This window comes from Enterobacter cloacae complex sp. SHL009, from assembly GCF_049237205.1.
GTDB classification, from domain to species: Bacteria; Pseudomonadota; Gammaproteobacteria; order Enterobacterales; family Enterobacteriaceae; genus Enterobacter; species Enterobacter cloacae_M.
The window spans coordinates 1,241,484-1,299,154 of record NZ_JBMKIW010000001.1 but is presented as its reverse complement, the minus strand read 5'-3'; the positions used below and the strand labels follow the sequence as shown (position 1 = coordinate 1,299,154).

The window sequence follows — 57,671 nt, the reverse complement described above, 5'->3', positions numbered from 1 at the left end:
CTGCGGTAGCAGTTGCGGAATACCGCTACCCTGTGAACCGTCCGCCAGAACATAGTGGAACTGCGAGCCGATAGTCGCGACGTGACCACCGAGCATATTGACGATCGCCATCACCGCGCAGCCCAGCAGCAGCGCGGGCAGATGGCCCGGCAGACGAATACCGAGGCGAGGCCAGACGATCAGCGTGCCCAGCGTCACAATCCCGATGGCGGCGTCGCCCAGATTGGCCGTCGGCAGCGCCATAAACAGCGCCCCCACTTTTTGCAGATAGTGCTCCGGTACGTGGGGCATCTGCAGGCCGAGGAAATCTTTGATCTGCATGGTTCCGATGGTAATACCAATCCCCGAGGTGAACCCCAGCGTCACGGAAAGGGGAATATATTCAATCAGGCGACCAAAGCGGGCCAGACCAAACAAAATCAAAAAGACGCCGGACATCAGGGTGGCTACCAGCAGGCCTGCCAGACCAAACTGCTGCGAAACCGGGTAGAGGATCACCACGAAGGCGGCGGTCGGGCCGGAGACGCTGAAGCGCGAACCGCCCGTCAGGGCAATGACGATCCCGGCAACGGCCGAGGTGTACAGACCGTACTGCGGCGCAACGCCGCTGCCAATCGCCAGCGCCATCGCCAGCGGGATGGCGATGATGCCGACGGTGATCCCGGCAATCAGGTCACGGACAAAGCGTGACGAGGTGTACTTCTCTTTCCAGCAGGCGTCGATGAGGGCGCGAAAGGGCAGAACATGTGAGGAGGCTACGTTTTTCACAATTATCTATCATCCGTATGCGCATCATCTGTCATATGAATGGCAGGTGAAGGAGGCATTAATCATACAAATAAAACCCGGAGACAAAAAAACCCGCCGCAGCGGGTTTTTCGGCCGTGTTCGATTAGTGTTCGAACATTGCTGAGATGGATTCTTCGTTGCTGATACGACGAATCGCTTCGGCCAGCATCCCGGACAGGGTCAACGTACGCACGTTTGGCAGTGCTTTGATCTCGTCGCTCAGTGGGATGGTATCGCATACCACCACTTCGTCAATGACGGAGTTGCGCAGGTTGTTTACCGCATTACCGGAGAAGATCGGGTGAGTCGCGTAAGCGAACACGCGCTTGGCACCACGCTCTTTCAGTGCTTCAGCTGCTTTACACAGCGTACCGCCGGTATCGATCATGTCGTCAACCAGCACGCAGTCACGGCCAGCAACGTCACCGATGATGTGCATCACCTGAGAAACGTTTGCGCGCGGACGGCGTTTGTCGATGATAGCCATGTCGGTATCGTTCAGCAGCTTAGCGATAGCACGGGCACGTACCACGCCGCCGATGTCCGGAGAAACCACGATTGGGTTATCCAGGTTCAGCTGCAGCATGTCTTCCAGCAGGATTGGGCTGCCGAATACGTTATCAACCGGAACGTCGAAGAAGCCCTGGATCTGCTCTGCGTGCAGGTCAACGGTCAGTACGCGGTCAACGCCGACGCTGGACAGGAAATCAGCGACAACTTTAGCGGTAATTGGCACACGCGCGGAACGGACGCGACGGTCCTGACGGGCATAGCCGAAGTAAGGGATTACAGCAGTGATACGGCCTGCGGAAGCGCGACGCAGGGCGTCGACCATAACAACCAGTTCCATCAGGTTGTCGTTCGTTGGAGCACAGGTGGACTGGATGATGAAAATATCACCACCGCGTACATTTTCGTTAATTTGTACGCTGACTTCGCCGTCGCTAAAGCGACCTACGGCGGCGTCGCCGAGGGAAGTGTACAGGCGGTTGGCAATACGTTGTGCTAGTTCCGGGGTGGCGTTACCAGCAAAAAGCTTCATATCAGGCACGAGAAGAACCTCAGGCATGCGTCCAGTGGTGGATAGCGTTCGCCGCAAACTGTGCGGGCCAGGCGAAGGCTATCCAGGCGGTGTATTAAAGAGCGCGATGCAACGTCTGGAACAGGGTGACGTTGTCACCGAAACTCAGTCTGCGCCAGAATGGCTTGCTGTAGGGGGGAGGTGTTCATCCCGCGTGCTACAAAACCATGCAGCCAAACCGGCGCTTGCTCAAGCACCTGACGAGCGGCGGATTCGGTGTCAAATTCAGCAAAGACACAGGCCCCTGTACCAGTCAGGCGCGACGGCGCGTATTCTAACAGCCAGGAAAGCACCGCATCAACCTCGCGAAAACGTTTTCTTGCGATATCCTCGCAATCGTTGCTGAATTCACAATTTAATAACGTTTCTATTGACCGAACCGGAGTATTCCTTTTCAGGTCAGGATCTTTAAAGATGACCGGGGTCGGAATACTCACGCCAGGGTGGGCAACCAGATACCACTTCTCCGGCGGTTCAGCCGGGGAGAGAATCTCACCCACGCCTTCAGCAAAGGCCGCATGACCGCGCACAAACACCGGGACATCCGCCCCCAGCGTCAGGCCCAGGGCTGCCAGTTCGTCCTTCGACAGCCCGCAGCCCCAGAGGTGATTCAGCGCAACCAGCACGGTGGCGGCGTTGGATGATCCACCGCCCAGACCGCCGCCCATCGGCAGGCGCTTCTCGATACGGATATCCGCACCGCTTCCCGCGGGCAGACGTCCTGATTCCGCCGCAGCTTTCATCAGCAGACGCGCGGCGCGCACGATCAGGTTGTCCTCATGCGCCACGCCTTCGACCGGCGTTAGCAGGCAAATCTGCCCGTCCTGGCGCAGTTCAATGGAGATCGTGTCGCCATAGTCAATAAACTGAAACAGCGTCTGCAGGGTGTGGTACCCGTCAGCACGCTGGCCGGTAATGTATAAAAACAGGTTCAGCTTTGCCGGAGAGGGCCAGTGGGTCATCATTTAACGATCCAGTTGTCCATTTTCAGCTTGATACGCTGGCTGCCCTGGGTCAGTTCCATGTTTGATGGCAGCGACGGTTTACTCTTGCTGTCATAGGCGCTGTACACCACTTTCCAGGTTTTGCCGTTCTGGGTGTAGTTCACCTGGCTCAGACGGTACTGGTCGTCAAGGGTGTAGTCAGTTGCCTCACCCGGCAGGCCAAGGATCCACTGGCGCAGGCTGTTGAGCGGGATTGGCATCCCTGTCAGCTTGCCAATCATCTCTTCGGCATCGGTCGCGGTATAGTGCTGGCCTTTGTTATCGGTGATCTGCGCTTCGCCCGGCTTGGCGATAAGCTCCAGCTCGGTGCTGCCCAGCGGGTTCAGCAGCAGCAGGCGGTAGTTGTCCTGCCCCGTCTGCTGCCAGAAGAAGCGGGCATAAACCTTTTGTTCGTCAGAGAGATAAGCGAAAGCGCCGCGGGTCTGGTACTGGTTCAAATTACGGACGTCCTGCTGGTGCTGACGCCACTGCGGTGAATCAGGGCTTTTGCCCGGGCCTTTTGGTTGGGTGACGGTACACGCGGTCAGAACCAGTGCTGCCAGCGGCAGCAGGCGAATCAGTCGGGTCATAATGAGGACAAATCCTTGAGATACGTTGCAGTTATAACTGTTAATGCTAGCGTCGAAGGGGGCTACCGTCTACGTTCAAATTATCTCAAAGGGTGGTGTAACCTATTACTCCGAAAGGGGGCAGTCCCTTTTATTGATCTCGCGCATCCTGTATGATGCGTTCTGCTAACCTTATTAACGCTGGTACTACTCCCGCTCAACATGACCCTATTAGCACTCGGCATCAACCACAAAACGGCTCCGGTTTCGCTGCGAGAACGCGTGACGTTTTCGCCGGATACGCTTGACCTGGCGCTGGACAGCCTGCTTGCACAGCCTATGGTGCAGGGTGGCGTGGTGCTCTCGACGTGCAACCGTACCGAGCTGTATTTAAGCGTGGAAGAGCAGGACAACCTGCACGAAGCGCTGATCCGCTGGCTATGCGACTACCACAATCTCAATGAAGACGAGCTGCGCAACAGCCTGTACTGGCATCAGGACAACGATGCCGTCAGCCATCTGATGCGCGTCGCCAGCGGGCTGGATTCACTGGTGCTGGGCGAGCCGCAAATTCTGGGGCAGGTGAAAAAAGCGTTTGCGGATTCGCAAAAAGGGCATCTGAAGGCCAGCGAGCTGGAGCGCATGTTCCAGAAGTCGTTCTCCGTGGCGAAGCGTGTGCGAACCGAAACCGACATTGGTGCCAGTGCGGTTTCTGTTGCTTTCGCGGCCTGCACCCTTGCACGCCAAATCTTTGAATCCCTGTCTACCGTCACCGTGATGCTGGTGGGCGCGGGCGAAACCATCGAACTTGTGGCGCGCCATCTGCGCGAGCATAAAGTGAAAAAGATGATTATCGCAAACCGCACCCGCGAACGCGCGCAGGTGCTGGCGGATGAAGTGGGTGCAGAGGTGGTTGCCCTGAGCGACATCGATGAACGCCTGAAAGAGGCGGACATTATCATCAGCTCAACCGCCAGCCCGCTGCCGATTATCGGAAAAGGGATGGTGGAGCGTGCGCTGAAGTCCCGCCGTAATCAGCCGATGCTGCTGGTGGATATCGCCGTCCCGCGCGATGTTGAGCCGGAAGTGGGCAAGCTGCCTAACGCCTATCTCTACAGCGTGGATGACCTGCAAAGCATCATTTCGCACAACCTTGCCCAGCGTAAAGCGGCGGCGGTTCAGGCGGAAACCATCGTCGAGCAGGAAACCAGTGAGTTTATGGCCTGGCTGCGCGCGCAAAGCGCCAGCGACACCATCCGCGCGTACCGCGGGCAGGCGGAGCAGGTGCGTGATGACCTGACTGCCAAAGCGTTAGCGGCCCTTGAACAGGGCGGCGACGCAAATGCGATTATGCAGGATCTGGCGTGGAAACTGACCAACCGCCTGATCCATGCACCAACCAAATCTCTTCAGCAGGCTGCCCGTGACGGGGATGATGAACGCCTGACTATTCTGCGCAACAGCCTCGGGCTGGAATAGCGCCCTATACCCATTTTCTAAGACAAGGTGCACTTACGCCTATGAAGCCTTCTATCGTCGCTAAACTGGAAGCTCTGCACGAGCGCCATGAAGAAGTACAGGCGCTGCTCGGGGATGCCGGGACCATTGCGGACCAGGAACGTTTTCGCGCGCTCTCGCGTGAATACGCGCAGTTAAGTGATGTTTCTAAATGCTTTACCGACTGGCGACAGGTTCAGGAAGATATCGAAACCGCGCAGATGATGCTCGACGATCCTGAAATGCGCGAGATGGCGCAGGAAGAGTTGCAGGATGCGAAAGCGCGTTCTGAAGAGATGGAGCAGCAGCTTCAGGTGCTTCTGCTGCCGAAAGATCCGGACGATGAGCGTAACGCGTTTGTGGAAGTGCGCGCCGGTACCGGCGGTGACGAAGCGGCTCTGTTTGCCGGGGATCTGTTCCGCATGTACAGCCGCTACGCCGAATCGCGTCGCTGGCGCGTGGAGATCATGAGCGCCAACGAAGGCGAACATGGTGGCTACAAAGAGGTTATCGCCAAGATCAGCGGCGACGGCGTGTACGGTCGTCTCAAGTTTGAATCCGGCGGTCACCGCGTGCAGCGCGTACCGGCCACCGAATCTCAGGGCCGCATTCACACCTCCGCCTGTACGGTTGCGGTGATGCCGGAGCTGCCGGAGGCTGAACTGCCGGATATCAATCCGGCGGACCTGCGTATTGATACGTTCCGCTCCTCTGGCGCGGGCGGTCAGCACGTTAACACCACCGATTCCGCCATCCGTATTACCCACCTGCCGACCGGCATCGTCGTTGAATGTCAGGACGAGCGTTCACAGCACAAAAACAAAGCCAAAGCGTTGTCCGTGCTGGGCGCGCGTATCCACGCAGCCGAAATGGCGAAACGCCAGCAGGCGGAAGCCTCTACGCGCCGTAACCTTCTGGGCAGCGGCGATCGCAGCGACCGTAACCGCACCTATAACTTCCCTCAGGGGCGCGTAACCGACCACCGCATCAACCTGACGCTGTACCGTCTGGACGAGGTGATGGAAGGGAAGCTGGATATGCTGATCGAGCCTATCGTGCAGGAATACCAGGCCGACCAGCTGGCGGCGCTGTCCGAGCAGGAATAATGGATTTTCAGCGCTGGTTACGTGAGGCTGCCGGTGAGCTTTCAGAAAGCGAAAGCCCGAAACGCGACGCCGAAATTTTGCTTGAGCATGTGACGGGTAAAGCCCGCACGTATCTGCTGGCTTTTGGCGAAACCGAACTGACCGCGGAACAGGAAGCGCAGCTCGCCGCGCTGCTTGCCCGCCGTAAAACCGGCGAGCCGGTGGCGCACCTTGTCGGTGAGCGTGAGTTCTGGTCGTTACCGCTTTACGTCTCGGCGGCGACGCTGATCCCGCGTCCGGACACCGAGTGTCTTGTAGAGCAGGCGCTGGCGCGTTTACCGGCGGCGGCCTGCAGCATTCTCGATCTCGGTACCGGGACAGGGGCTATCGCGCTGGCGCTCGCTACCGAGCGGCGCGACTGCGCGGTGACGGCGGTGGATGTAATGCCCGATGCGGTGGCGCTGGCGCAGCGTAACGTGGAACGTCACGGGCTTCGCAACGTGACGGTGCTGCAAAGCAGCTGGTTTGAGGCGCTGGAGAATCGCTCATTTGCTATGGTTGTCAGCAATCCTCCCTACATCGACGAACATGACCCGCACCTTGCGCAGGGAGACGTGCGCTTCGAACCGCTGACGGCCCTCGTGGCCGCCAACGCGGGATTAGCCGATATCGATCACATTGTGACAACGTCACGAAAACATTTGCTTTCCGGCGGCTGGCTGCTCGTGGAACATGGCTGGACGCAGGGAGAGGACGTTCGGGCACTGTTTACGCAAGCTGGCTACGCCGCTGTCGAAACCTGCCGCGACTACGGCGGCAACGAACGCCTGACGCTGGGGCAGTGGCTATGAGCCTCTTTACCGTGCTCATTACCGTCCACCTCATTTCCGTTGCGTTGACCATCAGCTTTTTCATCGTCCGTTACTGGTGGCGCTACAGCAACAATCCGCTGACGGATGCCCGCTGGGTGCGTATCGCGCCGCACTGCATCGACACGCTATTGCTCCTTTCCGGTGTCGGGCTCATGTGGAAGACCGGCTATCTGCCATTTACTGATAAAGGTGCATGGCTGACTGAAAAGCTGTTTGGCGTTATCATCTACATCGTTTTGGGTTTTATCGCGCTTGGGCGTCGTCGTCCGCGCAGCCAGCAGGTCGGGTTTATCGCCTTTCTGCTGGGTCTGGTGGTGCTGTACATCATCATTAAACTCGCCACCACAAGAATACCGTTACTGGGGTAAGTCATGAGGTCCTTAGCCGATTTCGAATTTAATAAAGTGCCGCTTTGCGATGGCATGATCCTGATTTCTGAGATGATTCGCGACGATTTTACGTCGCAGTTTGTCTACGATGAGCTGGAGAATCTGGTCAGCCTGGCGCGTGAAGAGATTAATCAGGCCCGCCCGCAAGACTGGCAATTAGAGAAGCTGCTGGAGCTTTTCTACGGCGAATGGGGTTTCTGCGACACGCGGGGCGTGTATCGCCTGTCTGACGCGTTATGGCTGGACCAGGTCTTAAAAAATCGTCAGGGCAGCGCCGTGGCGCTGGGTTCTATTTTGCTGTGGGTCGCGCACCGTCTGGATATTCCGCTAGTCCCGGTCATTTTCCCGACGCAGATGATCCTGCGCGCTGAGTGGCTGGACGGTGAAATGTGGCTCATTAATCCCTTCAACGGCGACACGCTGGATGAACATACGCTGGACGTGTGGCTGAAAGGCAATATCAGCCCGGTGGCTGAACTCTTCAACGAAGATCTCGACGAGGCGGATAACGCAGAAGTGATCCGCAAGCTGCTGGATACGCTGAAGTCTGCGTTAATGGAAGAGCGTCAGATGGAGCTGGCGTTGCGAGCCAGCGAAGTGCTGCTGCAGTTCAACCCGGAAGATCCGTACGAAATTCGCGATCGCGGGCTGATCTACGCGCAGCTCGACTGTGAACACGTGGCGCTGAATGATTTGAATTATTTCGTCGAGCAGTGTCCGGAAGACCCTATTAGCGAAATGATTCGTGCGCAGATCAACGCGATCTCGCACAAACAAATTACACTGCATTAATCTTAATTCCGATTCACACCTGAATAAGGCGATCCTATGAAACAAAAAGTGGTTAGCATTGGTGATATCAAGGTAGCAAACGACCTGCCGTTCGTACTGTTCGGCGGCATGAACGTGCTGGAATCCCGCGATCTTGCTATGCGTATCTGCGAACACTACGTGACCGTGACCCAGAAGCTGGGTATCCCGTACGTGTTTAAGGCCTCTTTTGACAAAGCCAACCGCTCCTCCATCAACTCTTACCGTGGCCCGGGCCTGGAAGAGGGAATGAAAATTTTCCAGGAGCTGAAGCAGACCTTTGGCGTAAAAGTGATCACCGACGTGCATGAAGCCTCTCAGGCGCAGCCGGTGGCAGACGTGGTGGATGTGATTCAGCTCCCGGCATTCCTGGCTCGCCAGACCGACCTGGTTGCGGCGATGGCGAAAACCGGTGCCGTTATCAACGTGAAGAAACCACAGTTCGTCAGCCCTGGGCAGATGGGCAATATCGTCGATAAATTTATCGAAGGCGGCAACGATCAGGTCATTCTGTGTGACCGTGGCGCAAACTTCGGCTACGACAACCTGGTTGTCGACATGCTGGGCTTCAGCGTGATGAAAAATGTCTCCGGCCAGTCTCCGGTGATTTTCGACGTGACCCACGCCCTGCAGTGCCGCGACCCGTTCGGCGCCGCGTCCGGTGGCCGTCGTGCCCAGGTGACCGAGCTGGCGCGCGCCGGCATGGCAACCGGTCTGGCCGGCCTGTTCATTGAAGCGCACCCGGATCCGGATAACGCAAAATGCGACGGCCCATCCGCGCTGCCGCTGGACAAGCTGGAGCCGTTCCTGAAGCAGATCAAAGCGATTGACGATCTGGTGAAGAGCTTCGACGAGCTGGATACCAGCAAATAATAAAAAAACCCGCTTCGGCGGGTTTTTTTTATGCTTTCTCCCTCTCCCTGGGGGAGAGGGTTGGGGTGAGGGCATCAGCCCGCACCGGATAAAATTACGCAAATATCGTCATCAGATACGCAATAAACAAGGCCATATGCGCCGCGCCGTTCAGCACGTTGGTACGCCCGGTTGAGAACGAAATCTGGCACAGCAGCAACGAGGCGACCATCACAATCATCTCCGGCGCGCCCAGCGCAAACTGCAGCTCGTTACCGGTCATAAAGGCAATCAGCGTCACCACCGGTACGGTGAGTGAAATCGTCGCCAGTACGGAGCCGAAGAACAGGTTCATTGCGCGCTGCACCTGATTATTCAACACCGCTTTCAGTGCGCCCAGCCCTTCCGGCGACAGGATCAGCAGCGCCACCAGGAAGCCGGTAAACGCCACCGGCGCGTTCAGCTCGGTTAACAGCGTCTCCAGCGGGTTAGCGTTCATCTTGGTGACGGCAATCACCGCAATCAGATGCACGATCAGCCAAACCGTATGCCACGCGCTGCTGTGGGCAGACGGCTTGCCGTGGTGCGGGTCATCATCGTCTCCGTCATCTTCATGCTCGTACACAAACAGGCTCTGGTGCGTTTTGGTCTGAATCAACAGGAACACGCCGTACATGGCGGCGGAAATCAGTGCGACCAGCAGCGCCTGCCCGGTGGAAAAATTTGCGCCCGGCAGCGCCATCGGGAAGACCAGCACGATAATCGCCAGCGGGAAGAGGGCGATCAAATACTGTTTAATGCCGAACAGGTTCATATACTGGGTCGCAAATTTGCGCCCGCCCAGCAGCAGAGAGAAGCCTACCAGGCCGCCCGTCACTATCATAATGATCGAATAGAGCGTGTCGCGCATCAGCGTCGGCGCGGCATCGCCGGTCGCCATAAGAGCGGAAATCAGGCTGACTTCGAGAATAACAACGGAAAGGCTGAGAATTAACGATCCGTAAGGCTCGCCCAGACGGTGGGCCAGTACGTCCGCATGGCGAACAACGCTAAATGCGCTGGTTAAGATGCCGACGAGGGCAAGAATATTGATACCAACCACCACTGGCAGTGACTGACTGCTTCCCCAGAAGAGCAGCACAGCCAGTGCCAGAACCGGGAAAATGAGTGACGTCTCCTTGTGGCGGGTCTTTACCGCCTCGTGTGTTGCTGTCATGTGCTTCTCCATCAATGCAGGTGCTTGTAATTATAGATAGATTTTTGAGGTCATTAAATTAACAGAACTCTGTTAAATACCCTTTGTTTTTTACTTAATTTTACCCTTTTTCATTATTTGCATTTCTGATGTCCATAATGCCGTGTTTTTGTCGAATAATCATTAAATAACAGTCAATTAAAAATATAATGCAGTCATAAATTATTGTCGGGTGGCACCATGGCATATCGTCGTCCACACTTATCTCTTTAACCAAAAGAGAGGTTAGTGATGCCCTATAAAGCGAAACGTGAATTACCGGATAACGTGCAAAACGTGCTGCCCGCCCACGCGCAGGATATCTACAAAGAGGCGTTCAACAGCGCCTGGGATCAGTACAAAGACAAGGACGATCGCCGGGATGATGCCAGCCGTGAAGAGACGGCCCACAAAGTCGCCTGGGCCGCAGTAAAACATGAATATGAGAAAGGAGACGACGATAAATGGCATAAAAAGAAATAGTCGTGAAATGATTCGCTGCCTTCATTTTGACTTTTCAGGCGGTTGAACTTCCGTTGTATTGCAACTGGTCCGCTAATTGCTTATCGTTATTCGACTGCTGGCAAAATGACCAGCACAGAATGCCGGGAAGGCGAATTACAGATGTCGCAAGGAAGCATGCAGTGGCGGAGGTGGAAAGTGTTAACGCGTGATTTCTTAATGAAGGCAGATTGTAAGACGGCATTTGGTGCTATTGAGGAATCGCTTCTCTGGTCAGCTGAACAACGTGCGGCGTCACTCGCTGCCACGCTTGCCTGCCGCCCGGATGATGGCCCGGTATGGATTTTTGGCTACGGCTCCCTGATGTGGAACCCGGCTCTGGAATTTGTCGAATCGGCAACGGGAACGCTGCCTGGCTGGCATCGCGCGTTTTGCCTGCGCCTGACGGCCGGACGCGGCAGCGCGTGCCAGCCCGGGCGCATGCTTGCACTGAAAGAGGGCGGGCGCACCACGGGCGTGGCGTATCGCCTGCCGGATGCCACGCTGGAAGAAGAGCTCACGCTGCTCTGGAAGCGCGAGATGATCACCGGCTGCTATATGCCGAGCTGGTGCAAGCTGGAACTGGACGACGGACGCACCGTCAACGCGCTGGTGTTTATTATGGATCCGCGCCATCCGCTGTATGAAGCGGATACCCGCACGCAGGTGATTGCCCCGTTGATTGCCGCCGCCAGCGGGCCGCTGGGCACCAACGCGCAGTATCTGTTCTCCCTCGATCAGGAGCTGACACGCCTCGGCATGAAGGACGATTGTCTGAATGAGCTGGTGGTGAAGGTGAAGGCGCTGCTGGAAGGGAACCCGCTCAACAGCACGCTGCGACAGGGTTTTGCCTGACAATACGCCCGGCTTGCCGGGCGTTTAAACTTATGCTGCCACGTAGCTGACGGAATGCTCCAGCGACTGGCTGTGGCTATCGATCAGCACATCCCACGTGCCGGTGTACGGCACGGTAAGCCAGGCCTTATCGTCCTGTACGGTGAGAATATCCGCCTGGGACTGTTTTTGTGCTTTCGAACTCATCAGATGAATACGACAGCGTTCTGAGCAACGCACCACTACCGTATCCCCGCCAAACAGTTTCAAACTTGTTTTTACCAGTGCCATTTTTTTACCCCGTAGTCTTAAACAACGCTCTCCCTGCTGCCATATCCGAGCGTGATGTTGTTCACAATTCACTCATGGCATAACACCAAAGGGGAGGGGGTGGGATGCTGATTTTGATCAAAAAATGGCATAACGATTAAACAAAAATGACAAAATTCCTCAAAATTTAGGCTGGCGCGCGTTTTACCCGCTAAACGCGCTCCGGAAGAAGATTAAATGCGGAAATGCCCGGCTGTTTCAGCAAGGTCGCCCGCCTGGCTCTGCAGGGCACCCGCGGCGGCGGCGGATTCCACCACCAGTTCGGCGTTCTGCTGAACCATTCTGTCGAGATGGGTCACCGCGTGGTTTATCTCATGAATCCCTTTCATCTGCTCGCTGGTGGCGATGGAGATTTCGCGCATGATGCCAGAGACGCTGCCGATGCTGGAGCGGATCTCATCCATGCTTTCCCCCGCCAGATGTACGTAGCGGGAGCCTGTTGCCACGCTGTCGGTGGTGGAGTCAATCAGGGATTTGATCTCTTTCGCCGCCTGAGCGCTACGGCTCGCCAGGTTACGCACTTCGCCTGCTACGACGGCAAACCCGCGCCCCTGCTCACCCGCACGCGCCGCCTCGACGGAGGCGTTCAGCGCCAGAATGTTGGTCTGGAAAGCAATGCCGTCAATCACGCTGGTGATATCGCCAATTTTTGCCGACGCGACTTCAATAGACTGCATGGTGCTGATCGCCTGCGATACCACCTCGCCGCCGCGCGCCGCGGCCGCTGAGGCCTTGCTCGCCTGATCGTTCGCTTCTGCCGCCGATTCATTCGACTGCGTCACGGAGGCGGTGATCTGCTCCACGGCGCTGGCCGTCTCGCGCAGGCTGGATGCCGCCTGCTCGGTACGTCCGGAGAGATCCTGGTTACCTGCGGCAATCTCCTGCGCCGCGTTTTTCACCGATTCACTGGCATCCCGGAGCTGCACCATCACCACCGACAGTTTATCGCTGAAGGCGTTAAAGGCCTGGGCAATTTGCGCGACCTCGTCCTCGCCGCTGTCCGGCAGGCGCTGGGACAGATCGTTAGTGCCGTTAGCAATGTTGTGCATCGCGTCGCGAATGTCGGACAAACGCTTGAGCAGGCGGGCAATCAGGAAATGCACAATGGCGGCGCTCAGCAGTGCGAGGATCACCAGCGAAATCCCCGAGGCTTTAAGCAGGGAACGCATGCCGGAGGTGGCGTCACCGCTGTCGAGCGCGACGACTAACAGCCAGTTTGTGCCCGGCACGGCTGTCGCCACGAAGGTTTTTTCAGCGTCGTTTAGCGTTCCGTCGACGGGGTTACCGCTTTTCAGCGCAGCAAAATCAATGCCCTTGATTGTCTCAGCAAACGGTTTCAGCGTGAGGGCAGGATCGTTAGCGGCAATCACGCTGCCGTCACTGTTCAGAAGCAACCCGCTGCTGGCCGGGGTTGGATGGATCCCGCGCACGTTAGCCACCACGCTGTCCATCGCTACATCGCCCGCCACGACCGCTTTGAGCGTGCCATTTTCTTTCACCGGCACGGCGAAGGTAACCACCAGTTTACCGGTCCCCGCGTCAACGTAGGGCGCGGTGACAACCGGACCGTCCGTGCTGACCACCTGCTGATACCACGGGCGAATAGTCGGGTCATAGTCCGCCGGAACGCCCGCCGGTTCAGAGAATTTCGCCGTTTTGCTGGCGTAGCCAACATAGACGTTGGTGAATCCACCCGCCTGAGCAAGCTGTTTAAACACCGGAACCGGGTCGTCACTCAGCGCAACGGTCTGCGCGGAGGCGATCACCGTCATCTTGCTTTTTACCCAGTCGGCAATCGCCATGTTATGGCTGGCGCTGGTGCTGGTCAGGATATCGCGCTGGGACTGCTGGTTATCCTGGCGCGTGACCTGGAAGTTGATAACGGTATTAAGGAGAAGGGCGACGACCAGACAGCCTGCCGTCGCCGCGATGATGCGTGCACGAATCGATCTGAACATAAGTGAAATACCTGCTGTGTTGTTTCCATGCCTATCGGCAACCCCGCAGGTAAACTTGATGCTGAAACCGCGTCCATAAGAAAATAATATTTTTACGGGTTTATTATTAAAAAGTTAATACTTTATCGGCGGACAGTGTCCACTCGGCCAGCTCAACCAGCGTACCAATCTCTACGCCATCAATCAGCGGCAGACCGGTAATGCCGCGGCCGTCGGTGCAGGTCTTGCACAGCTTCACCGGCACGTTTTGCGCGGTGAGGATCTCCAGCATCTGCTGAATGTTATAGCCCTCTGCCGGTTTTTGACCCTTCAGCCCCGCGGTGACCGCGTCCGACATTAAAAAGAGTCGTAACGCCAGGTCGCTCACTTTTTCACGCAGCGCAATCGCCAGGCGCAGACTGTTGAAAAGGGATTCGCTGCCATAAGCCGCACCGTTGGCGACGATCACAATCTTTTGCATGTTGACTCCTGTTCTTATAAAGGCACGAATATTGCTTAGCTTTCCCGAGTTTCGCTGTTCTGGAGAGTAAGCATGACATTAATGGCTGGCATTTCGCCAGGCGCTGGCGAATGGCTCGAGCGCGCAAGGATGATGCGCCGGGAGCAGCTCAGCAAGCTGGCACAGCTTGGCGAGCTTGTGCACGGCATTAGCCAACTGGTGCACATGTTACAGTGCGAGCGTGGGGCGTCCAACGTCTGGCTCTGTTCACAGGGTAAGCTCTACGCTCCTGAATGCAAAGCCAGCCGGGCGCTGGTGGATGAAAACCTCGCTGCACTTTATGACATTCTTGAAAAACAGTCGCCGATCCCGGGAAGTGCCGTCTGTGAACGCATCGGCGGCGCGCTCCTGAGCCTTGATATGCTTCCCGCGCTGCGCGACGGTGTTATTCAGCAAACGGTAACGGCGCCGCAGGCGATGGAACACTACTCCCGCATGCTTCGCCATCTGCTCAGTATCGTACCGCAGCTCAATGACAGCATTGACGATCCGCAAATCGCCGGGCGTTTTGTTGCCCTTTATAGCCTGATGCAGGGGAAAGAGCTGGCGGGACAGGAACGGGCCCTGGGAGCGATTGGCTTCACGCAGGGCTTTTTCGATGATGTGACTCGCCAGAGGCTGGTTGACCGCATCGACGGGCAGCAGGCCTGCTTTGAAATTTTTCTCTCACACAGCTCTGCTGACGTCCAGACCACCTTTTCCCTGCACTGTCAGCCCGATCGTGAAACGGAGCAGCTACGAAGGGTGGCCTGCACCCGCCAGCCCGCCGCCGATAACGGCCTTACCGCTCTGGCCTGGTTTGCTCTGCAAACCGCGCGCCTTGAGCATCTGCGCACGCTGGAGGAGACGCTCATCGCCGATCTGATGACGGCGGTGGACGAGCGTATTTACCGTAACGATGAGTACGTGCCTCCCGCCGATGAGCAGGACGATCCGCTGATACAGTATCCGGAAAAACCGTTGCTCACCCTGGTGCGCCAGCAGGCGCGCGAGATAGAACAGCTCTCGCGCCAGCTTGCATCGCTGCGCGACACGCTTGAAGAGCGCAAAGTCATTGATAAAGCGAAAAGCCTGCTGATGACCTACCAGAATATGAGTGAGGAACAGGCCTGGACGGCGCTGCGCAAAATGGCGATGGACAAGAACCAAAGGATGGTGGATATCGCCCGCGCGCTGCTGATGGTGAAGAATTTATGGCAGATAATACCAAAGGAGTAGCTGCACGGTCAGCGGGCATTTTATGCCTGATTAAGGTGCGTGCAGGCGAGGGGAGTTCGGTTAGCGCCCCGGAAAAAACGGGTTAAAACCTGGCATTCACTTTGCATTATCAGATTAACCATTTTTGACGATGCGCCAACGGCGGCGCATGCGTCTTCGGGATAAAGGCGTCCACTGGTGCTTCGGCATCGTGGGCGCTTTTTTTTTGGTTTTTTTTCAGGAGTGGTCATGGCGGATTTGTCGAGACGGCGTTTTTTGCAGGCCAGCGTGCTGGCGAGTGGTGCAATGCTGTTACCGGGTATCATGCAGGCTGCATGGGCGGCAGGCTCGGATAAACCGGAGCAGGAAACGGTGCGCATCGGGTTTATCCCGCTGACCGACTGCGCCCCGGTGGTTATCGCAGCGCTGAAAGGCTTTGATAAAAAATACGGTATTACCATCGTGCCCACCAAAGAGGCGAGCTGGGCGGCGGTGCGCGACAAGCTGGTGGCGGGAGAACTGGACGCCGCACACATTCTTTACGGCCTGCTGTACGGCCTGGAGCTGGGCATCGCCGGCAAGCCGCAGCAGATGGCTAACCTGATGACCCTCAACCAGAACGGTCAGGCCATCACGCTCTCCAGCGATCTGGCGGAGAAGGGCGTTCGAGACCTTGACGGGCTGAAAAAGCTGATTGGTCAGCAGGCGCCCGGCACCTACACCTTCGCGCACACCTTCCCGACCGGGACGCACGCCATGTGGCTGTACTACTGGCTGGCCAGCGCGGGCATTAACCCCTTTGACGACGTGCGCACGGTAGTGGTGCCGCCGCCGCAGATGGTGATGAACATGCGCATTGGCAACATGGTCGGCTTTTGCGTCGGCGAGCCGTGGAACGCGCGGGCCATCAACGACCGCATCGGTTTTACCGCCGCCACGTCGCAGTCCATCTGGGCCGATCATCCGGAAAAAATCCTCGGCACGCGTCGCGACTGGGTGGAGAAAAACCCGCACACCGCGCGGGCGCTGGTGAGCGCGGTACTGGAGGCGGCGCGCTGGATCGAAGCCTCCGCGGAAAACAAGCGCGAGACCGCGCGGATCCTCTCCCGCCGGGCGTGGCTCAACTGCAAGGAACAGTATCTCACCGGACGCATGCTCGGCGAGTACGACAACGGCCTGGGCCAGCGCTGGCAGGACGCGCACCCGATCCGCTTCTTCAACGAGGGGGCCGTCAGCTACCCATATCTCTCAGACGGCATGTGGTTCTTAACCCAGTTCCGCCGCTGGGGCTTGCTCAAATCCGCGCCGGACTACGCGGGTATTGCACAGCGCATTAACCAGACCGCGGTCTGGCAGGATGCCGCCACGGCGGTGGGGGGCATCAGCACACCGACTTCACCATTACGCAGCAGCACATTGATGGACGGCACCGTCTGGAACGGTACCGATCCGGAAGGATACGCCAGCCGTTTCGCTATTCACCGTAAAGGGGCCTGATTATGCAGCATCTGCAAAAGACGAATTCACACGAGACGCCGGAGAGTGGAGAGGTGTTTCTCCTGCCTCCGGTGCAGGTTCGCCGCCGTACGCCGACGTTTGCGCGTCGGATTAATGCGATCCTTCAGCGCATCATCCCGGCGTTTCTCGGTCTGGGACTGCTGGTGGTGCTCTGGCAGCTGGCGGCGATTAACAGCAAAGGTTTCCCAACGCCGCTCAGCACGCTCGATTCCGCCATCACCCTGTTTGCCGATCCGTTTTATCGCGACGGGCCAAACGACATGGGCATCGGTTGGAACGTGCTCGCCTCATTACAGCGCGTGGCGGTGGGGTTTGGCCTGGCCGCGCTCGCCGGGATCCCGCTCGGCTTCCTGATTGGTCGCTTCACCTTTTTCTCTCGCATGTTCGGCCCGCTGATCGCGCTGTTACGCCCGGTTAGCCCGCTGGCCTGGCTTCCCATCGGCCTGCTGCTGTTTCAGAAAGCGGAGCCCGCGTCGAGCTGGACCATTTTTATCTGCTCCATCTGGCCGATGGTGATCAACACCGCCGAAGGCGTGCGCCGCATTCCGCAGGACTACCTTAACGTCGCCCGGGTGCTGCAGCTTTCCGAGTGGACCATCATGCGCCGCATTCTCTTCCCGGCGGTGCTGCCCGCGGTGCTGACCGGGGTGCGCCTCTCCATCGGCATCGCCTGGCTGGTGATTGTCGCCGCCGAGATGCTGACCGGCGGTTTAGGGATCGGCTTCTGGATCTGGAACGAGTGGAACAACCTCAACGTCGAAAACATTCTCATCGCCATCGTCATCATTGGCGTGGTCGGGCTGCTGCTGGAGCAGGGGCTGATGCTGATCGCCCGTCGCTTTAGCTGGCAGGAAAAATAAGGAGCGAACATGAAACCATTAATTCAGGTCCAGGCCGTGAGCCAGCGTTTTTCCACCGCCAGCGGCGAGTTTCTGGCGCTGCAGAACGTCTCTTTTGATATCCATGAGGGCGAAACCGTCAGCCTGATTGGGCACTCCGGCTGCGGCAAATCGACGCTGCTTAACCTTATCGCTGGGATCACGCTGCCGACGGAAGGCGGGCTGATTTGCGACAACCGCGAAATTGCCGGGCCGGGGCCGGAACGCGCGGTGGTGTTCCAGAACCACTCGCTGCTGCCGTGGCTCACCTGCTTCGACAACGTGGCCCTGGCGGTAGATCACGTGTTTCGCCACAGCATGAGCAAGGCTGAGCGCCGGGAGTGGATTGAACACAATCTCGACCGCGTGCAGATGGGGCACGCTCTGCACAAGCGTCCGGGGGAGATCTCCGGCGGCATGAAGCAGCGCGTCGGTATTGCCCGCGCGCTGGCGATGAAGCCGAAAGTGCTGCTGATGGATGAACCCTTCGGCGCGCTGGATGCGCTGACGCGTGCTCATCTGCAGGACTCGGTAATGCAGATCCAGCAGGCGCTGAACACCACCATCGTGCTCATTACCCACGACGTGGACGAGGCGGTGCTGCTCTCCGATCGCGTGCTGATGATGACCAACGGCCCGGCGGCGACCGTCGGGGAGATCCTGCGCGTCGATCTGCCGCGCCCGCGCAACCGGGTGCAGCTGGCGGACGACAGCCGCTATCACCACATGCGCCAGCAGATCCTTCATTTCCTCTATGAAAAGCAGCCGAAAGCGGCGTAGCGAGGGGGCTTTGATGCGACTGGTCATTATCGGAAATGGCATGGCGGCCACGCGGCTGATTGCCTCGCTCACCGGGCGTGCTGCCGATCGTTTCGCAATTACCGTCATCGGTGACGAGCCGGAGCATGCCTATAACCGCATCCAGCTTTCGCCGGTGCTGGGCGGTGAAAAAACGGCGGTGGGCATCAGTCTTCAGAATGACGACTGGTACCAGGAACGGGGCGTGACGGTGCTGCGGGGCGAAAAGGCGCTCGCCGTTAACGTGGACGCGCGGGAAGTGCAAACCGCCGCCCGCACGCTGGGCTGGGATGCGCTGGTGTTTGCCACCGGATCAACGCCCTCTATTCCGCCAATTCCCGGCTGCGATGCGCCGCATGTCTTCACGTTCCGTACCCTTGAGGATATCCGGGCCATAGGGGCGATCGCCGGTCCGGCGGTAGTGCTGGGCGGCGGCGTGCTCGGGGTTGAGACGGCGGCAGCGCTGGCGCGCTCAGGTGACGAGGTCACGCTTGTTCATCGCGGTCCGTGGCTGATGGAGCAGCAGCTGGATGAGCAGGCGGGCGTGCTGCTGGAAGAGGCGCTGGCGGCGCGGGGCGTGCGCTGTGAGCTCGCCTCTGGCATCGCGGCGATTGACGGGAATAGCGTGACGCTGCTGAACGGACGCAGAATCGCCGCCGCGCGCGTGGTGCTAGCGACCGGCGTGCAGCCCAGCGTCACGCTGGCGCAGGCCAGCGGCATTCGCTGCGCGCGCGGCATCGTGGTGGATCACCAGATGCAAACCTCCGAGCCGGACGTCTACGCCATTGGCGAGTGCTGCGAAATTGACGGTCAGACGTTTGGCCTGGTCGCCCCCTGTCTGGCGCAGGCGGATATCCTTGCCGCCCGGCTGGCCGGAGACGTCACCGCGCCGTTTACCCTGACCGACAGCGGGATGCGCCTCAAGGTGACCGGCGTGGAGCTGTTCAGTCTCGGTCGCGCGGCAGAGCAGGAGGGCGACGTGGTCTGGAGCGCATGGGATCAGCTGACCCGTCACTATCGTCGTTTACTGATCCATCAGGGGGCGCTGGCTGGCGTACTGCTGATGGGCGACTGCCGCAGCGCGGCAACATTTACCGATTTACTGGCAACGGCTGCGCCCGCGCACGCGGACTGGCTGTTCGATCGTTTCACTACGCAACCGCAGGTTGCAGGACACAATGCTATGACAAAACCTACTCTGGTGGTGGTTGGGCACGGTATGGTCGGCCATCATTTTCTCGAAGACTGCGTTAACCGCAATCTGCATCAGCAGTATCAGATCGTTGTCTTTGGCGAGGAGCGCTATGCCGCTTACGACCGCGTGCATCTGTCGGAATATTTTGGCGGCCGCAGCGCGGCGTCGCTTTCGCTGGTGGAGGGGGATTTCTTTGTCAACAACGGCATTGAGCTGCGCCTGTCGCAGCAGGTCGTCGCTATCGATCGCGACGCGCGCGTGGTGCGCACCGCCAGCGGGCACGAAACCCACTGGGACAAGCTGGTGCTGGCGACCGGCTCATACCCGTTCGTGCCGCCCGTGCCGGGCAACGATTTGCCGGGCTGTTTTGTCTACCGCACCCTTGACGACCTGGACAACATTGCTGCACATGCGGCGGGCTCGCGCCGCGGCGTGGTGATTGGCGGCGGCCTGCTCGGGCTGGAGGCGGCGAATGCCCTGAAGCAGCTCGGGCTGGAAACCCACGTGGTTGAGTTTGCGCCCAACCTGATGGCGGTCCAGCTCGACAACGACGGCGCGGCGATGCTGCGCAAGAAAATTGAGGCGCTGGGCGTCGGCGTTCACACCAGTAAAGCCACAACGGAGATCGCCACGGCGGACGGCGGGCTGGTGCTGCGCTTTGCCGATGGCGAACAGCTGGAAACGGACATGGTGGTCTTTTCTGCCGGTATTCGTCCGCAGGACGCGCTGGCGCGCAGCAGTGGGCTGGCTATCGGCGAACGCGGCGGGATCTGCATTGACGACGGCTGTCGCACCTCCGATCCGGACGTGCTGGCCATTGGTGAATGCGCCCTGTGGGAGGGGAAAATCTTCGGGCTGGTTGCGCCCGGCTATCAGATGGCGCGGGTGGCCGCCGCCGCGCTGGCGGGAGAGGATAAAACCTTCACCGGCGCGGATATGAGTACTAAGCTCAAGCTGCTGGGCGTGGACGTGGCCTCGTTCGGCGACGCCCACGGGCGCACCCCGGGGGCGCTGAGCTACCAGTGGACGCACGGTCCGCAGCAAATTTACAAGAAAATCGTGGTCAGCCACGACGGCAAAACGCTGCTCGGCGGCGTGCTGGTGGGTGACGCCAGCGAATACGCCACGCTGGTGCAGATGATGCTTAACGGCATCAGCCTGCCGAAAGAGCCGGAAACGCTCATTTTACCCGCGTCGTCAGGCAGCGCGCCAAAAGCGCTCGGCGTGGCGGCGCTGCCGGAAAGCGCGCAGATCTGTTCGTGTCATAACGTCAGCAAAGGCGATATCTGCCGGGCGGTGAGCGCGGGCGCGACGGATATCGGCGCCGTTAAGCAGTGCACCAAAGCGGCGACCGGCTGCGGGGGATGTAGCGCGCTGGTGAAGCAGGTGATGGAGTTCCAGCTGGCGGAGCAGGGCGTGGAGGTGAAAAAGGACATCTGCGAGCACTTCCCGTACTCGCGCCAGGAGATTTACCACCTCGTGCGCGTCAACCATATCCGCACCTTTGACCAGCTTATCAGCCGCTACGGACAGGGGCACGGATGTGAGATCTGCAAGCCGCTGGTGGGATCGGTGCTCGCCTCCTGCTGGAACGAGTATCTGCTGAAACCGGCACACCTGCCGCTGCAGGACACCAACGACCGCTACTTCGCCAACATCCAGAAGGACGGCACCTACTCCATCGTGCCGCGCATGCCGGCGGGGGAAGTGACCGCCGACGGGCTGATCGCCATCGGCCAGATTGCGAAACGCTACAGCCTGTACAGCAAAATTACCGGCGGACAGCGAATCGACCTTTTCGGCGCCACTCTGGAACAGCTGCCTGAGATCTGGCAGGCGCTGGTGGAGGCCGGTTTTGAAACCGGACACGCCTACGGGAAATCCCTGCGCACGGTGAAATCCTGCGTCGGCTCGACCTGGTGCCGCTACGGGGTGCAGGACTCCACCGGCCTCGCGGTCAGACTTGAGCACCGCTACAAGGGGCTGCGCGCGCCGCACAAAATCAAAATGGCGGTCTCCGGCTGCACCCGCGAGTGCGCGGAGGCGCAGAGCAAAGACGTGGGGGTGATTGCCACCGATAAAGGCTGGAACCTCTATCTGTGCGGCAACGGCGGGATGAAGCCGCGCCACGCGGATCTCTTCGCCAGCGATCTGGACGACGAAACGCTGATCCGCACCGTCGACCGTTTCCTGATGTTTTACATCCGCACGGCGGATCGCCTGCAGCGCACCAGCACCTGGATGGACAACCTTGAGGGCGGCCTCGACTATCTGCGCGAGGTGATCCTCAACGACAGCCTTGGCATCGCCCACGAGCTGGAGCAGGAGATGGCCCGGGTGGTGGAAACCTACCAGTGCGAATGGCAAACCACGCTTAACGATCCCAACCGGCTCGCGCTGTTCCGCACGACGGTGAACGAGACCGCGCCGGATGAAAGCAAGCGCTGGCAGGAAATCTGCGGCATCGACGATATCCCCGAGCAGGCGGGCATCGGCGCGCGGCTTGGACGTAAGCCGATTGCGCTCTTCCGCTTTGGCAAAACCGTTTACGCCCTCGACGATCGGGAACCGGGCGGTAATGCGAACGTGCTTTCACGCGGCATTCTTGGCGATGCGGCGGGCGAGCCGGTGGTGATTTCACCGCTCTACAAGCAGCGCATTCGCCTGCGCGACGGCTGTCAGGCAGAGAACGGCGAACCCGCGGTGCGCGCCTGGCCGGTGAAAATTGAAAACGGCAAGGTGTGGGTTGGCAGCGACGCCCTGGTAATGCGTGCGGAGGCCTCATGACGGAAACCCGGACAACGTGCCCCTACTGCGGGGTCGGCTGCGGCGTGGTCGCGCGCATGGAAGGTGAAGCGGTTAGCGTTCGGGGAGATGAAACCCATCCAGCGAACCTGGGTCGCCTGTGCGTGAAAGGATCGGCCCTGGGGGAAACGACGGGCTTACAGGGGCGGCTTTTGCGTCCGGTCGTTGACGGCCTTGAGGTGGACTGGGCGCAGGCGCTGAACGCGGCGGGGGAGCGTCTGCGGGAGATTATCGACACATGGGGACCGCAGGCGGTGGCGTTTTACGCCTCCGGACAATTGCTTACCGAGGACTACTACGCCGCCAACAAGCTGATGAAAGGATTTATCGGTGCGGCAAACATCGATACTAACTCCCGGCTCTGTATGTCCTCGGCGGTGGTGGGCTACAAGCGCGCCTTTGGCGAAGACGTGGTGCCGTGCAGCTATGAGGATGTGGAAAACAGCGATCTGGTGGTGCTGGCTGGCTCGAACGCGGCCTGGACGCATCCGGTGCTCTATCAGCGGCTGGTGCAGGCGAAGCGCAACAACCCGCAGATGAAGGTGGTGGTAATCGATCCCCGTAGAACCGCCACCTGTGATATTGCTGACCTGCATCTGGCGCTCGCCCCCGGCAGCGACGCCGGGCTGTTTGTCGGTCTGCTTAATGTGATTCAGGGAACGGATGAGTGGCCCGTTGAGCGCGTGGCGGCGTTTTGCGGCCTCTCGCCGCAGGATATTGGCACCTTTTACGACTGGTTTATGACAGCGCCCCGGGCCATCACGCTCTACACCATGGGTATCAACCAGTCCACCAGCGGCAGCGACAAGTGTAACGCTATCATTAACGTTCATCTTGCCAGCGGGAAGTTCAACCGTCCGGGCTGCGGCCCGTTTTCGCTGACCGGACAGCCAAACGCGATGGGCGGACGGGAAGTTGGCGGACTGGCGAACCAGCTGGCGGCGCACATGAACTTTGAGCCGGACGATCTCTCGCGGGTGGCGCGTTTCTGGGGAACGGAACGGCTGGCGCAGACGCCGGGCCTGATGGCGGTGGAGCTGTTTGACGCCATTGCCCGCGGTGAGGTGAAGGCGGTGTGGATCATGGGCTCCAACCCTGCCGTGTCGCTTCCGGACAGCCACGCGGTGTGTCAGGCGCTGGCGGGCTGCCCGCTGGTGATGGTCTCTGAGGTGATGAACGATACAGATACCAGCCGGTTCGCCCATATCCGTTTTCCGGCGCTGGGCTGGGGAGAGAAGGACGGGACGGTGACCAATTCCGAGCGTCGCATTTCGCGCCAGCGCGCGTTTCTGCCTGCGCCGGGCGAAGCGAAGCCGGACTGGTGGATCGTCGCGCAGGTAGCGAAACGGCTGGGCTACGGCGAGGCCTTTGCCTGGCAACATCCGCACGAGATTTTTTGCGAACATGCGGCGCTGACGGCTTTTGAAAATGACGGCGCGCGGGCATTGAATCTTCATGACCTGGCTGCGCTAACCCGTGAGGAGTGGGATCAGCTTGAGCCTTATCAGTGGCCGACGGGGGATTTCCCGCGCCGAAACATCGTTCCCGTTAACCCTCTGTTGCACGGCGCGACGGTCAGCGCGTTATACCCGCTGATTCTCAACTCGGGGCGCATCCGCGATCAGTGGCATACCATGACCCGAACGGGATACGTGGCCAGACTCATGCAGCATATCGCCGAACCGTTTGTTGAGGTTTGCCCCGCAGACGCGGTTCGGTTTTCCCTGTGCGACGGCCAGCTGGCGCGCATCAGCTCGCCGCGCGGCGTGATGGTCGTCAGAGTACGAATCAATGACGGGATACGGGAAGGCGAGGCGTTTGCCCCGATGCACTGGAACGCTGAGTTTTCCCGCCAGGGAAAGGTGAATGCGCTGGTGGAAGGGCGCTGCGATCCGGTTTCTGGCCAGCCGGAGAGTAAACAAACCGCGGTCAGAATTCTGCCGTGGCAGCCCGCCTGGCAGGGGGAGCTCTATGCCCGGGAATGGCCGGAAATGCCCTCTTCGGCTTACTGGTGGCGTAAAGCCTCACGCCTGACGGTGGCGGGCGATCAACCGCTGCTGTCGTGGGTAATGGATTACGCCGGCGTCCGGGGCTGGCAGCTGCAGGTTGCGCAAACCGGCGAACGCAGCAGCGTGCTGGCCTGGCATGAAGGCCAGCTGATGCTGGGCTTCTGGGAGGGCACCGCGTTACCGGCGCTGGCGCATACGGTGATTGAAGCCGCTTTTCAATCCCCACCCGTGCTGGCCTCAGAACGTCACGCCTTGCTGAACGGACAGAGCGTCGGGAAGGAAGCGGATCCGGGACGCATCATCTGCAGCTGTTTCAGCGTCGGGGAGAATACGATACGGGAGGCGATCGTCGGAGGGTGTGATTCCGTCAACGCGCTGGGGGCGACGCTGCGCTGTGGTACGAACTGTGGTTCCTGCGTGCCGGAGCTGAAAGGGCTGTTTCAGGATAATCCTGAAATGTCCGCCAGGACTGCATTTCAGGGCTTATCGCGTTAACATAATAAGAGTTTATTCATAAACACAGGTTCTTATTGACGACGTTGATGGCTGTATCGTCCCGCATTCGTTTGCTGTTTTTACTCCCCCTTCTTACGGTCGGAGCCGTTCACGGTGCGCCGAATTCCTTTATGCATCAGGCGCAAAATCCCTTTGATAATAACGGGGATAGTTTGCCCGACCTCGGCATGGCGGCGCCAACGGGCGAGGGGGAAAAACACCTGGCCGAAATGGCGAAAGCCTTCGGTGAGGCCAGCATGACCGACAACGGCCTGACAACGGGCGAGCAGGCGCGTCAGTTTGCGTTTGGCCAGGTGCGCGACGCGGTGAGCGGCGAAGTGAATCAGCAGATTGAGTCCTGGCTTTCGCCCTGGGGGAACGCCAGCGTGAACCTACTGGTGGATAACGATGGCAAATTTAACGGCAGCAGCGGGAGCTGGTTTATCCCCTGGAACGATAACAACCGTTACCTGAGCTGGAGCCAGCTTGGCCTGACCCAGCAGACGGATGGCCTGGTGAGTAACGCTGGAATCGGTCAGCGCTGGATCGCCGGGAAATGGCTGCTGGGTTACAACACCTTTTACGATAACCTCCTGGATGAAAACCTGCAGCGTGCCGGGCTGGGCGCGGAAGCGTGGGGGGAAAATCTGCGCCTGTCAGCCAACTATTATCAGCCCTTTGCCGGCTGGCGCGACCGCTCCGACGTCCAGGAGAAGCGTATGGCGCGCGGATATGACGTCACTGCTAAAGCCTGGCTGCCGTGGTTCCATCATCTGAATACCAGCGTGAGCTTCGAGCAATACTTTGGCGATAACGTCGATCTCTTCAACAGCGGAACGGGCTATCACAATCCGGTGGCGGTGAATCTGGGGCTTAACTATACCCCCGTCCCGCTGGTCACCCTGACCGCCGCGCACAAGCAGGGCGAAAGTGGCGAGAGCCAGAATAACCTCGGGCTGAAGCTCAACTATCGCTTTGGCGTGCCGCTGGTGAAGCAGCTTTCCGCCGGTGAAGTCGCCGCCACGCGCTCCCTGCGCGGAAGCCGCTACGACTCGCCGGAGCGCACTAGCCTGCCGGTGATGGAGTTCCGCCAGCGTAAAACGCTGTCCGTCTGGCTGGCAACGCCGCCGTGGGATCTGAAAGGGGGCGAGACCGTCATGCTGAAGCTCCAGGTCCGCAGTACGCACGGCATTCGTCAGATCCACTGGCAGGGGGATACGCAGGCGCTGAGCCTGACGTCGCCGGCCAAAAGCAACAGCAGCGACGGCTGGAGTGTGATTATGCCTGCCTGGAATGACGGTGAAGGGGCAACAAACCGCTGGCACCTGTCGGCGGTGGTGGAAGATGAGAAAGGCCAGCGCGTCTCGTCCAATGAGATCGTGCTGACAGTCGTGCAGCCGCTGGTCGCATTGCCCGACAACGACCCGCGCTGGAAGCTTCTGCCGGAGGAGTAATCCTTAAAAAATGCGTTCCTGATGCACCCACACCGCGGCTTCAACGCGGGATTTAAGCTTCATTTTCTTCAGCATATGCTTCACGTGCACTTTGACCGTGCTTTCGGTGATGTCCAGGCGGCGGGCGATCATCTTATTTGGCAGCCCCTGGGCAATGAGTTTGAGAATATCGCGCTCGCGCGGGGTTAACTGGCTGACGTCGCGGTCAGAGGTGGCGCGATTGGCGCGCAGGCTGGCGGCCAGCACCGGCGTTAAGGCTTCGCTGAGAACCATCTCGCCCGCCGCGGCCTGCTGCAGCGCCTTAAGCAAGTCTTCCGGCTCCATATCTTTGAGCAGATAACCATCCGCCCCGCGCTTCAGCGCCGTGACCACATCCTCTTCATGGTTCGACACGCTAAAGACGACGATGCGCCCGGAAAGCGATTTTTCCCGCAGCTTGTCGAGGGTTTCCAGACCGTTCATGCCGGGCATATTCAGATCGAGCAGGATCAGATCGGGATCGAGGGATTCGGCAAGCTCAATGCCCTGTTCACCGCTGCTGGCTTCGCCCACCACGGTGATATCGGGCGCCATGCTGACCAGCTGTTTCACGCCAGTACGCAGCATCGGATGGTCGTCGATCAGCAGGATGGATGCCGGTTCCTGATTAGTCATGGGTTTCTCCTTGAGCAGTTGTAAGCGGTTTCTCGGGAATAAAGGTGACGACAACTTCCGTGCCGCCCGTCTCTCTCCGGCGAACCTGGCAATCACCGCGCAGGCTTTGGGCGCGGTCTCGCATAATAATTAAACCATAGTGGTTTGTGCGTTCGGCATTTTCCGGCACGCCGCGGCCGTTGTCGTGAACCGTAAGCTTCACCTGGTTGTTGTGCTGGCTGACGGTGACCGTTACCGCCGTCGCGCCGGAGTGCTTGAGCACGTTGCTCAGCGCTTCACGGGCGATCTGCAGTAAATGTATGGCCTGATGGGAGGGGACAAACCGCGGCGGCAGCTGGTAGTCAAGCTTCACCGGGAACCCCAGCCGGGCGCTAAATTCATGACAGCTGGCCTCCAGCGCCGGACGCAGGCCCGGCTCGGTCAGCTGCAGGCGGAAGGTGGTCAGCAGCTCGCGAAGCTGCACCCAGGAGGTGTTCAGCTCGTTGCGGATCTGGCTAAGCAGCTGCTTATTGCTTTCCGGCATCTCTGCATCCTGCATCTGCAGGCAGCTCACCTGCATTTTCATACAGGAGAGCGACTGGGCAATCGAGTCGTGAAGCTCGCGGGCGATGGTCGCGCGCTCTTCCATGACGATCAGCTGCTGCTGCTTTTCCTGATGCCTGTCGAGCGCCAGCGTGGCCGTTAACTGTTCGACCAGCGTATCAACCAGCTGCTGCTGGTCGTGGCTCAGGTGACGCCCGGCTGGCAGCGTTGCCAGCAGAATACCGTACTGGGTGTGGCTGTCGGTCAGACGCCACTTGAGGGTGGTGCCGCCGGACGTCAGAGGCGGCAGGCCGCGAGGGCAAAGATGGCAGCCTTTGTCATCGCACGACATATCCGACTGGCAGGTAAATTCCTGATGGTTATCTTCGTCTTCCACGTCGTAGACGCGCAGCTCAAGGTCTTGCAGCAGGGTCAGATTTTGCAGGCCGTTCAGCACCGGAGAGAGGCGCTCGCATAGCGGCACCTGCATGTGCAGACGGCGGTTGGCTTGCCACAGGAAGGAGAGGATCTCGTTTTTCTGCTCCAGTCCCGCCGTTTTTTCCTGAACGCGCTGTTCCAGTACCGCGTAGCTCTCGGAGAGCTCTGCCGACATGGTGTTGAGCGCCTGGCCAAGCATGGCCATCTCGTTGCGCCCGCTGATGTGCGTGCGCTGGGTAAAATCGCGTGCGGTGACCGCGCGGGCCATCGCCAGCAGCTGTTTCCACGGGTTCAGCAGCCGCGCGCGGAGCCAGACGATGGTGAAGATCAGCAGCAGCCCCATAAACAGCGCCATTGCGCGGTGCACCATCACCACCCGGTCGATGCGTAATTCGGTTGTCTGGTCAAAAGCGGAGACCAGCGCATCAATACGTGAGACGAACCCCGCCACGTCCTGCGCAACGGTTTCTGTGCTTCGCGCCTGTTTCAGCCCGGGCTGCAGTTGGGTGTGCCAGTAGCCCTGAAGGGCGTTAAGCTGGGATTGCTGACCGGCGCGGATGGCGGCGTTTTCCAGCTCGGGGCTGAAGACCGTGCGCTCCATTTCATCAATCAGGGGCCGATCGTCCTGCGTCAGGGGGACCGACGCCAGCAGGCGATAACTCTGCATGCGTAGCGAGCCTGCCTCGTTGATGGCATGCGCATTACCCTGTACGCCCTGTACCAGCCAGCCGGAGATCGCCATGCCGGTCACGCCGATGGCGGTGGACAGCAAAACAATCAGAGCGAGCTGATTCACGAGCGTCAGCGGAGATAAACATCTTTTTAACATAGAGGTGGCGTGCTCCTGACGTGGCCTGCTTGCAGGAATGGCGCTATTCTGGTGCATACCCTGGAGTATACCCATACCAATAAAGGATTACCCCTAAATTGCCAACGGAGTAGGGGGAAGGAGGTGGGGGTAGCCAGGAACCTTCAGTGCCGTGAAAAACCACGTCTTTTTTACCGAATTTGCCTACTCACTAAGGATAAGACCTTTTTTTGCGCCGCAAATCCTCCCACTTTTCCTTTGATTTATATCAACTTACCGCCGCCCTAAAACCCTAATGTTTGCAGCATCATTCGAGAATCAGAGGTGTCTATGAGTCACTCATCCGCTCCCGAAAGGGAAAATGGTGCCGTTATTACTGACTGGCGTCCAGAGGATCCGGCGTTCTGGCAACAGCGCGGCCATCGTGTAGCCAGCCGGAATCTGTGGATTTCCGTGCCGTGCTTGTTATTAGCGTTTTGCGTATGGATGTTGTTTAGCGCGGTGGCGGTAAACCTGCCGAAAGTGGGTTTTACGTTTACGACCGATCAGCTGTTTATGCTGACCGCGCTGCCGTCGCTGTCCGGCGCGCTGCTGCGTGTACCTTACGCGTTTATGGTGCCGGTGTTTGGCGGTCGTCGCTGGACGGCGTTCAGTACGGGCATCATGATCGTCCCCTGCGTGTGGCTCGGCTTCGCGGTGCAGGATACCTCTACGCCGTTCAGCGTGTTCGTGATTATCTCCCTGCTGTGCGGTTTTGCGGGCGCGAACTTCGCCTCCAGCATGGCGAACATCAGCTTCTTCTTCCCGAAAGCGAAGCAGGGCGGCGCGCTGGGTATTAACGGCGGTCTGGGGAATATGGGCGTTAGCGTGATGCAGCTCATTGCCCCGCTGGCGATCTCGGTCTCCATTTTTGCGGCCTTTGGCGGCGGTGGCGTTGAGCAGGCGAATGGTTCTTATCTGTACCTGCAAAACGCAGCGTGGATTTGGGTGCCGTTCCTGGTGATCTTCACCCTCGCAGCCTGGTTCTTTATGAATGACCTGTCCGCGTCGAAAGCGTCACTGAGCGAGCAGCTTCCGGTGCTGAAGCGTGGACACCTTTGGGTGATGGCGCTGCTGTATCTGGCCACCTTCGGTTCGTTTATCGGCTTCTCGGCGGGCTTCGCGATGCTGTCGAAAACGCAGTTCCCGGACGTGCAGATCCTGCAGTTCGCCTTCTTCGGTCCATTTATTGGCGCCCTTGCTCGCTCGTTGGGCGGCATGGTCTCTGACCGCCTGGGCGGTACCCGCGTGACGCTGGTCAACTTCGTCGTGATGGCAGTCTTCTGCGCGCTGCTGTTCCTGACGCTGCCCGCCGACGGACAGGGTGGTAACTTCATCGCCTTCTTCGGCGTATTTATGGTGCTGTTCCTGACGGCTGGGCTGGGGAGTGCATCCACCTTCCAGATGATCTCCGTGATCTTCCGTAAGCTGACCATGGATCGCGTGAAGGCGCAGGGCGGGAGCGAAGAGCAGGCCATGCGCGAAGCGGCGACGGATACAGCCGCAGCGCTGGGCTTTATCTCTGCCATCGGCGCGATTGGCGGCTTCTTTATCCCGAAAGCGTTCGGTATCTCTCTGGATCTGACCGGCTCACCGGCCGGCGCCATGAAAGTTTTCCTCGTCTTCTATATCGCCTGCGTCGTGATTACGTGGCTGGTATATGGCCGTAATACCAAGAAAAATAAGTAAGTGTGATTATCCGTTTACGCGGCCTTCGGGCCGCGTTTTTTTTCCAGCATAATAGTTACAACATACTTACGGCTCTTACGGCAGACGCCTGCGGCGGCACTGTGATCGCCATCGCTTTGCAGGTGGGTCTACCCCTTAATACCTGAGATGTTAAATTTTGACTGGCTTTTTGTACGATAAAATAAAAATAACTCTATATTTCATGATGATATGAAATTTTTGAAGATACCGCTTTGGTGGTATTTGGTATAACCCCTCCCCGAAAAGTCCCTCCTCGTCTTGATCGTTATCAATTCTCCCCCTCTTTCAGGGCGTTACCTTCGCTGCAAATCAGCAATGTCGATTTAGAGAGCCACAGGCTCCACACAGGAGATACCCGATGAGCAAATTTTTGGACCGGTTTCGCTACTTCAAACAGAAGGGTGAAACTTTTGCCGATGGGCACGGCCAGGTTCTGGATACCAACCGGGACTGGGAAGACGGTTACCGCCAGCGCTGGCAGCATGACAAAGTCGTCCGTTCGACCCACGGCGTGAACTGTACCGGTTCATGCAGCTGGAAGATTTTCGTTAAAAACGGTCTGGTGACCTGGGAAATGCAGCAGACCGACTATCCGCGCACCCGTCCGGATATGCCAAACCACGAACCGCGCGGCTGCCCGCGCGGTGCCAGCTACTCCTGGTATCTCTACAGCGCTAACCGTCTGAAATACCCGCTGATGCGCAAGCGCCTGATGAAAATGTGGCGTGAAGCGAAAGTGCAGCACAGCGATCCGGTGGATGCCTGGGCGTCCATCATCGAAGACGCTGACAAAGCAAAAAGCTTCAAGCAGGCTCGCGGTCGCGGCGGTTTCGTTCGCTCCTCATGGAAAGAGGTAAACGAGCTGATTGCCGCCTCCAACGTCTACACCGTTAAAACCTACGGTCCTGACCGTGTGGCTGGCTTCTCGCCGATCCCGGCGATGTCGATGGTCTCTTACGCCTCCGGCGCGCGCTATCTCTCCTTAATCGGCGGGACCTGCCTGAGCTTCTACGACTGGTACTGTGACCTGCCGCCTGCGTCTCCGCAGACCTGGGGCGAGCAGACCGATGTGCCGGAATCCGCGGACTGGTACAACTCCAGCTACATCATCGCCTGGGGTTCAAACGTTCCTCAGACCCGTACGCCGGACGCGCACTTCTTTACTGAAGTCCGTTACAAAGGCACCAAAACCGTGGCGGTAACCCCTGACTACGCGGAAATCGCCAAGCTCTGCGATCTGTGGCTGGCACCGAAACAGGGTACCGATGCCGCGATGGCGATGGCGATGGGGCACGTCATGCTGCGCGAATTCCATCTTGATAAGCCAAGCCAGTACTTCACCGACTACGTTCGCCGCTACACCGACATGCCGATGCTGGTCATGCTGGAAGAGCGTGAGGGCTATTATGCCGCTGGCCGCACGCTGCGCGCAGCCGATCTGGTGGATTCGCTGGGCCAGGAAAATAATCCTGAGTGGAAAACCGTTGCGTATAACAGCAACGGCGAGCTGGTGGCGCCAAACGGCTCTATCGGCTTCCGCTGGGGCGAGAAGGGCAAGTGGAACCTTGAGCAACGTAACGGCACCACCGGCGAAGAGACTGAGCTGCGCCTCAGCATGCTGGGCAGCCAGGACGAGATCGCCGAGGTCGGGTTCCCGTACTTCGGCGGCGAAGGTTCCGAGCACTTCAACAAGGTTGAACTGAAAAACGTACTGATGCACAAGCTGCCGGTTAAGCGCCTGCAGTTGGCCGACGGCTCTACCGCGCTGGTCACCACCGTTTATGACCTGACCATGGCGAACTACGGTCTGGAGCGCGGCCTGGGCGATGAAAACTGTGCAACCGGCTATGACGACGTGAAGGCCTACACCCCGGCCTGGGCGGAACAGATTACCGGAGTTCCTCGCTCGCACATTACCCGTATCGCACGCGAGTTCGCAGAAAACGCGGACAAAACGCACGGCCGTTCGATGATCATCGTCGGTGCCGGTCTGAACCACTGGTATCACCTCGATATGAACTACCGTGGCCTGATCAACATGCTGATCTTCTGCGGCTGCGTCGGTCAGAGCGGCGGCGGCTGGGCGCACTACGTCGGCCAGGAGAAACTGCGTCCGCAGACCGGCTGGCAGCCTCTGGCGTTTGCCCTCGACTGGCAGCGTCCGGCACGCCATATGAACAGCACCTCCTACTTCTATAACCACTCCAGCCAGTGGCGCTACGAAACGGTCACCGCGCAGGAGCTGCTGTCGCCGATGGCGGATAAATCCCGCTACAGCGGCCACCTTATTGACTTCAACGTGCGTGCTGAACGCATGGGCTGGCTGCCGTCGGCGCCGCAGCTGGGCACTAACCCGCTGCGCATTGCGGAAGCGGCGAAGCAGGCGGGCATGTCACCGGTGGATTATACCGTGAAATCTCTGAAGGATGGCTCAATCCGCTTCGCGGCAGAACAGCCGGAGAACGGTAAAAACCATCCGCGTAACCTGTTCATCTGGCGCTCCAACCTGCTGGGGTCGTCCGGTAAAGGCCACGAGTACATGCTGAAATACCTGCTCGGTACCGAAAACGGTATCCAGGGGAAAGATCTCGGCAAGCAGGGCGGCGTGAAGCCGGAAGAGGTGGAGTGGAAAGACAACGGTCTCGACGGCAAGCTGGATCTGGTGGTGACGCTCGACTTCCGTCTGTCCAGCACCTGCCTGTACTCCGACATCGTGCTGCCAACCGCGACCTGGTACGAAAAAGACGACATGAATACCTCGGATATGCATCCGTTTATTCATCCGCTGTCTGCGGCCGTTGACCCTGCGTGGGAATCAAAAAGCGACTGGGATATCTACAAAGACATCGCGAAGAAATTCTCCGAAGTCTGCGTAGGGCACCTCGGCAAAGAGACCGACGTGGTGACGCTGCCAATCCAGCACGACTCTGCCGCCGAACTTGCGCAACCGCTGGACGTGAAGGACTGGAAAAAAGGCGAATGCGACCTGATCCCGGGCGTAACCGCGCCGCACATTATTCCGGTTGAACGCGACTATCCGGCAACCTACGAGCGCTTTACCTCTATCGGCCCGCTGATGGAGAAAATCGGTAACGGCGGGAAGGGGATCGCCTGGAACACCCAGAGCGAAATGGATCTGCTGCGCAAGCTCAACTACACCAAAGCGGACGGCCCGGCGAAAGGCCAGCCTATGCTGAACACGGCGATTGATGCGGCAGAGATGATCCTGACCCTGGCCCCGGAAACCAACGGCCACGTCGCGGTGAAAGCCTGGGCGGCCCTGAGCGAGTTCACCGGCCGTGACCATACGCACCTGGCGACGAATAAAGAGGAAGAGAAAATCCGCTTCCGCGATATTCAGGCGCAGCCGCGCAAGATTATCTCCAGCCCGACCTGGTCAGGCCTGGAAGATGAGCATGTGTCCTATAACGCGGGCTACACCAACGTTCACGAGCTAATCCCATGGCGCACCCTGTCCGGCCGTCAGTCGCTGTATCAGGATCACCAGTGGATGCGCGACTTCGGTGAAAGCCTGCTGGTTTACCGTCCGCCAATCGACACCCGCTCCGTGACCGCAGTTATGGGCGCGAAATCGAACGGTAACCCAGAGAAGGCGCTGAACTTCCTGACGCCGCACCAGAAGTGGGGGATCCACTCCACCTACAGCGACAACCTGCTGATGCTGACGCTGTCGCGCGGCGGTCCGATTGTCTGGATGAGCGAAACGGATGCCAAAGATCTGGGTATTGAAGATAACGACTGGATCGAAGTGTTCAACAGCAACGGTGCCCTGACGGCGCGTGCGGTGGTGAGCCAGCGCGTACCGGCCGGGATGACCATGATGTATCACGCGCAGGAACGTATCGTTAACCTGCCGGGGTCAGAAATTACCGAGCAGCGCGGCGGGATCCACAACTCCGTGACCCGTATTACGCCGAAGCCGACCCACATGATCGGTGGCTATGCGCAGCTGGCCTACGGCTTTAACTACTACGGCACCGTAGGATCGAACCGCGATGAGTTCGTAGTGGTTCGTAAGATGAAGAATATTAACTGGTTAGACGGCGAAGGTAATGACCAGGTACAGGAGAGCGTAAAATGAAAATTCGTTCACAAGTCGGCATGGTGCTGAATCTGGATAAATGCATCGGCTGCCATACCTGCTCGGTCACCTGTAAAAACGTCTGGACCAGCCGCGAAGGTATGGAGTACGCCTGGTTCAACAACGTGGAAAGCAAGCCGGGCACCGGCTTCCCGACCGACTGGGAAAACCAGGAGAAGTGGAAGGGCGGCTGGATCCGTAAAATCAACGGCAAGCTGCAGCCGCGCATGGGTAACCGCGCGATGCTGCTGGGAAAAATCTTCGCTAACCCGCACCTGCCGGGCATCGACGATTACTACGAGCCGTTTGACTACGACTACCAGAACCTGCACAACGCGCCGGAAAGCAAGCACCAGCCGATCGCCCGTCCTCGCTCGCTGATCACCGGTCAGCGCATGGACAAAATTACCAGCGGTCCAAACTGGGAAGAGATTCTGGGCGGCGAGTTCGAGAAACGCGCCAAAGACCAGAACTTCGAGAATATGCAGAAGGCGATGTACGGCCAATTCGAAAACACCTTCATGATGTATCTGCCGCGCCTGTGCGAGCACTGCCTCAACCCGGCGTGCGTGGCGACCTGCCCGAGCGGCGCCATCTACAAGCGTGAAGAAGACGGCATCGTGCTGATCGACCAGGACAAGTGCCGCGGCTGGCGCATGTGCATCACCGGCTGCCCGTACAAAAAAATCTACTTCAACTGGAAGAGCGGTAAATCTGAGAAGTGCATCTTCTGCTACCCGCGTATTGAAGCCGGAATGCCGACCGTCTGCTCAGAAAGCTGCGTAGGCCGTATTCGCTACCTCGGCGTGCTGCTGTATGACGCGGACGCGATTGAAAACGCCGCGAGCACCGAGCACGAGAAAGATCTTTATCAGCGTCAGCTGGACGTGTTCCTCGATCCGAACGATCCGAAGGTGATTGAGCAGGCGCTGAAGGACGGCGTGCCGCAGAGCGTGATTGACGCGGCGCAGCAGTCACCGGTGTACAAAATGGCGATGGACTGGAAGCTCGCGCTGCCGCTGCACCCGGAATACCGCACCCTGCCGATGGTCTGGTACGTGCCGCCGCTGTCGCCGATTCAGTCCGCGGCTGACGCGGGCGAGCTGGGCAGCAACGGCATCCTGCCGGACGTGGAAAGCCTGCGTATTCCGGTTCAGTACCTGGCGAACCTGTTGACCGCAGGGGATACCCAGCCGGTCCTGCTCGCGCTGAAGCGTATGCTGGCGATGCGTCACTTCAAACGTGCGGAAACCGTAGACGGTGTGACCGATACCCGCGCGCTGGAAGAGGTTGGCCTGACCGAAGCGCAGGCGCAGGAGATGTACCGCTATCTGGCGATTGCCAACTACGAAGACCGTTTCGTGGTGCCGAGCAGCCACCGCGAGCTGGCCCGCGAAGCCTTCCCGGAAAAAAATGGCTGTGGCTTTACCTTTGGCGACGGCTGCCACGGGTCAGACAGCAAATTCAACCTGTTCAACAGCCGCCGCATCGATGCCATGGATGTGACCAGCAAAACGGAGCCGCACCAATGATTGAACTCGTCATTGTTTCGCGTCTGCTCGAGTACCCGGATGCTGCGCTTGCGCAGCATCAGCAGGAACTCTTTGATGCACTCGCGTCATCTGAAAACCTGGATAAAGACGATGCCCAGCGGCTTGGTGTTTTCCTCCGCGATCTGCTGGCGCGCGACCTTCTGGATGCCCAGTCGGACTACAGCCAGCTGTTTGACCGGGGGCGTGCGACCTCGCTGCTGCTGTTTGAACACGTTCACGGTGAATCCCGTGACCGCGGTCAGGCGATGGTGGACCTGATGGCCCAGTACGAACAGCACGGCCTGCAGCTCGACAGCCGCGAGCTGCCGGATCATCTGCCGTTGTATCTGGAGTACCTGGCGCAGCTGCCGAAAGAAGAGGCGCTGGGCGGTCTGCAGGATATCGCGCCGATCCTGGCGCTGCTCGGCGCGCGTCTTCAGCAGCGGGAGAGCCGCTATGCGGTGCTGTTCGATCTGCTGGTGAAGCTGGCCAACGCCTCGGTCGACAGTAAAAAAGTGGCGGAGAAAATTGCGGATGAAGCCCGCGATGATACGCCACAAGCGCTGGATGCGGTCTGGGAAGAAGAGCAGGTGAAATTCTTTGCTGACCAGAACTGCGGCGAGTCTGAAATCTCCGCTCACCAGCGTCGTTTTGCCGGCGCGGTTGCCCCGCAATATTTGAATATCTCTAACGGAGGACGGCACTAATGCACTTCCTGAATATGTTCTTCTTTGACATCTACCCGTATATCGCGGGCACCGTGTTCCTGGTGGGAAGCTGGCTGCGTTACGACTACGGCCAGTACACCTGGCGTGCGGCCTCCAGCCAGATGCTGGATCGCAAAGGGATGCATGTGGGCTCTAACCTGTTCCACATCGGTATTCTGGGGATTTTTGCCGGTCACTTCCTGGGGATGCTGACGCCGCACTGGATGTATGAAGCGTGGCTGCCGATTGAGGTGAAGCAGAAGATGGCGATGATCGCCGGCGGTGCCTGCGGCGTGATGACTCTGGTCGGTGGCCTGCTGCTGCTGAAACGTCGTCTGTTCAGCCCGCGCGTGCGTGCTACTACCACCGCAGCGGACATCCTGATCCTCTCCCTGCTGATGGTGCAGTGCGCGCTGGGCCTGCTGACCATTCCGTTCTCGGCGCAGCACATGGACGGCAGCGAAATGATGAAGCTGGTCGGCTGGGCGCAGTCCGTGGTGACCTTCCACGGCGGAGCATCCGCGCACCTGGACGGTGTGGCGTTTATCTTCCGCGTTCACCTGGTGCTGGGTATGACGCTGTTTGTGCTGTTCCCGTTCTCTCGTCTGGTGCATATCTGGAGCGCGCCGGTGGAGTACCTGACGCGCAAATACCAGATTGTGCGCGCCCGTCGCTAATTCACCGTTTTGACACTCACCCCGCACTCGCGGGGTTTTTTTTCGCCCCAGCCCAGGTTATTGCCCGCGGCAGCAAACAGGATCAGCGCGCCGCCAGCGAGCTGCGTCAGGTTCAGCGAGTGTCCGAACACCAGATTATCGACAACGATCGCCACCACCGGATAGATAAACGACAGGGAGCCGGTAATGGGCGTAGGCAGCTTCTGGATCGCGCTGTAGAGCAGCTGGTACATAATGCCGGTATGGACGATGCCCAGCGTCAGCAGGATCGACCAGGGGAAATCACCTGAAAATGACGGCATGCTGGCAAACGGCAAAAGCATCACGACGCCCGTCAGCACCTGGATAAAGGCAATATGCTGCGGCGCAACGGATCTGAGCTTGCGGGCAATAATGGCCGTGACCGCATAGAAGAAAGCCGCGGCCATCGCCAGGCCGATTCCGGCGAGCCATTCACTTCCGTGCGCGCCGGTCAGCTCGCTGGAGAGCAAGATCACCACGCCGCCGAAGGCGAGGAACAGCCAGCCCCATTTCACGAGGCTGACGCGTTCACCTAAAAACATTCCCATCAGGACCAGCATAAACGGCTGGGTGTTATAGACCACCGTCGAAAGACCAATGGAGATCCGCTCATAGGCTGCGAAGAGCAGCAGCCAGTTCACTAGGAGCGCTACGCCACCGAGAATGGCCAGCAGGAGCGTGGTGCGGGTGAGGGGACTGAAGGGCTTTTGACTTACCCGGATAAAAATAAAAAGCGCCATTGCCCCGATAAGACAGCGCCAGAACACCACTTCCGTCACCGGCAGACCGCTGAGTAAAACAAACGCACCGATAGAGCCGGAAATTAACATCGCCAGGCTCATTTGCCAGACGCCATTATGGAAATCACGCATTATCCACCTCCTGATTGTATGACGCTATTGTCGAAAATAGCTGTCGGGTTTTACAGGGATGAGATAAGGTGAAATGCAGTGATGGCTTTTTAAAATTAGGTGAAAAGGATGGAATACCTTCTCGATGATATCGACCGACAAATTTTAGCCTGTCTGGTCGAAGATGCGCGCATGTCTTTGAAGGTGCTCAGCGGACGCATCGGTCTGACTTCCCCCAGCACGGCAGAACGCCTGAAAAGGCTGGAAGAGCGCGGTGTGATTCAGGGGTATGGCGCACGGGTGAATCTGGCGGCGCTGGGGTATACGCTGCAGGCGCTGGTGCGCGTGCGGCCTTTGCCGGGGTTGTTGCATAAGGTGGATAAATACATTCAGGCGATGCCGGAGTGTATTGAGAGCGACAAAGTCACCGGGGAAGATTGCTTTGTGATTAGGCTGGTGGTGCGATCGATAGAGCAGCTGGATGTGTTGCTGGACGGCCTGGCGGAGCATGCCCAGTGCAATACGTCGATTGTGAAGAGTTCGCCGGTGAAGCGTCGTTTGCCGCCGATGTAGGCTTCTGGTTTCTGTTTCCGGGTGGCGGCTGCGCCTTACCCGGCCTACAAAGGCTTCCTCGTTACAGAAATGCATGATGCGTGGTGCGAACAGAAAGTTTGGAGTTATTTGAAAGTGATGGTGGTGGTGGAAGGATTACTCGGCGCGTTGCGCCTCGCCCTTCGGGTCGTTGCCTGCGGCAACGCTTTCTCGCTACGCTCGAATCGAACCTTAATCGAAGCTTCTCATCCTTCCCCGTTACGAAAATGCATGATGCCTGGTGCAAAAAGGAGATTCAGAGTCATTTGAAAGTGATGGTGGTGGGGGAAGGATTCGAACCTTCGAAGTCGATGACGGCAGATTTACAGTCTGCTCCCTTTGGCCGCTCGGGAACCCCACCAGGGGTAATTCAAATTTTGAGGTCATGCTGAGAGATGGTGGTGGGGGAAGGATTCGAACCTTCGAAGTCGATGACGGCAGATTTACAGTCTGCTCCCTTTGGCCGCTCGGGAACCCCACCACGGGGTAATACTTTTTACTGGCCTGCTTCCTGCTGGAAGCGGGGCGCATCATATCAAATGAGGCGCCCCTGTAAAGCATTCCTTTAGGGGAATGAAGCTGTTTGCCTGCTTTTTATCCGTAAAGGCGCAAAGCTAATCAATTCATTTTCCGAAAGATTAAAGAATGATGGTTCTGTTGCCGTAGACAAAGACACGCTGCGCCAGTACCTGATACAGCGCACGGCTCAGCACGTTCTTCTCAACGTCACGCCCTGCACGCATCATGTCCTCGGCCGTGTAGGTGTGATCCACGTGAATCACGTCCTGCATGATGATTGGACCTTCGTCCAGGTTGTCATTCACGTAGTGTGCGGTTGCACCGATGATCTTCACGCCGCGCTCGTACGCCTGGTGGTAGGGACGCGCGCCAATAAAGGCTGGCAGGAACGAGTGGTGAATGTTGATGATCTTGTTCGGGAAACGCGCCACGAAGGATGGCGTTAACACGCGCATGTATTTCGCCAGCACCACGTAGTCCGGGTTATGCGCTTCAATGGCCTGGGCCATCAGATCGTCGTGTTCTTCACGGGTATGACCTTCGTGGCTAACCAGCTCAAACGGAATATCAAAACGCTCGACCAACGTGCGCAGCGTCTCATGGTTGCCAATAACGGCAGCTATTTCCACGTCCAGACCGCCGTAGTTTGCTTTCATCAGCAGGTCGCCCAGACAGTGTGCTTCTTTGGTCACCAGGATCACGATGCGGCGTCGACCGGCTGGGGTCAGCTCGCGTACGGAACCTTCCGGAAGCGCGCTGTCGAGATCGGCAAGCAGGGTGGTGTCGTTGAAAATACCTTCGAGTTCGGTACGCATAAAGAAGCGGCCGGTACGGTGGTCAACGAACTCGTTGTTCTGCACGATATTCAGTTCATGTTTGTAGCAAATGTTGGTAATTCGTGCGATCAGTCCTTTTTGATCGGGACAGATGGTGCGCAGAACTTTACGTTGTAATGATTGCATCGCCGGGAAATCCTGTTTGTATTTGCGAAGTCTGGGTTGTCAGGCATTACTGCCCGCAACACTTTTTAAATTTTTTACCTGAACCACACGGGCAGGGATCGTTACGACCAAACTGTGGGCGCGTTCCGTCAATATAATACCACTGCCCGCTTTCCTTTAAGAACCGGGAACGCTCGATAATGGCACCAGGTTTATTATTCTCGGTAAAACGAGCAACAAAGCTGACGTAACCTTCATCAACATGGCTGCCCGTTGAGGATTCATAGACGGTAAGGCCGAGCCACTGCGTGTTCGCGAAGCCGGCTTCGATGTCCTGTCTGAATTCGTCAGCGTGGCAGGAGGGATGCCAGGTTTTAATCAGGTAGTCTGCGTCTTTGATCACAAAAGCAGTGTAACGTGAACGCATGAGGTGTGACGGGTCTGGTGCAACCTGATCGCCAGACAGATATCGCTGGCAACATAGGCTATACTCCAGAGCGCTACCACAAGGGCAGAGTTGAGACACGATTCTCTTCCTGGAACAAATAATAAAGGCGTAAAACGCTTCGGGTTGCACTATGTTAACTGAGCTGTTGCGTTGACGCTATGTCAGGAATCCAGGGGAAGTAAAACAGGGCTAATGAGAAAGGTTAAAATTGGACTGGCGCTGGGCTCAGGTGCAGCCCGGGGATGGTCGCACATCGGCGTGATTAATGCCTTAAACAAGATGGGCATTAACGTAGATATTGTCGCAGGTTGTTCAATAGGATCGCTTGTCGGCTCCGCTTACGCGTGCGGGAAGCTTCCGGAACTCGAGACCTGGGTGCGCTCCTTCAGCTACTGGGACGTCCTGCGCCTGATGGACCTCTCGTGGCAGCGTGGTGGGCTGTTGCGCGGCGAACGCGTCTTTAACCAGTTCCGCCAGGTGATGCCTCTCGAAAACTTTACTGATTGTCAGATGCCCTTCGGCGCCGTCGCGACGAACCTCAGTACGGGTCGCGAACTGTGGCTAACCGAAGGGGATATCCATCTTGCCGTGCGCGCCTCCTGCAGCATGCCGGGGCTCATGGCGCCTGTCCCACACAACGGTTACTGGCTTGTCGACGGTGGCGTCGTGAATCCGGTTCCCATCTCTCTGACCCGTGCAATGGGGGCGGATATCGTAATTGCCGTCGACCTGCAGCACGACGCCCACCTGATGCAACAGGACCTCATGCCGGTCAATCTCCAGAGCGAAGATGCCGAGGGCGAGAAACTGGCCTGGCATGAGCGCCTGCGCGGCAGAATCGGGCGCATGGCCGCGCGACGCTCGGTTGCCGCGCCGACGGCGATAGAAATCATGACCACGTCAATCCAGGTTCTGGAGAACCGCCTTAAGCGCAATCGTATGGCAGGCGACCCGCCAGATATTCTTATTCAGCCTTACTGTCCGCAAATCTCTACTCTTGATTTCCATCGGGCTGAGGCCGCCATCGCAGCGGGCTCGTTAGCCGTCGAAAAGAAAATGGACGAATTGTTGCCTTTTGTGCAAACAGCACGTTAAGCACCTTTTTTTGACTACTTCAGCAAATTCTGACAGGCGATAGTGCCGATCGCATGCCACTATTTAGTTACTGTCAGCCAGGGGAGGAACCATGACGCAGCCATTGGCCGGAAAACACATTTTGATTGTAGAAGACGAGCCCGTTTTCCGATCGCTACTGGATTCGTGGTTATCCTCGCTGGGAGCAATCACTTCACTCGCTGAAGATGGTATCGACGCCCTGGAAAAAATGATCAGCATTACGCCCGATTTGATGATTTGCGACATTGAGATGCCGCGCATGAATGGACTGAAGCTGGTTGAACATCTGCGTAACGAAGGCAACCAGACGCCGATTCTGGTGATCTCTGCCACAGAGAATATGGCGGATATCGCCAAAGCATTGCGTCTTGGCGTCCAGGATATTCTGCTCAAGCCGGTCAAGGATCTGAACCGGCTGCGAGAAACGGTCTTAGCGTGCCTTTATCCGAATATGTTTAATTCCCGGGTAGAGGAAGAGGAGCGTCTTTTCCAGGACTGGGATGCACTGGTGAGTGATCCTCCTGCTGCGGCGAAACTGTTGCAAGAACTTCAGCCGCCCGTACAGCAAACCATTTCGCACTGCCGCGTAAATTATCGCCAGCTGGTGGCGGCTGACCAGCCGGGACTGGTACTGGATATCGCACCATTATCTGATTCCGACCTTGCGTTTTATTCTCTGGATGTCACCCGTGCGGGGGATAATGGCGTATTAGCCGCGTTGCTTCTTCGCGCGCTATTTAATGGTTTGCTGCAGGAACAGTTATCGCATCAGGGACAACGACTGCCGGAGTTAGGCAGTTTGCTCAAACAGGTAAACCAGCTTTTTCGTCAGGCTAATTTGCCCGGACAGTTCCCGCTGCTGGTCGGCTATTACCACAGCGGTTTAAAGAATCTGATCCTCGTCTCAGCGGGTCTCAACGCTTCACTGAATACCGGTGAACATCATATTGAGGTGAGTAACGGTGTGCCGCTTGGGACATTGGGTACGGCGTATCTTAATCAAATTAGCCACCGCTGTTCCTCCTGGCAGTGCCAAATTTGGGGCGCCGGGGGACGGCTACGCTTAATGTTGTCCACGGAATAAGCAATTGGATCTTAATTTTAAGATTGCTTTACCTGTGTTTTACGGGGAGTGCTACTATCGCTGCCCAGTTTCATGCGTATTTATCCTAATTGATCGGCAACGCGTTCTTTTCAGACCCGAACTGCGGGGCGAGGCTGATATACTCAACGCGTTATTTATTGCATAAAAGTTCAAAACTTGAACAGCTCAGGAGAATTTGAATGGCTGCCCTAAATTCGAAAGTCAGAAAGGCCGTCATCCCGGTAGCGGGATTGGGGACCAGGATGTTACCAGCAACTAAGGCAATTCCTAAAGAGATGCTGCCTCTGGTTGATAAGCCATTAATCCAGTATGTCGTTAATGAATGTATCGCAGCCGGCATCACTGAAATTGTGCTGGTTACGCATTCATCAAAAAACTCTATCGAAAACCATTTCGATACAAGCTTTGAACTTGAAGCCATGCTGGAAAAGCGTGTTAAGCGTCAGCTGTTAGAAGAAGTTCAGTCTATTTGCCCGCCGCACGTTACCATTATGCAGGTTCGTCAGGGCCTGGCTAAAGGTCTGGGCCACGCTGTGATGTGTGCACATCCTGTTGTAGGTGATGAGCCTGTAGCGGTAATTCTGCCTGACGTAATTCTGGACGAATACGAATCCGATCTTTCTCAGGATAACCTTGCTGAGATGATCAAACGTTTCGACGAAACCGGCAGCAGCCAGATCATGGTTGAGCCTGTTGAAGACGTGACGGCATACGGTGTGGTTGACTGCAAAGGCGTTAACCTTGAACCGGGCGAAAGCGTGCCAATGGTTGGCGTGGTAGAGAAGCCTAAAGCCGACGTAGCGCCTTCAAACCTGGCCGTTGTAGGTCGCTATGTCCTGAGCGCTGAAATCTGGCCTCTGCTGGCGAAAACGCCTCCAGGAGCGGGGGATGAGATTCAGCTGACGGATGCCATTGATATGCTGATCGAGAAAGAGACCGTTGAGGCTTACCATATGAAAGGTAAGAGCCATGACTGCGGTAATAAGCTTGGTTATATGCAGGCGTTCGTTGAATATGGTATTCGCCACAATACTCTTGGTGAAGAATTTAAAACCTGGCTCAAAGAGAGCGTAGGTATTAAGAAATAAGCCACGGTTACATATGTCCGAAACCGGTGAGGCGCTGCCCACCGGTTTTTTTATGCCCTAAACACTTCTGAAACCTGTCTCTAAGTACAGTTATTAAAATTGCCAAATAATGCTTTATGACAGAGTGTAAGGGGTTGTTTGCGACAAATTTAGGTTAAAAAAAATCCCGCATTACGCGGGATTTTTCTGAATACGGTTGGATTAATCCTTGATCAGGAAGTCGTCCAGCTGTTTGCCTTGTTCGTCCATGGCTTTCTTGATAACAGCAGGAGTGCGGCCCTGGCCAGTCCAGGTTTTAGTTTCGCCGTTCTCGTCAACGTAGCTATATTTAGCAGGACGAGCGGCACGCTTGGCTTTAGTACCGGTTTTAGCTGCAGCCATGCTGTTCAGCAATTCATTTGGATCGATACCATCAGCAATCAGCATTTCACGATATTGCTGCAGTTTACGAGTACGTTCTTCGATTTCAGCAGCAGCTGCGCTTTCTTCTTCACGACGTTCATTAACTACAACTTCTAATTTTTCCAGCATTTCTTCAAGCGTTTCGAGGGTGCATTCTCTTGCCTGCGCACGAAGAGTACGGATGTTGTTCAGAATTTTAAGTGCTTCGCTCATTGTAGTAATCTCAAACTTATAATGGGGGGTGGTTTGTTGACCTAATAATAGAGCCATAAATTCAGTTGTGCAATAGCCAGGAATGTAAGGAATTCAAAAAATACTAAATAATGCCGCTATTATTAATTACGCTAACTTAAATTTCATCACCCAACAGTCTCGTTTGTTATCAGCTAACCCGGCTGGACCCGGTCGATTGCATCTTTTTTTTGTGACATTTACCGCAGGAATTATAGTTGCGGCGGAGAAATATCAGCCTTTTGTATTAGTTCCCCACTGTGATGTTAAGACTGTAATAGTTAATAAATAGTGAATTTTAAAGAACGGGGATTCCACTATAAAAAGCAGTGTTATGTTTGGCTGAACATATAACATATTGGCCGGGCAGAAGGAGTTTACTTCATGTTTTAACGGGCTATTTTCATGAAAAGAAGGTTGTGAACTCCGCGCTGAAACGCTTCCTCTGTGTGCTGCATCGCTGATGACCAGACAAATTATGGTACAATGAATCATCGGGAATATTACACATTGATTAGGGTTTTACGGCCAATGGCACAACTTTATTTCTACTATTCGGCAATGAATGCCGGGAAATCCACCGCGTTGCTGCAATCCTCATACAATTACCAGGAGCGCGGGATGCGTACCGTTGTTTATACGGCTGAAATTGACGATCGCTTTGGCGCAGGGAAGGTGAGCTCAAGAATAGGGCTCTCGTCGCCTGCCAGACTGTTTAACCCGAAAACCGATCTGTTTGAGGACATTCGTACAGAACATGCTTTGCAGCCCATTCACTGTGTTCTGGTAGATGAAAGCCAGTTTCTGACGCGTGAACAGGTTCATGCCCTTTCAGAGGTGGTCGATGAGCTTGATATTCCCGTGCTGTGTTATGGCCTGCGTACGGATTTCCGCGGTGAACTCTTTGCCGGTAGCCAATATTTGCTTGCCTGGTCGGATAAGCTTGTCGAATTGAAAACAATCTGCTTCTGCGGTCGCAAAGCCAGCATGGTGCTTCGTCTCGACCAGGCCGGGAAACCTTATGCAGATGGCGAGCAGGTGGTGATAGGCGGTAATGAACGCTATGTTTCAGTCTGTCGTAAGCATTATAAAGAAGCGTTGTCTGTAGGCTCGCTGACGGCGATTCAGCACGACAACAGGAAATAACGCCGGCCTTGTTATACAGACATAAAAAAACCCGCCATAAAGGCGGGTTTTTTCTTCTACTTTCAATTAAGCGCTTTTCTTCGCTTTCTTGTCAGCTTTGATGACAGGAGCTTCTGTTTTCACAGCGGCAACGTCACCTTCTTTGAACTCACGACCGTAGAAGGTATCCAGCAGAATCTGTTTCAGCTCGGAGATCAGTGGGTAGCGCGGGTTAGCACCAGTACACTGGTCATCGAATGCATCTTCAGACAGCTTATCTACATGAGCGAGGAAGTCAGCTTCCTGAACGCCTGCTTCACGGATAGATTTAGGAATACCCAGCTCAGCTTTCAGGCTTTCCAGCCATGCCAGCAGTTTCTCAATCTTCGCAGCAGTACGGTCACCCGGTGCGCTCAGACCAAGGTGGTCTGCGATTTCAGCGTAACGACGGCGCGCTTGCGGACGGTCGTACTGGCTGAAAGCAGTCTGCTTGGTTGGGTTGTCGTTAGCGTTATAACGGATAACGTTGCTGATCAACAGGGCGTTCGCCAGACCGTGAGGAATGTGGAACTGAGAACCCAGCTTGTGCGCCATAGAGTGGCAAACACCCAGGAAGGCGTTCGCAAACGCGATACCGGCGATGGTTGCTGCACTGTGAACGCGTTCACGTGCTACCGGGTTTTTAGACCCTTCGTTGTAGGACGCTGGCAGGTTTTCCTTCAGCAGTTTCAGCGCCTGAAGAGCCTGACCGTCAGAGAACTCAGATGCCAGCACAGAAACGTAAGCTTCCAGGGCGTGAGTTACCGCATCCAGGCCACCGAACGCACACAGTGATTTCGGCATCTCCATGACCAGGTTCGCATCAACGATAGCCATGTCTGGGGTCAGTGCATAGTCAGCCAGTGGATATTTCTGACCTGTTGCATCGTCCGTTACTACTGCGAATGGCGTAACTTCTGAACCGGTACCGGAAGTGGTGGTTACCGCGATCATTTTCGCTTTTACGCCCATTTTCGGGAACTTGTAGATACGTTTACGGATGTCCATAAAGCGCAGCGCCAGTTCTTCGAAGTGGGTTTCAGGATGCTCGTACATGACCCACATGATTTTCGCGGCATCCATTGGGGAACCACCACCCAGTGCGATAATCACATCTGGTTTGAAGGAGTTAGCCAGTTCAGCACCTTTACGCACAACGCTCAGGGTAGGGTCAGCTTCAACTTCAAAGAACACTTCAGTTTCAACGCCAGCCGCTTTCAGTACAGAGGTGATCTGGTCAGCGTAGCCGTTGTTGAACAGGAAACGGTCAGTCACGATGAGCGCACGTTTGTGGCCATCAGTAATCACTTCATCCAGCGCGATTGGCAGTGAGCCACGGCGGAAGTAGATAGATTTCGGAAGTTTGTGCCACAACATGTTTTCAGCTCGCTTAGCAACGGTTTTCTTGTTGATCAGGTGTTTTGGACCAACGTTTTCAGAGATGGAGTTACCACCCCAGGAACCACAACCCAGAGTCAGGGAAGGTGCGAGTTTAAAGTTGTACAGATCACCGATACCACCCTGAGAAGCAGGGGTGTTAATCAGGATACGTGCAGTTTTCATCATCTGACCGAAGTGGGCAACGCGTTCTGGCTGGTTGTCCTGGTCGGTGTACAGACAAGAAGTGTGACCGATACCGCCCATGGCAACCAGTTTCTCGGCTTTCTCTACCGCGTCTTCGAAATCTTTCGCACGGTACATGGCAAGCGTTGGAGACAGTTTTTCATGTGCAAACGGCTCGCTTTCGTCGACAACTTTCACTTCACCGATCAGGATTTTGGTTGTTGCCGGAACGGTAAAGCCTGCGAGTTCAGCAATTTTGTAAGCCGGCTGACCCACGATAGCAGCGTTCAACGCGCCATTTTTCAGGATAATGTCCTGAACGGCTTTCAGCTCTTTGCCCTGCAGCAGGTAGCCGCCGTGGCTGGCGAAACGTTCACGAACAGCGTCGTACACGGAATCGACAACAACAACAGATTGTTCAGATGCACAGATCACGCCGTTATCGAAGGTTTTAGACATCAGTACAGACGCAACGGCACGTTTGATGTCAGCGGTTTCGTCGATAACAACAGGGGTGTTACCCGCGCCCACACCGATTGCTGGTTTACCGGAGCTGTAAGCGGCTTTAACCATGCCAGGACCACCGGTCGCCAGGATCAGGTTAATGTCCGGGTGATGCATCAGCGCATTGGAGAGCTCAACGGAAGGTTGGTCGATCCAGCCAATCAGATCTTTTGGTGCGCCAGCAGCGATCGCCGCCTGCAGGACAATATCTGCCGCTTTGTTGGTCGCGTCTTTCGCACGTGGGTGTGGAGAGAAGATGATTGCGTTACGAGTCTTCAGGCTAATCAGTGATTTGAAGATAGCTGTAGACGTTGGGTTAGTTGTCGGAACAATACCGCAGATGATGCCGATAGGTTCAGCGATGGTGATGGTACCGAAGGTGTCGTCTTCGGACAGCACGCCACAGGTTTTCTCATCTTTATAGGCGTTGTAGATATACTCGGAAGCAAAGTGGTTTTTGATCACTTTATCTTCCACGATACCCATTCCGGATTCGGCAACGGCCATTTTAGCGAGAGGGATTCGAGCATCTGCAGCAGCCAGTGCGGCCGCGCGGAAGATTTTATCCACCTGTTCTTGGGTGAAATTGGCATATTCACGCTGGGCTTTTTTAACGCGCTCGACGAGGGCGTTCAGTTCAGCGATATTAGTAACAGCCATAATGCTCTCCTGATAATGTTTAAACTCTTTTAGTAAACCAGCGCTCGATACGTCACACAGTATAGACAGAGCCGATACGACTTGCGTAACACAAAGTAAAACAAAGAGTTACTTTATGCGTTAGCACACTAATTTACTAAAAGAGCCTTACCTTAGCATCATCCCTTTTTGTCAGGTGATCTCCCTGGGGGCGTAACCAAGATTACTCACTTCTGAGTACGGAAATCATGATCTGCGTCAATTTTCCCCCAAGCTGATACCTTTCAGCAGGGTTATTTCGTTGAGGTTTTTCAAGTGTTAAATAATTAAGTAAGTAATGGAAGTGGTGCTGCCATTGATTATACATATATTTAACATCCTGAAATGATGACGTTTTGCCGCAGATTTCGAGTGAAGTATGCTAATAAAAAGGGTATCTTCAGCGCGATTTCTCATGACAAATTGTCAGTCCCGGGCATGTGTATAAGCGGAGCAAAACGTGATTCAAACGCTCTTTGATTTTCCAACGTATTTTAAATTTTTTATTGGTTTGTTTGCCCTGGTCAACCCGGTGGGGATCATTCCTGTCTTCATTAGTATGACGAGTTATCAGACGGCGGCGGCCAGGAATAAGACCAACCTCACCGCTAACCTGTCAGTAGCTATCATTTTGCTCACCTCCCTTTTCCTGGGTGACGCCATTCTCCAGCTCTTCGGGATTTCGATTGACTCGTTCCGCATAGCGGGTGGGATCCTGGTCGTGACCATCGCCATGTCAATGATCAGCGGTAAGCTAGGCGAGGATAAACAAAACAAGCAGGAGAAGTCAGAAACTGCCATCCGCGAAAGTATTGGCGTGGTGCCGCTGGCCTTACCGCTCATGGCTGGCCCTGGCGCCATCAGTTCAACCATTGTCTGGGGCACGCGTTACCATAGCCTGATGCACCTGATTGGCTTTTCCGTTGCCATTGCACTTTTCGCGCTGTGCTGTTGGGGAGTATTCCGCATGGCACCCTGGCTGGTGCGACTGTTGGGGCAGACGGGCATTAACGTCATAACGCGTATTATGGGCCTGCTGTTGATGGCGTTAGGGATTGAATTCATCGTTACAGGAATTAAAAGCATTTTCCCCGGTTTGCTGCACTGATATTTCGTATGAAAGAACGGAGCCACGGCTCCGTTTTTTTACGTCATTATCAGTAAATCCTATAACTAAAGTTGAAATGCTCACATATCATAATAAATTCTACTAATAATGTTCATTGGTTGTATTTCAATGAGTTATTAATTCCCGCCAAACCCGCCTGCGCAGAAAACCTTCGATCGAACTGTTATTTTACTCACATGATACTCTGGGGCTTGCTGAGAGATAACCGAAATGATATTAGTAAATTCAACATTCCCCTAGATGAATGTGCTAAATAATAACCAGTTGTTAAATTTTTGTACAAAATCACTCGATGATAGCGCAGCGACGCGCTTGTAGAGAAAATTTTCTCTATCCTATTGAATATCATGTTTTTTTAGTGACATTCGATGTCCGGCAAGGCTGCCCTCAACGATGCGGTACTCACCGTAAAAGAGAATTGCTTAACAAATTTGCAAAATGTATTGGCGCGCGTTTACGCCATTTGATACTTTCCGGCCTAATATTTTGCAGCATAAAACAAGCAGATGAGAATTATTTTCATATGGTTCTCTTCTCGGATATCCAGCGCAGGTCTCAAACAGGGGAGGCCTGTAACGAATCGACGCAAGACGGCCATACGAGCGGTCAGTAATAAAAAAGTCGGTGATAGCAAGCAGTAAAAGAAGAACCTGACAGCAGCAAAAAAAACTCCTGCGCTGTACAGGCCCCAACAGGGGATTACACAGCTGGCGAAGGCCAGTCATTATAATGAGTGGAGTACCAACACAATGTCCATCATCACAAAAAAAAATCTGGTAGCGGCGGGGATTTTAACTGCGCTAATCGCGGGCAACGCTGCAATGGCTGCGGACGTTCCTGCAGGTGTTCAACTGGCGGAGAAACAGACGCTGGTGCGTAACAACGGTGCGGAAGTTCAGTCTCTTGACCCGCACAAAATTGAAGGTGTCCCTGAGTCTAACGTTAACCGCGACCTGTTCGAAGGCCTGCTGGTGACAGACGTAGACGGCCACCCGGCACCGGGTGTAGCAGAAAAATGGGAAAACAAAGATTTCAAAGTCTGGACATTCCATCTGCGTAAAGATGCGAAATGGTCCGACGGTACACCGGTTACGGCCGAAGATTTCGTTTATAGCTGGCAGCGTCTGGCGAATCCAACTACCGCCTCTCCGTATGCGAGCTACCTGCAATATGGCCACATTGCCAATATTGATGACATCATCGCGGGCAAAAAACCTGTTACCGACCTGGGCGTAAAAGCGATCGATGCCAATACCTTTGAAGTGACGTTGAGCGAACCTGTTCCGTACTTCTATAAGCTGCTGGTTCACCCGTCCGTTTCTCCGGTACCAAAATCCGCCGTGGAAAAATTTGGTGAGAAATGGACGCAGCCTGCCAATATCGTCACCAATGGTGCCTATAAGCTGAAAGACTGGGTGGTCAACGAACGTATGGTGCTTGACCGTAACCCGCAGTATTGGGATAACGCGAAAACCGTAATTGACCAGGTGACCTACCTGCCAATCTCTTCCGAAGTGACTGACGTTAACCGCTACCGCAGCGGTGAAATCGACATGACCTATAACAACATGCCGATTGAACTGTTCCAGAAACTGAAAAAAGAGATCCCTAAAGAAGTTCACGTCGATCCGTACCTGTGCACCTATTACTATGAAATCAACAACCAGAAAGCACCGTTTACCGACGTACGTGTTCGTACCGCGCTGAAGCTGGCTCTGGATCGCGATATCATCGTGAACAAAGTCAAAAACCAGGGCGATCTGCCGGCGTACAGCTATACCCCTCCATACACCGATGGCGCAAAACTGACCGAGCCAGAGTGGTTCAAACAGACTCAGGAACAGCGTAACGCGGAAGCGAAGAAACTGCTGGCCGAAGCGGGCTACACCGCAGATAAGCCGCTGACCTTCAGCCTGCTCTACAACACTTCCGATCTGCACAAAAAACTGGCTATCGCCGTTGCCTCAATCTGGAAAAAGAACCTGGGCGCGAACGTCAAGCTGGAGAACCAGGAGTGGAAAACCTTCCTCGACAGCCGTCATCAGGGCACCTTTGATGTAGCTCGTGCTGGCTGGTGTGCGGACTATAACGAACCGACCTCCTTCCTGAACACCATGCTGAGCGACAGCTCAAACAACACCGCGCACTATAAGAGCCCGGCGTTTGACAAGCTGATCGCCGACACGCTGAAAACCACTGACGAAGCACAGCGTACTGAACTGTACTCTAAAGCCGAGCAGCAGCTGGATAAAGATTCCGCGATCGTTCCGGTTTACTACTACGTTAACGCCCGTCTGGTGAAACCGTGGGTAGGTGGGTACACCGGTAAAGACCCGATGGATAATATCTACGTTAAAAACTTGTATATTATCAAGCATTAATGGCAATGAGTGGGGCGGGCGTGCTCGCCCCACGGTGTCTAACCAACGTCACATTATATAGGCACACGCCAGAAGGTACGGGCAATGTTGAAATTTATCCTACGTCGCTGTCTTGAAGCGATTCCAACGCTATTTATTCTCATCACGATTTCCTTCTTCATGATGCGCCTCGCGCCGGGAAGTCCATTTACCGGTGAGCGTACGCTGCCGCCAGAAGTCATGGCGAATATCGAAGCGAAATACCACTTAAACGATCCTATCTCTACCCAGTACTTCAATTACCTGAAGCAGCTGGCCCACGGTGATTTTGGACCGTCATTTAAATATAAAGACTATTCCGTTAACGACCTGGTGGCCTCCAGCTTCCCGGTTTCGGCGAAATTGGGTGCTGCGGCATTCATTCTGGCGATCGTTTTTGGAGTCACCGCAGGCGTTATCGCCGCGCTCAGACAAAATACCAAATGGGATTATGCAGTAATGGGGGTGGCGATGACCGGGGTAGTCATACCCAGCTTCGTTGTTGCGCCATTACTGGTGATGATATTTGCCATTACGCTGAAGTGGCTGCCTGGCGGCGGCTGGAACGGCGGGGCATTGAAGTTCATGATTTTGCCGATGGTGGCATTATCTCTGGCGTACATCGCCAGTATCGCGCGTATCACCCGTGGTTCAATGATCGAAGTGCTGCACTCGAACTTCATTCGTACCGCGCGTGCTAAAGGGCTGCCGATGCGTCGGATTATCTTCCGCCACGCGCTTAAGCCGGCACTGTTGCCCGTGCTCTCCTACATGGGACCGGCATTCGTCGGGATCATTACCGGCTCGATGGTTATCGAAACAATTTACGGCCTGCCGGGCATCGGCCAGCTGTTTGTTAACGGCGCGCTTAACCGCGACTATTCGCTGGTACTGAGCCTGACTATTCTCGTCGGTGCGCTGACCATTCTCTTTAACGCTATCGTTGATGTGCTGTATGCCGTCATCGACCCGAAAATCCGTTACTAACTGGAGCACGCCATGATGTTGAGTAAGAAAAACAGCGAGGCGCTGGAAAACTTCAGTGAAAAACTGGAAGTAGAAGGTCGTAGCCTCTGGCAGGACGCGCGCCGTCGCTTTATGCACAACCGCGCGGCGGTTGCGAGTCTGGTGGTTCTGGTGATCATCGCGCTGTTTGTGACCCTGGCGCCGATGCTGTCGCAATTTACCTATTTCGACACCGACTGGGGCATGATGTCCAGCGCGCCGGATATGGAATCAGGCCACTATTTTGGCACGGATTCATCCGGACGCGATCTGCTGGTGCGTGTCGCTATCGGTGGCCGTATCTCTCTGATGGTCGGTATTGCTGCCGCGCTGGTCGCGGTGATCGTGGGTACGCTCTACGGCTCACTGTCCGGCTACCTCGGCGGCAAAATAGACTCGGTAATGATGCGTCTGCTGGAAATCCTGAACTCCTTCCCGTTTATGTTCTTCGTCATCCTGCTGGTGACCTTCTTCGGCCAGAATATCCTGCTGATCTTCGTGGCCATCGGGATGGTGTCCTGGCTGGATATGGCGCGTATTGTTCGCGGCCAGACGCTGAGCCTCAAACGCAAAGAGTTTATCGAAGCCGCGCAGGTAGGCGGTGTGTCCACCGGGAATATCGTGGTTCGCCATATCGTTCCTAACGTGCTGGGCGTGGTGGTGGTATATGCCTCACTGCTGGTACCAAGCATGATCCTGTTTGAATCTTTCCTGAGCTTCCTGGGTCTCGGCACACAAGAGCCTCTGAGCAGCTGGGGCGCGCTGCTGAGCGATGGCGCAAACTCGATGGAAGTTTCACCGTGGCTGCTGCTTTATCCGGCGGGTTTCCTGGTCGTTACCCTGTTTTGTTTTAACTTTATCGGCGATGGCCTGCGTGATGCCCTCGACCCGAAAGACCGTTAAGGAGCGCCGTCATGACAATTATTGAAACGGCCACTGCGCCACAGGCGCAACAGCAGAATAACCTTTTGCTGGATGTGAAAGACCTCCGCGTGACCTTTAAAACGCCGGACGGGGATGTTACCGCCGTCAACGATCTCAACTTCAACCTGCGCGCGGGTGAAACGCTGGGGATCGTGGGGGAATCCGGTTCCGGAAAATCCCAGACTGCCTTTGCGCTGATGGGCCTGCTGGCTGCTAACGGCGTGATTGGGGGTTCCGCGAAATTCAACGGGCGTGAAATCCTTAACCTGCCGGAGCACGAGCTGAACAAGCTGCGCGCCGAACAGATCTCGATGATTTTCCAGGATCCGATGACTTCGCTGAACCCGTACATGCGCGTTGGTGAGCAGCTGATGGAAGTCCTGATGCTGCACAAAGGTCTGGGCAAAGCCGAAGCCTTTGAAGAGTCGGTCAAAATGCTCGATGCGGTGAAAATGCCGGAGGCACGCAAGCGCATGCGCATGTTCCCGCACGAGTTCTCTGGCGGTATGCGTCAGCGCGTGATGATTGCGATGGCGCTGCTCTGCCGGCCTAAGCTGCTGATTGCCGACGAACCTACTACCGCGCTGGACGTTACCGTTCAGGCGCAAATCATGACCCTGTTGAACGAGCTGAAGCGTGAGTTCAACACGGCGATTATCATGATTACCCACGACCTGGGCGTGGTGGCGGGCATCTGTGACAAAGTGCTGGTAATGTACGCCGGGCGAACGATGGAATATGGCAAAGCGCGCGATGTCTTCTATCAGCCAGCTCACCCGTACTCCATTGGCCTGCTGAACGCGGTGCCGCGTCTTGATGCGGAAGGGGAATCCCTGCTCACCATTCCTGGCAACCCGCCAAACCTGCTGCGCCTGCCGAAAGGCTGTCCGTTCCAGCCGCGCTGCCCGCACGCGATGGAAATCTGCAACAGCGCTCCGCCGCTGGAAGAGTTTGCACCAGGCCGTCTGCGCGCCTGCTTTAAGCCGCAGGAGGAACTGGTATGAACGCATTAGATGAAAAACGCAACGTGCTGCTCGAAATTGCTGACCTTAAGGTGCATTTCGACATTAAAGACGGAAAACAGTGGTTCTGGCAGCCGTCGAAGACCTTGAAAGCGGTGGATGGCGTTACGCTGCGCCTGTACGAAGGGGAAACCCTGGGCGTGGTCGGAGAGTCCGGCTGCGGTAAATCGACCTTTGCGCGCGCCATTATCGGTCTGGTAAAAGCGACCGACGGCAAAGTGGCCTGGCTGGGTAAAGATCTGCTGGGCATGAAACCCGACGAGTGGCGTGAGGTGCGCAGCGATATCCAGATGATTTTCCAGGATCCGCTGGCGTCGTTAAACCCGCGTATGACCATCGGCGAGATTATTGCCGAGCCGCTGCGGACCTATCATCCGAAGATGTCTCGTCAGGAAGTGCGCGATCGCGTTAAGGCGATGATGATGAAAGTCGGCCTGTTGCCTAACCTCATCAACCGCTACCCGCACGAATTCTCCGGCGGCCAGTGCCAGCGTATTGGTATCGCCCGTGCGCTGATCCTCGAGCCGAAGCTGATTATCTGCGACGAGCCGGTTTCCGCGCTGGACGTGTCCATTCAGGCACAGGTGGTTAACCTGCTGCAGAAGCTGCAGCGTGAAATGGGGCTGTCGCTGATCTTCATCGCGCATGACCTGGCCGTAGTGAAACACATTTCAGACCGCGTGCTGGTGATGTATCTGGGTCACGCCGTGGAGCTGGGTACCTATGACGAGGTGTACCACAATCCGCTGCACCCTTACACCAAAGCGCTGATGTCCGCTGTGCCAATCCCCGATCCGGATCTGGAAAAGAATAAGACCATCCAGCTGCTGGAAGGTGAATTGCCCTCACCGATTAACCCGCCGTCGGGCTGCGTCTTCCGCACGCGCTGCCCAATGGCCGGGCCGGAATGCGCGAAAACGCGTCCGGTTCTGGAAGGCAGTTTCCGACATGCGGTTTCCTGCCTGAAAGTAGACCCGTTATAATCGCAAGGGCTGACATGATGTCAGCCCTTATTTTTTGCGAGGTAATCGTGTCGCGTTTATTCACGTCAGCCCGTCGGCGGCTTTATCATTTTTTATTCGATCCTGAAACGGTATCCGGACGACGCTTCGAAGGTCTTTGCGGTTTATTTGCGCTTCTCAGCGTGGTCGTCATCTTTATTGAATCGGGTGCCGGGACGCAATATCACCTGACGTTTGACGAATGGCACATCTTTGTCTGGCTTGAGCTGGCGATTACCCTGGTTTTTACCGCTGAATATCTCCTCCGGGTAATAGCCTGGCCCAACCCGGCCCGATATGTTTTCAGCTTCTGGGGATTTATTGATTTAGCCACCATCCTGCCGCTCTACGTCATGTGGCTGTGGCCGGAAATCAGCCTGAGCTATGTCTTTGCCTGGCGAGCGATGCGCGTTATTCGCGTATTACGTATTCTGAAATTACTGCGTTTTATGCCCTCATTACGCGTGTTCTGGAGTGCAATCGTCAGCGCACGGCATCAGCTCATTCTGTTCTACTCGTTTATCGCCATCGTCATGATTGTTTTTGGCGCGCTGATGTATTTAATAGAAGGACCCAAATATGGCTTTACGACGCTCAATGCCTCCGTCTACTGGGCCATTGTGACCGTCACCACCGTGGGTTATGGTGATATTACTCCCCACACGCCGCTGGGCCGCATTGTGGCGTCAGTGCTGATTTTGATTGGCTATTCGGTGATTGCCATTCCGACTGGACTTATTACCACACACATGAGCAGCGCGTTTCAGAGCCGCAAGCAGCAGCGCAAGTGTCCTCATTGCGAGCAGGGTGAACATGATCACGACGCGCGGTTTTGTCATCGCTGTGGCAATAAATTGCCGGAGTAAATAAAAAAGGCTGCAATCGCAGCCTTTTTTATTATTCGCGCCAGAGTATATGGCACAGCTTATGGTCTTTCTCTCGACACAGCAGGACGCGAGCGAAAATATCGTTAATTTCACCACCGTCTTCATCTGCCAGCCCAATTACCACTTCGGCAAAAAAGTCAGGGTTCAGGTCGAAATCCACATGCTCAGCCCAGTCTTCTGAAGGGTCAAACAGCTCGGCACCGCCGCGCTCTTCGAACTGCAGATTAAAAAGGATCACGTCTGCGGGATCGAGGTTATCAA

General features: G+C 56.4%; 48 protein-coding genes, 2 tRNA genes and 1 other RNA gene (2 of these 51 cut by a window edge). 32 read left to right on the top strand and 19 right to left on the bottom strand.

The features are described from left to right. The 4 genes from dauA to lolB all read right to left on the bottom strand — a co-directional run. Positions 1-768 carry the beginning of a C4-dicarboxylic acid transporter DauA gene (dauA, locus tag ACOTZC_RS06345; RefSeq protein ID WP_023312130.1) on the bottom strand. It extends 912 nt beyond the left edge of the window, so only the first 768 of its 1,680 coding nucleotides appear in the window; its start codon is at positions 766-768; the stop codon falls past the left edge of the window. A gap of 124 nt (positions 769-892) precedes the next feature. Next, complete coding sequence (gene prs / locus ACOTZC_RS06340) at positions 893-1,840, bottom strand: ribose-phosphate diphosphokinase (protein ID WP_003856663.1); 948 nt, start codon at positions 1,838-1,840, stop codon at positions 893-895. A 125-nt stretch (positions 1,841-1,965) separates the two neighbouring features. Then, on the bottom strand, positions 1,966-2,835 hold the full coding sequence (gene ispE / locus ACOTZC_RS06335) for a 4-(cytidine 5'-diphospho)-2-C-methyl-D-erythritol kinase (RefSeq protein WP_047174019.1): 870 nt from the start codon (positions 2,833-2,835) through the stop codon (positions 1,966-1,968). Further along, positions 2,832-3,443, bottom strand: coding sequence for a lipoprotein insertase outer membrane protein LolB (gene lolB, locus ACOTZC_RS06330; protein WP_023312128.1), 612 nt, complete (start codon positions 3,441-3,443; stop codon positions 2,832-2,834). The genes ispE and lolB overlap by 4 nt, the downstream gene beginning before the upstream one ends. 201 nt (positions 3,444-3,644) lie before the next feature. On the opposite strand from lolB, the gene hemA reads away from it, so the two are divergent. From hemA to kdsA, 6 genes are read left to right on the top strand one after another with little or no spacing between them, the layout of a single operon-like run. Then, the gene (gene hemA / locus ACOTZC_RS06325; RefSeq protein WP_421635668.1) at positions 3,645-4,901 is read left to right on the top strand and encodes a glutamyl-tRNA reductase; all 1,257 of its coding nucleotides are present in this window, start codon (positions 3,645-3,647) and stop codon (positions 4,899-4,901) included. A gap of 41 nt (positions 4,902-4,942) precedes the next feature. Then, positions 4,943-6,025: a peptide chain release factor 1 gene (gene prfA / locus ACOTZC_RS06320; protein WP_021240360.1), complete on the top strand. Its 1,083-nt coding sequence runs from the start codon at positions 4,943-4,945 to the stop codon at positions 6,023-6,025. Further along, positions 6,025-6,855: a peptide chain release factor N(5)-glutamine methyltransferase gene (gene prmC, locus ACOTZC_RS06315; protein WP_126303983.1), complete on the top strand. Its 831-nt coding sequence runs from the start codon at positions 6,025-6,027 to the stop codon at positions 6,853-6,855. The genes prfA and prmC overlap by 1 nt, the downstream gene beginning before the upstream one ends. Next, positions 6,852-7,244, top strand: coding sequence for an invasion regulator SirB2 (sirB2, locus tag ACOTZC_RS06310; protein ID WP_126303985.1), 393 nt, complete (start codon positions 6,852-6,854; stop codon positions 7,242-7,244). Before prmC ends, sirB2 begins: the two co-directional genes overlap by 4 nt. A 3-nt stretch (positions 7,245-7,247) precedes the next feature. After that, the gene (gene sirB1 / locus ACOTZC_RS06305) at positions 7,248-8,057 is read left to right on the top strand and encodes an invasion regulator SirB1 (protein WP_023312124.1); all 810 of its coding nucleotides are present in this window, start codon (positions 7,248-7,250) and stop codon (positions 8,055-8,057) included. A gap of 36 nt (positions 8,058-8,093) precedes the next feature. Beyond that, positions 8,094-8,948, top strand: coding sequence for a 3-deoxy-8-phosphooctulonate synthase (kdsA, locus tag ACOTZC_RS06300; protein WP_023312123.1), 855 nt, complete (start codon positions 8,094-8,096; stop codon positions 8,946-8,948). A gap of 94 nt (positions 8,949-9,042) precedes the next feature. Here kdsA and chaA read toward each other — a convergent pair whose 3' ends face one another. Further along, a complete protein-coding gene (gene chaA / locus ACOTZC_RS06295) occupies positions 9,043-10,143 on the bottom strand; it encodes a sodium-potassium/proton antiporter ChaA (RefSeq protein ID WP_023312122.1) in 1,101 nt (366 codons plus the stop codon). Between the two features lie 270 nt (positions 10,144-10,413). Here chaA and chaB point away from each other — a divergent pair, with 270 nt between their 5' ends. Together chaB and ACOTZC_RS06285 are read left to right on the top strand one after the other, a co-directional pair. Next, positions 10,414-10,644, top strand: coding sequence for a putative cation transport regulator ChaB (gene chaB / locus ACOTZC_RS06290; protein WP_023312121.1), 231 nt, complete (start codon positions 10,414-10,416; stop codon positions 10,642-10,644). A gap of 177 nt (positions 10,645-10,821) precedes the next feature. Then, positions 10,822-11,517 (top strand): gamma-glutamylcyclotransferase, encoded by a 696-nt coding sequence (locus ACOTZC_RS06285; RefSeq protein WP_023312120.1) that lies wholly within the window; start codon positions 10,822-10,824, stop codon positions 11,515-11,517. A gap of 30 nt (positions 11,518-11,547) precedes the next feature. Here the strand turns inward: ACOTZC_RS06285 and ACOTZC_RS06280 are convergent, their stop codons facing one another. From ACOTZC_RS06280 to ACOTZC_RS06270, 3 genes are all read right to left on the bottom strand, one after another. After that, complete coding sequence (locus tag ACOTZC_RS06280; protein WP_010432930.1) at positions 11,548-11,787, bottom strand: DUF1883 domain-containing protein; 240 nt, start codon at positions 11,785-11,787, stop codon at positions 11,548-11,550. Positions 11,788-11,999: 212 nt separating this feature from the next. Further along, on the bottom strand, positions 12,000-13,784 hold the full coding sequence (locus ACOTZC_RS06275) for a methyl-accepting chemotaxis protein (RefSeq protein WP_023312119.1): 1,785 nt from the start codon (positions 13,782-13,784) through the stop codon (positions 12,000-12,002). A 106-nt stretch (positions 13,785-13,890) separates the two neighbouring features. Next, positions 13,891-14,244 (bottom strand): DsrE/DsrF/TusD sulfur relay family protein, encoded by a 354-nt coding sequence (locus ACOTZC_RS06270; protein WP_045404981.1) that lies wholly within the window; start codon positions 14,242-14,244, stop codon positions 13,891-13,893. 72 nt (positions 14,245-14,316) lie between these two features. Between ACOTZC_RS06270 and nasR the strand changes: the two genes are divergently transcribed. The 7 genes from nasR (at position 14,317) to ACOTZC_RS06235 (ending at position 26,632) form a co-directional block, all read left to right on the top strand. Beyond that, the gene (gene nasR, locus ACOTZC_RS06265) at positions 14,317-15,501 is read left to right on the top strand and encodes a nitrate regulatory protein NasR (protein ID WP_421635667.1); all 1,185 of its coding nucleotides are present in this window, start codon (positions 14,317-14,319) and stop codon (positions 15,499-15,501) included. Between the two features lie 228 nt (positions 15,502-15,729). Then, on the top strand, positions 15,730-16,977 hold the full coding sequence (locus tag ACOTZC_RS06260; protein ID WP_126303991.1) for a CmpA/NrtA family ABC transporter substrate-binding protein: 1,248 nt from the start codon (positions 15,730-15,732) through the stop codon (positions 16,975-16,977). Positions 16,978-16,979: 2 nt separating this feature from the next. Then, complete coding sequence (gene ntrB, locus ACOTZC_RS06255) at positions 16,980-17,858, top strand: nitrate ABC transporter permease (RefSeq protein ID WP_045404973.1); 879 nt, start codon at positions 16,980-16,982, stop codon at positions 17,856-17,858. Between the two features lie 9 nt (positions 17,859-17,867). Further along, positions 17,868-18,656, top strand: a complete 789-nt coding sequence (locus tag ACOTZC_RS06250) for an ABC transporter ATP-binding protein (protein WP_033145769.1) — start codon at positions 17,868-17,870, stop codon at positions 18,654-18,656. 13 nt (positions 18,657-18,669) lie between these two features. After that, on the top strand, positions 18,670-22,656 hold the full coding sequence (gene nirB / locus ACOTZC_RS06245) for a nitrite reductase large subunit NirB (protein WP_074400178.1): 3,987 nt from the start codon (positions 18,670-18,672) through the stop codon (positions 22,654-22,656). Beyond that, the gene (locus tag ACOTZC_RS06240; RefSeq protein ID WP_421635666.1) at positions 22,653-25,178 is read left to right on the top strand and encodes a molybdopterin-dependent oxidoreductase; all 2,526 of its coding nucleotides are present in this window, start codon (positions 22,653-22,655) and stop codon (positions 25,176-25,178) included. Before nirB ends, ACOTZC_RS06240 begins: the two co-directional genes overlap by 4 nt. A 47-nt stretch (positions 25,179-25,225) precedes the next feature. Then, positions 25,226-26,632: a YchO/YchP family invasin gene (locus ACOTZC_RS06235; protein WP_421635665.1), complete on the top strand. Its 1,407-nt coding sequence runs from the start codon at positions 25,226-25,228 to the stop codon at positions 26,630-26,632. A 3-nt stretch (positions 26,633-26,635) separates the two neighbouring features. Here the strand turns inward: ACOTZC_RS06235 and narL are convergent, their stop codons facing one another. Both narL and narX read right to left on the bottom strand, forming a co-directional pair. After that, a complete protein-coding gene (narL, locus tag ACOTZC_RS06230; RefSeq protein ID WP_045404962.1) occupies positions 26,636-27,286 on the bottom strand; it encodes a two-component system response regulator NarL in 651 nt (216 codons plus the stop codon). Beyond that, positions 27,279-29,075, bottom strand: a complete 1,797-nt coding sequence (narX, locus tag ACOTZC_RS06225; RefSeq protein WP_045404960.1) for a nitrate/nitrite two-component system sensor histidine kinase NarX — start codon at positions 29,073-29,075, stop codon at positions 27,279-27,281. The genes narL and narX overlap by 8 nt, the downstream gene beginning before the upstream one ends. 309 nt (positions 29,076-29,384) lie before the next feature. Here narX and ACOTZC_RS06220 point away from each other — a divergent pair, with 309 nt between their 5' ends. The 5 genes from ACOTZC_RS06220 to narI all read left to right on the top strand — a co-directional run bounded on the left by ACOTZC_RS06220 (position 29,385) and on the right by narI (position 37,821). Further along, entirely contained in the window at positions 29,385-30,782 is a 1,398-nt protein-coding gene (locus tag ACOTZC_RS06220; protein WP_047741763.1) for a NarK family nitrate/nitrite MFS transporter, read from the top strand. A gap of 379 nt (positions 30,783-31,161) precedes the next feature. Further along, on the top strand, positions 31,162-34,905 hold the full coding sequence (locus tag ACOTZC_RS06215; RefSeq protein ID WP_163353897.1) for a nitrate reductase subunit alpha: 3,744 nt from the start codon (positions 31,162-31,164) through the stop codon (positions 34,903-34,905). Further along, positions 34,902-36,437 (top strand): nitrate reductase subunit beta, encoded by a 1,536-nt coding sequence (gene narH / locus ACOTZC_RS06210; protein WP_023312109.1) that lies wholly within the window; start codon positions 34,902-34,904, stop codon positions 36,435-36,437. The genes ACOTZC_RS06215 and narH overlap by 4 nt, the downstream gene beginning before the upstream one ends. Beyond that, the gene (gene narJ / locus ACOTZC_RS06205; protein WP_126786824.1) at positions 36,434-37,144 is read left to right on the top strand and encodes a nitrate reductase molybdenum cofactor assembly chaperone; all 711 of its coding nucleotides are present in this window, start codon (positions 36,434-36,436) and stop codon (positions 37,142-37,144) included. Before narH ends, narJ begins: the two co-directional genes overlap by 4 nt. Continuing rightward, the gene (gene narI, locus ACOTZC_RS06200) at positions 37,144-37,821 is read left to right on the top strand and encodes a respiratory nitrate reductase subunit gamma (protein ID WP_023312107.1); all 678 of its coding nucleotides are present in this window, start codon (positions 37,144-37,146) and stop codon (positions 37,819-37,821) included. The genes narJ and narI overlap by 1 nt, the downstream gene beginning before the upstream one ends. Here narI and ACOTZC_RS06195 read toward each other — a convergent pair. Next, positions 37,818-38,714, bottom strand: coding sequence for a DMT family transporter (locus ACOTZC_RS06195; protein ID WP_421635664.1), 897 nt, complete (start codon positions 38,712-38,714; stop codon positions 37,818-37,820). The genes narI and ACOTZC_RS06195 overlap by 4 nt on opposite strands. A 108-nt stretch (positions 38,715-38,822) precedes the next feature. Here ACOTZC_RS06195 and ACOTZC_RS06190 point away from each other — a divergent pair, with 108 nt between their 5' ends. Beyond that, positions 38,823-39,266: an Lrp/AsnC family transcriptional regulator gene (locus ACOTZC_RS06190; protein WP_029740417.1), complete on the top strand. Its 444-nt coding sequence runs from the start codon at positions 38,823-38,825 to the stop codon at positions 39,264-39,266. 118 nt (positions 39,267-39,384) lie between these two features. Here the strand turns inward: ACOTZC_RS06190 and ACOTZC_RS06185 are convergent. The 5 genes from ACOTZC_RS06185 to ACOTZC_RS06165 form a co-directional block, all read right to left on the bottom strand. After that, positions 39,385-39,515, bottom strand: a non-coding RNA gene (locus ACOTZC_RS06185) — RtT sRNA. Between the two features lie 45 nt (positions 39,516-39,560). Continuing rightward, positions 39,561-39,645, bottom strand: a tRNA-Tyr gene (locus ACOTZC_RS06180). Between the two features lie 35 nt (positions 39,646-39,680). Then, a tRNA-Tyr gene (locus ACOTZC_RS06175) sits at positions 39,681-39,765 on the bottom strand. A 157-nt stretch (positions 39,766-39,922) separates the two neighbouring features. Next, positions 39,923-40,765: a formyltetrahydrofolate deformylase gene (gene purU / locus ACOTZC_RS06170; RefSeq protein ID WP_023312104.1), complete on the bottom strand. Its 843-nt coding sequence runs from the start codon at positions 40,763-40,765 to the stop codon at positions 39,923-39,925. Between the two features lie 46 nt (positions 40,766-40,811). Continuing rightward, positions 40,812-41,270, bottom strand: a complete 459-nt coding sequence (locus ACOTZC_RS06165; protein WP_045404942.1) for a YchJ family protein — start codon at positions 41,268-41,270, stop codon at positions 40,812-40,814. 114 nt (positions 41,271-41,384) lie between these two features. On the opposite strand from ACOTZC_RS06165, the gene rssA reads away from it, so the two are divergent. The 3 genes from rssA to galU all read left to right on the top strand — a co-directional run bounded on the left by rssA (position 41,385) and on the right by galU (position 44,501). Next, positions 41,385-42,287, top strand: coding sequence for a patatin-like phospholipase RssA (rssA, locus tag ACOTZC_RS06160; RefSeq protein ID WP_045404939.1), 903 nt, complete (start codon positions 41,385-41,387; stop codon positions 42,285-42,287). Positions 42,288-42,378: 91 nt separating this feature from the next. Next, entirely contained in the window at positions 42,379-43,392 is a 1,014-nt protein-coding gene (gene rssB / locus ACOTZC_RS06155; RefSeq protein WP_023312101.1) for a two-component system response regulator RssB, read from the top strand. 200 nt (positions 43,393-43,592) lie between these two features. Beyond that, the gene (galU, locus tag ACOTZC_RS06150; RefSeq protein ID WP_008502780.1) at positions 43,593-44,501 is read left to right on the top strand and encodes a UTP--glucose-1-phosphate uridylyltransferase GalU; all 909 of its coding nucleotides are present in this window, start codon (positions 43,593-43,595) and stop codon (positions 44,499-44,501) included. 201 nt (positions 44,502-44,702) lie between these two features. Here the strand turns inward: galU and hns are convergent, their stop codons facing one another. Next, positions 44,703-45,116 (bottom strand): histone-like nucleoid-structuring protein H-NS, encoded by a 414-nt coding sequence (gene hns, locus ACOTZC_RS06145; protein WP_008502781.1) that lies wholly within the window; start codon positions 45,114-45,116, stop codon positions 44,703-44,705. Positions 45,117-45,665: 549 nt separating this feature from the next. On the opposite strand from hns, the gene tdk reads away from it, so the two are divergent. Continuing rightward, positions 45,666-46,280 (top strand): thymidine kinase, encoded by a 615-nt coding sequence (gene tdk / locus ACOTZC_RS06140; RefSeq protein WP_045355905.1) that lies wholly within the window; start codon positions 45,666-45,668, stop codon positions 46,278-46,280. Positions 46,281-46,346: 66 nt separating this feature from the next. Here tdk and adhE read toward each other — a convergent pair whose 3' ends face one another. Further along, positions 46,347-49,025: a bifunctional acetaldehyde-CoA/alcohol dehydrogenase gene (adhE, locus tag ACOTZC_RS06135; RefSeq protein WP_045355904.1), complete on the bottom strand. Its 2,679-nt coding sequence runs from the start codon at positions 49,023-49,025 to the stop codon at positions 46,347-46,349. A 478-nt stretch (positions 49,026-49,503) separates the two neighbouring features. On the opposite strand from adhE, the gene ACOTZC_RS06130 reads away from it, so the two are divergent. The 7 genes from ACOTZC_RS06130 (at position 49,504) to ACOTZC_RS06100 (ending at position 57,389) form a co-directional block, all read left to right on the top strand. Then, complete coding sequence (locus ACOTZC_RS06130) at positions 49,504-50,151, top strand: YchE family NAAT transporter (RefSeq protein ID WP_023312098.1); 648 nt, start codon at positions 49,504-49,506, stop codon at positions 50,149-50,151. Positions 50,152-50,921: 770 nt separating this feature from the next. After that, positions 50,922-52,553, top strand: a complete 1,632-nt coding sequence (gene oppA, locus ACOTZC_RS06125) for an oligopeptide ABC transporter substrate-binding protein OppA (RefSeq protein ID WP_248162443.1) — start codon at positions 50,922-50,924, stop codon at positions 52,551-52,553. 84 nt (positions 52,554-52,637) lie between these two features. Next, positions 52,638-53,558: an oligopeptide ABC transporter permease OppB gene (gene oppB / locus ACOTZC_RS06120; RefSeq protein WP_008502786.1), complete on the top strand. Its 921-nt coding sequence runs from the start codon at positions 52,638-52,640 to the stop codon at positions 53,556-53,558. 12 nt (positions 53,559-53,570) lie between these two features. Next, positions 53,571-54,479: an oligopeptide ABC transporter permease OppC gene (gene oppC, locus ACOTZC_RS06115; RefSeq protein WP_023312096.1), complete on the top strand. Its 909-nt coding sequence runs from the start codon at positions 53,571-53,573 to the stop codon at positions 54,477-54,479. 11 nt (positions 54,480-54,490) lie between these two features. Next, entirely contained in the window at positions 54,491-55,504 is a 1,014-nt protein-coding gene (locus ACOTZC_RS06110; RefSeq protein WP_023312095.1) for an ABC transporter ATP-binding protein, read from the top strand. Then, positions 55,501-56,505 carry a murein tripeptide/oligopeptide ABC transporter ATP-binding protein OppF gene (gene oppF, locus ACOTZC_RS06105; protein ID WP_045404928.1) on the top strand — a complete coding sequence of 335 codons (1,005 nt, stop codon included), beginning with the start codon at positions 55,501-55,503 and terminating at the stop codon, positions 56,503-56,505. Before ACOTZC_RS06110 ends, oppF begins: the two co-directional genes overlap by 4 nt. A 14-nt stretch (positions 56,506-56,519) precedes the next feature. After that, positions 56,520-57,389, top strand: a complete 870-nt coding sequence (locus ACOTZC_RS06100; protein WP_045404926.1) for an ion transporter — start codon at positions 56,520-56,522, stop codon at positions 57,387-57,389. A 31-nt stretch (positions 57,390-57,420) separates the two neighbouring features. Here the strand turns inward: ACOTZC_RS06100 and ACOTZC_RS06095 are convergent, their stop codons facing one another. Beyond that, positions 57,421-57,671, bottom strand: partial view of an HI1450 family dsDNA-mimic protein gene (locus ACOTZC_RS06095; RefSeq protein WP_006810881.1) — the 3' portion only. 79 nt of this gene lie beyond the right edge of the window; only the last 251 of its 330 coding nucleotides appear in the window; its start codon lies beyond the right edge, outside the window; it ends in the stop codon at positions 57,421-57,423.

Bases quoted from the DNA above. Each gene is read 5' to 3' on its own strand.
- sirB2 (WP_126303985.1), top strand. From the start codon at position 6,852: ATGAGCCTCTTTACCGTGCTCATTACCGTCCACCTCATTTCCGTTGCG.
- narJ (WP_126786824.1), top strand. From the start codon at position 36,434: ATGATTGAACTCGTCATTGTTTCGCGTCTGCTCGAGTACCCGGATGCT.
- prmC (WP_126303983.1), top strand. From the start codon at position 6,025: ATGGATTTTCAGCGCTGGTTACGTGAGGCTGCCGGTGAGCTTTCAGAA.
- ACOTZC_RS06270 (WP_045404981.1), bottom strand. From the start codon at position 14,244: ATGCAAAAGATTGTGATCGTCGCCAACGGTGCGGCTTATGGCAGCGAA.
- oppA (WP_248162443.1), top strand. From the start codon at position 50,922: ATGTCCATCATCACAAAAAAAAATCTGGTAGCGGCGGGGATTTTAACT.
- ACOTZC_RS06275 (WP_023312119.1), bottom strand. From the start codon at position 13,784: ATGTTCAGATCGATTCGTGCACGCATCATCGCGGCGACGGCAGGCTGT.
- narX (WP_045404960.1), bottom strand. From the start codon at position 29,075: ATGTTAAAAAGATGTTTATCTCCGCTGACGCTCGTGAATCAGCTCGCT.
- rssA (WP_045404939.1), top strand. From the start codon at position 41,385: ATGAGAAAGGTTAAAATTGGACTGGCGCTGGGCTCAGGTGCAGCCCGG.
- ntrB (WP_045404973.1), top strand. From the start codon at position 16,980: ATGCAGCATCTGCAAAAGACGAATTCACACGAGACGCCGGAGAGTGGA.
- purU (WP_023312104.1), bottom strand. From the start codon at position 40,765: ATGCAATCATTACAACGTAAAGTTCTGCGCACCATCTGTCCCGATCAA.
- adhE (WP_045355904.1), bottom strand. From the start codon at position 49,025: ATGGCTGTTACTAATATCGCTGAACTGAACGCCCTCGTCGAGCGCGTT.
- oppF (WP_045404928.1), top strand. From the start codon at position 55,501: ATGAACGCATTAGATGAAAAACGCAACGTGCTGCTCGAAATTGCTGAC.
- ACOTZC_RS06240 (WP_421635666.1), top strand. From the start codon at position 22,653: ATGACGGAAACCCGGACAACGTGCCCCTACTGCGGGGTCGGCTGCGGC.
- chaA (WP_023312122.1), bottom strand. From the start codon at position 10,143: ATGACAGCAACACACGAGGCGGTAAAGACCCGCCACAAGGAGACGTCA.
- narI (WP_023312107.1), top strand. From the start codon at position 37,144: ATGCACTTCCTGAATATGTTCTTCTTTGACATCTACCCGTATATCGCG.
- hns (WP_008502781.1), bottom strand. From the start codon at position 45,116: ATGAGCGAAGCACTTAAAATTCTGAACAACATCCGTACTCTTCGTGCG.
- ACOTZC_RS06190 (WP_029740417.1), top strand. From the start codon at position 38,823: ATGGAATACCTTCTCGATGATATCGACCGACAAATTTTAGCCTGTCTG.
- ACOTZC_RS06100 (WP_045404926.1), top strand. From the start codon at position 56,520: ATGATGTCAGCCCTTATTTTTTGCGAGGTAATCGTGTCGCGTTTATTC.
- prfA (WP_021240360.1), top strand. From the start codon at position 4,943: ATGAAGCCTTCTATCGTCGCTAAACTGGAAGCTCTGCACGAGCGCCAT.
- rssB (WP_023312101.1), top strand. From the start codon at position 42,379: ATGACGCAGCCATTGGCCGGAAAACACATTTTGATTGTAGAAGACGAG.
- hemA (WP_421635668.1), top strand. From the start codon at position 3,645: ATGACCCTATTAGCACTCGGCATCAACCACAAAACGGCTCCGGTTTCG.
- sirB1 (WP_023312124.1), top strand. From the start codon at position 7,248: ATGAGGTCCTTAGCCGATTTCGAATTTAATAAAGTGCCGCTTTGCGAT.
- ACOTZC_RS06110 (WP_023312095.1), top strand. From the start codon at position 54,491: ATGACAATTATTGAAACGGCCACTGCGCCACAGGCGCAACAGCAGAAT.
- tdk (WP_045355905.1), top strand. From the start codon at position 45,666: ATGGCACAACTTTATTTCTACTATTCGGCAATGAATGCCGGGAAATCC.
- nirB (WP_074400178.1), top strand. From the start codon at position 18,670: ATGCGACTGGTCATTATCGGAAATGGCATGGCGGCCACGCGGCTGATT.
- nasR (WP_421635667.1), top strand. From the start codon at position 14,317: ATGACATTAATGGCTGGCATTTCGCCAGGCGCTGGCGAATGGCTCGAG.
- oppC (WP_023312096.1), top strand. From the start codon at position 53,571: ATGATGTTGAGTAAGAAAAACAGCGAGGCGCTGGAAAACTTCAGTGAA.
- oppB (WP_008502786.1), top strand. From the start codon at position 52,638: ATGTTGAAATTTATCCTACGTCGCTGTCTTGAAGCGATTCCAACGCTA.
- ACOTZC_RS06220 (WP_047741763.1), top strand. From the start codon at position 29,385: ATGAGTCACTCATCCGCTCCCGAAAGGGAAAATGGTGCCGTTATTACT.
- kdsA (WP_023312123.1), top strand. From the start codon at position 8,094: ATGAAACAAAAAGTGGTTAGCATTGGTGATATCAAGGTAGCAAACGAC.
- ACOTZC_RS06250 (WP_033145769.1), top strand. From the start codon at position 17,868: ATGAAACCATTAATTCAGGTCCAGGCCGTGAGCCAGCGTTTTTCCACC.
- lolB (WP_023312128.1), bottom strand. From the start codon at position 3,443: ATGACCCGACTGATTCGCCTGCTGCCGCTGGCAGCACTGGTTCTGACC.
- ACOTZC_RS06235 (WP_421635665.1), top strand. From the start codon at position 25,226: ATGGCTGTATCGTCCCGCATTCGTTTGCTGTTTTTACTCCCCCTTCTT.
- ACOTZC_RS06260 (WP_126303991.1), top strand. From the start codon at position 15,730: ATGGCGGATTTGTCGAGACGGCGTTTTTTGCAGGCCAGCGTGCTGGCG.
- narL (WP_045404962.1), bottom strand. From the start codon at position 27,286: ATGACTAATCAGGAACCGGCATCCATCCTGCTGATCGACGACCATCCG.
- narH (WP_023312109.1), top strand. From the start codon at position 34,902: ATGAAAATTCGTTCACAAGTCGGCATGGTGCTGAATCTGGATAAATGC.
- galU (WP_008502780.1), top strand. From the start codon at position 43,593: ATGGCTGCCCTAAATTCGAAAGTCAGAAAGGCCGTCATCCCGGTAGCG.
- ACOTZC_RS06195 (WP_421635664.1), bottom strand. From the start codon at position 38,714: ATGCGTGATTTCCATAATGGCGTCTGGCAAATGAGCCTGGCGATGTTA.
- ACOTZC_RS06215 (WP_163353897.1), top strand. From the start codon at position 31,162: ATGAGCAAATTTTTGGACCGGTTTCGCTACTTCAAACAGAAGGGTGAA.
- ispE (WP_047174019.1), bottom strand. From the start codon at position 2,835: ATGATGACCCACTGGCCCTCTCCGGCAAAGCTGAACCTGTTTTTATAC.
- chaB (WP_023312121.1), top strand. From the start codon at position 10,414: ATGCCCTATAAAGCGAAACGTGAATTACCGGATAACGTGCAAAACGTG.
- ACOTZC_RS06280 (WP_010432930.1), bottom strand. From the start codon at position 11,787: ATGGCACTGGTAAAAACAAGTTTGAAACTGTTTGGCGGGGATACGGTA.